The organism is Rhizobium sp. Leaf311 (assembly GCF_001423445.1).
Lineage (GTDB): Bacteria > Pseudomonadota > Alphaproteobacteria > Rhizobiales > Rhizobiaceae > Agrobacterium.
The window spans coordinates 288,124-345,794 of the sequence record NZ_LMNZ01000002.1 but is presented as its reverse complement, the minus strand read 5'-3'; the positions used below and the strand labels follow the sequence as shown (position 1 = coordinate 345,794).

Here is a 57,671-nt window from a genome sequence, read left to right as displayed (position 1 = left end):
GCAAGCGGCCCGTCGAGGGCTCGGATGACGTGACCGATCATGATCTCGTCGGCTGGCTTTGATAGGGCGTAGCCGCCGTTCGGCCCCTTCTTCGAACGCAGGAAACCGTTGTTGCGCAGTTCCAGCAGGATCGTGTCGAGGAATTTCTTTGAAATATTGTTTCGCGTGGCGATATCGGTCACAAACGCTGTCTGCCCTGGTTCCAGACCGGCGAGGTCGACCAGCGCTTTCAAGCCATATTTGCCTTTGTTTGTGAGCATTGTTCAGACATCCGGTCGATGGCCATCGCGATTGAATTTGTCCAATTACATAGTTTTTATAAATTATCTGTTCAAGCTCTGATTGTCGCGACCGTATCCTTCTTCGCACCGTTTCGAAATCTGCGGCAGGCTTGTTCGCATCGATTGCTTGGCCCGGAAATCCATTTGCCATTAGGCGCAATCTTCGAAATCTTATTTCTCCATAAAAAAGATAGACAATATAGGCTTCTTGTATTCGATCATCGAGTGAGAGAGGACCAGCCATGACACGCAAGATCAGACTAGGAGCATTCCTTCCAGGTGGTGGCCAGCATATCGCTTCTTGGAGACACCCCGATCAACCGCTCGACGGCGCCGTCAGCTTCGAGTTTCACAAGCAATTGGCTTTGACGGCCGAGAGGGGTCTGTTCGACGCCTATTTTCTGGCCGATGGCCTCGCAGTCGGCTTCGGCGGTGCACGCGAAGGCGGCAACGCACGCGTCGCCGGGTTCGAGCCCGTCACGCTATTTTCGGCACTCGCGCCATTCACCACCCATCTCGGTTTCATCGCGACAGCCTCGACGACCTACGAGGAGCCCTATAACACTGCGCGCAAATTTGCCTCCCTCGACCTGATCTCTGACGGCCGGGCAGGCTGGAACGTCGTGACGACGACAGGCGATGCCACGGCGCAGAACTTCAATCTCGACACACAACTGGCCCATGCCGACCGCTACAAGCGCGCCGCCGAGCATGTCGATGTCGTCAAGAAGCTCTGGGACAGTTTTGAGGACGATGCCTTCATTCGCGACAAGCAAACGGGCGTCTTCTTTGATCCTGCAAAGCTTCATGATGCCGCTCACAAGGGTGAGCATTTCAAGGTCAAGGGACCGCTCAACGTCTCGCGCTCCCGACAGGGGCATCCCGTGATCGTCCAGGCGGGCCAGTCCGATGACGGGCGTGGGCTTGCCGCGGCAACAGCGGAGGTAATCTTCACCGCCCATCAGCACATTGAGACCGCCCAGGAATTCTACCGTGACATCAAGAACCGCGCCCGTGGCCTCGGCCGCAATCCCGATCACGTTCTGGTCATGCCCGGCGTCTCGCCTTTTGTCGGTCGCACCGAAGCGGAGGCGCGGGAGAAGTATGAGCGCCTAACCTCGCTCATCCTGGAAGAAGACGGTATTGGTCTTCTCAACGGCCTGACAGGCGGCACGCTGGATCTGAAGGGCTATGATCTTGATGGGCCGCTTCCGCCCGCCCCGCCAACGGAAGGCATGAAGAGCCGCCAGGCGCTGATCCGTCAAATAGCCGATGAGAACAATTTCTCGATCCGTCAGCTCTATCAATGGGTCGCCTCGGCACGCGGTCACTTCACCATTTTCGGAACTCCCGGTCAGATCGCCGACACACTGCAGGAATGGTTTGATAACGAAGCGGCTGATGGCTTCAACATCCTGCCACCGTGGTTGCCGACGGGCCTCAACGACTTCGTTGACCTCGTCATCCCCGAGCTGCAACGCCGTGGTCTGTTCCGCACCGCCTATGAGGGGCGGACGCTGCGCGAAAACCTCGGCTTGCCGTTCCCCATCAACCGCTACGCAGCCGACCGCTCGGCACTGCAGGCAGCCGAGTGAGGTCCGCCATGTCCTATGAAGATATCCATCAAGTGCGGGCCTATGGCCTCGACCTCGCCCCGGCGGCGCCGCGCCCGCCGCGCTGGCTAACCCACGCGATGTCGGCAATCACGCCCTTCCTCGCGCGCTATGGACTTGTGATCGCTTTCCTGGTGCTATGGCAGGCGTCGTCCACCTTGGGCTGGGTCAACGCATCTGTCTTTCCGCCGTTGGACCAGATCATCAGGGCGTTGTGGAAGGCAATTGCGACCGGTGCCATCCTTGACGATATAGCCATTAGTTTACAGCGATCAGGCATCGCCTTCGTCGCTGCCGTTGGGCTCGGCGTCCCGCTTGGCCTTTTCATGGGGCAGGTGAGAGCCATTGAGCGAGCCCTAGATCCTCTCTTGCAGTTCTTTCGCCAGACCTCGGCGCTCGCCCTCTATCCCGTTTTCATCCTGCTTCTAGGTCTCGGGGAAACGTCAAAGATATTCGTCATCTTCTGGGCGACGCTCTTCCCGGTCCTGTTATCGACCATTGGCGGCGTGAAGGAGGTGGATCAGAAACTCATCGAGATGGCCCGCACCTACGGCGCCGGATCGCTGCAGATCTTCCGCCGCGTGGTTCTGCCCGCCTCGGTCCCCGCGATTTTCGTCGGCCTGCGTCTTTCCGCTACGACGGCACTTCTTCTCCTCATCGCCGCCGAGATGATTGGCGCCAACAAGGGCATCGGCTTCCAGGTGATGAACGCCCAATATAATTTCCAGATCCCACTTATGTTCGCGGCGATCCTGCTTCTCGCGCTGCTCGGCCTCGCTGCCAATGCCGCACTCGTCTTTATGCAGCGGCGTCTGTGCCGCTGGGCCTGACCAGGTATCAAAGTTCATCCAGAAATTCGTGATCCGAAGGATTCTCCTATGACATTCCAATCCCGCAAGCTCCTCCTCTCCGCAGCAATCACCTTCGCCCTCTCAGGCTCCGCCTTCGCCGCAGAGGAGGTGAAGTTGCGCTATCTCGCCAGCCAGGGCGGCTTGTCCGCGCATGAACTTGCCGCCGAACTCGGCTATTTCGATGGCACCGGCATCACCATTGAGAATGTCGGCTACGCCACGGGTGGCCCGGCATCGCTCATTGCTCTAGCCTCGGGCGATGTCGAAATCGGCAGTGCCGCCACCTCTGCCGTCTTGAACTCGATCGTCGGCGGCAACGACTTTGTCGCAGCCTATCCGTCGAATGGCATCAACAATGAAGTGCAGTCGATCTTCTATGTGCTGGAAGACAGCCCGATCCGCGACATCAAGGACATTGCCGGAAAAAGCATTGCAGTGAACACGCTCGGTGCCCATCTCGATTACACGATCCGCGAAGCCTTGCACTCCGTCGGTTTGCCGACCGACGCCGCCAACCAGATCGTCGTTCCGGGGCCGCAGCTAGAACAGGTCTTACGTTCGGGACAGGTCGACATCTCGGCCTTCGGTTACTGGCAAACGACCTTCGAGGGCGTGGCGAAGCAGAAGGGCGGGCTACGTGCCATCTTCGACGACACCGATGTGCTCGGTGAAATCGCCGGTGGCTTCGTCGTCCTGCGCCGGGACTTCATCGAAAAACACCCGGAAGCTGCCAAGGTCTTCGTCGAACAGTCCGAGCGCGCTCTCGACTATGCCCGCGAGCATCCTAAGGAAACCAAGGCTATCTTTGCCAAGGCGCTGGCCGAGCGAGGTGAGAATGCCGACATAGCCCAGTATTTCCGTGGTTATGGTGTACGTCCGGGCGGCAAGGCGGTGGAGCGCGACCTGCAGTTCTGGATCGACGTTCTGGTTCGCGAAGGCAAACTGAAACAGGGCCAACTCTCGGCAAACGATCTTCTCTACACCTCCGAAACTGCGAGCAACTGATCCATGGCGCTCCCTCAGTTCAACACCGGCCGTGGAGAGGTGACGATCCGTCACCTCTCCAAGACTTTCACCCTAAACGGACAGCCGCTGCCGATCCTGAAAGATCTGAACCTTACCATCCGCTCCGGCGAAAGCCTGGCGATCGTCGGTGCCAGCGGCTCCGGCAAGACAACGCTTCTGCGCATTCTCGCAGGACTTGAGGAGGCCGATAGCGGCGACGTACTGATCGACGGTCGCCGCATCCACGGTGTCGGAACAGAGCGTGCCGTCATCTTCCAGGAGCCCCGTCTTCTCCCGTGGCTGACGGTCATCGACAACATCGGCTTTGGCTTGGAAACCAGGGGTGTGTCCCGCGAGGAATCGCGCTCTATCTCCCAGCGCTATGTCGATCTGGTCGGGCTGAAGGGCTTCGAAACCGCCTATCCTCGTCAACTCTCGGGCGGCATGGCGCAAAGGGTAGGCATCGCTCGTGCGCTCGCCGTCCAGCCGGAAATCCTGTTGCTCGACGAACCGCTGGGTGCGCTCGATGCCATGACCAAGATCGGCATGCAACAGGAGCTGGCGCGGATATGGAAGGAGGAGGACGTGACGACGGTGCTCGTGACCCACGATCTCGAAGAGGCGATTTTCCTTGCCGACCGCATTCTGATCCTGCCGCGAGAAAAGGGCGGTGAACCGCGGCTGATCGACATCGACTTGCCCCGGCCCCGCGATCGCAGCGCTTCAGGTTTCGTGCGCCAGCGGGAGGAGCTGCTCGGGTTGTTTGGATTGCATTGAAATGGGATACGCGGTGTTCTGTATTACCATGAACGAACTCCTTCCTACCCGTGGAGAGTGGCATAAGACTATTACAAGGCCTTTGCCGTGCGCGATTGCCGGAGCCCTCATCAACCCGGCTCGGATGCACGGCTAGCGGCTGAGGGGGTTGAAACTAAGGAGTAGAGAGACGCACCTAAGTGATTTGGTTGCGATAACATCTACGGTTTGTGAAAGTGCGTTCAGTAGCTTGAAGGCAATCCTTAAGAAAATTTACCGTTCCAGGATTTAGAAATCTGCAACCTTGCCCCAGACGGAGGTGTTCAGACGGGAGGGGCGGTAGGGAGCGGGATCGACGATGGGCGTTGCTCCGGTCACGATATCGGCGACCAGATGTCCCGCACCAGGGCCAATGCCGAAACCGTGGCCGCTGAAGCCGGCAGCCAAAATGAGGCCGGGTACGTTATCGATCTCGCCAATCGCCGGCACGCCGTCAGGCGTGCTGTCGATGAAACCGGCCCAGGCGCTGGCGATGGTCGTTTTGCGCAGTTCGGGCAGCAAATCTTTTGCCCGGCGAAAGGTTTCGTCGATTTGGGTCTGGTCGGTCTTGGGGTCGAGAATGCGGTTTTTCTCCATGGGAGTGATCTTGTGCATGGACCATTTCTTCAGCGTCTCATGGCCCGCCTTCCAGCCCTCTAACCCGCCGAGTGCCAGGCTTTTGCGGCGTTTTAGGAACATCGGTACGAACTCGCGGGAAAAGCGGAGCTGTTGCGGTGTGGGGTCGACACGCGCCCTGCCACTGATTGCCAGCGTGTAACCGCCATCGCCACGCCTGGTGATCGACACATCTGCCGTGTGCAAGGCATCCGGCAGATCTTGGGCACCTGGGGTCACAGATAAAATAGACGAGCGAACGGCTGCCTGCGGAAAGCGGATGCCAAGCTGGTGGCAGAAGGACGATGCCCAGGCACCGCCTGCCAACACGACTAACTTCGTCGCGATGGTTCCTTTTTCCGTGACGACACCGGATACGCTGCCAGCCTGCAACTCGAGACCGCGTGCAGCGCACATCTGGTGCACGGTTCCACCAAGCTTCATGATTGCCCGCGCCACGACGGGTGCAGCCCGGGAGGGGTCGGCGATGCCATCAGTCGGTGAAAAAACGCCACCCCGCCAATCCCGTCTGGTGGCGCGGCCACGCTCCTTCGCCTCATCAGCACTGAGCATATGTGTGGTTACTCCGACTGTGCGAGCGAAATCACGCCAGCGCGCCCAACCCTCGAGTTCCGCCTCATTGTTGCTGAGATAGAGCAATCCGCACCGGCGAAATCCGGTTTCTTCTCCTGTCTCGGCGGCAAACCGCTCCCATAGCGCCAAGCTGTGCGTGGACATGGGCAATTCACGCGCATCGCGGTTTTGTTGTCTGCACCAGCCCCAATTGCGGCTGCTTTGTTCGGCTCCAATGAGACCCTTTTCGACCAGTGCCACCTTCAGCCCACGCTGCGCCAGATAATAGGCGGAAAACACACCCGCCACGCCGCCACCAATGACGATCACATCGGCTTCTCCAGGCAGTTGCGACGTCGTCTCGATGCGGTAAAGCGGTGCAGGCATTGGATTCTCCTATCGACGCCCCATACTAACAGCAACATCCTATTGCACCTGCCGCAAGGAGCAGGTTTGACAGAATTTTATTCTGTAGCGTGTTATCGCGCCGCATCTATCTGCCAAATTTGCGTGGAGACCCGGCGGAGAACCTGTATTTCGGCGGTTTTGCTTGCGCTGCTCGATACGCCGCATATTATGCTGCGTGGAAATGACCCAGCGGGATGTGGAGCAACATGAAGCTTGACCGGATCGATATCAAGATTCTCCATGAACTTCAAAAGAACGGCCGCATCACGAATGTTGAGCTTGCAGAACTGGTGAATCTCTCACCCAGCCCGTGCCTGATGCGGGTCAAAAAATTGCAGGCAGAAGGGTTCATCACCAGCTATTCGGCGCACATCAATATCGGCAAGCTTGGCCAGACATTGACGGTCTTTACCGAAGTGACCTTGAAAAATCATCGTCAAATCGATTTTGCACGTTTTCTCGCCGCAGTCGAAAAGCTGGATTCGGTTATTGAATGCCATCTGGTTTCCGGTGGCTATGATTATCTGCTGAAATTTGTCACTGGCAGCATTGGGGAGTATCAGACCATCATGGAGCGCCTGATCGACATGGATATCGGAATCGACAAATATTTCAGCTTCGTCGTGCTGAAATCCCCCATAGTTAAACCGCATATGCCACTGACCAGCTTGTTCCCGATGTAGCAACAGCGCTTTAGCGCTGCGCGAAGGCCCGTACCAATTCTGGGTCCCGCTCCAGACCGTCCAACCAACCGGTGTCCAGTTTGGGTACGGAAGAGAACAGCAGCTTGGAATAGGGGTGAGCGCTGGCATTGCCCACGGCTGATGGTGGCATCTGCTCCACCTTTTCGCCCGCATACATCACGGCGATTTCATCGCAGATGGCCTGCACCACGGAGAGATCGTGGCTGATAAAAATGTAGGAGAGCTTCAACTCCCGCTGCAACTCTTTCAACAGGTCGATGATGGCGGCGGCGACGACCGTGTCCAATGCAGACGTAATCTCGTCGCAAAGAATGATTTTCGGATCGGCAGCCAAAGCACGCGCCAGGTTGACGCGCTGTTTTTGCCCGCCGGACAATTCGGCCGGACGGCGAAATTTTAAGGTGCGTGGCAGCCGAACCATATCGAGAAGCTGATCGACCCGTGCTTGGCGCGCAGCTCTGTCCATGTCGTGATAGAAAGCGAGTGGTCGTTCCAGAATGTCGCCAACGGCCTTGGAGGGGTTGAGCGCAGTATCGGCAAACTGAAAGACGATCTGAAGCTTGCGCAGTTCTTCGCGTCGGCGCTGGCGGGCGTCCGCGGCCAATTCCTTGCCATCGAAGATGATGTGGCCGGAGACAGGCGGCAGAATGCCTGCGATGACGCGGGCAAGGGTTGATTTTCCGCAACCGGATTCACCGATAATACCGAGATTTCGGCCCTCTTCCAGTGAGATATCGACCGATTTCAATGCGAGCGCTAACGGCATGCCGTTGGGCTGAATCGGTCCGTAACCTGCAACAATGCCCTTTGCTTCCAGCAGCGGCTTTTGAAATTTACTTCCAGTTTCCTCCGCGCTGGCGTGGATACGAGGTTTAAAGGCTGCAAGAAGCTCCTGGGTGTAGGGGTGTTGCGGCGCGGTCAGAATCTGTTCGGCGGTGCCGATCTCCTGCACTTCGCCACCCTTTAAAACGACGATGCGATCCGCAATCTGTGCGACGACAGCAAGATCGTGCGAGACGTAAACACCTGCTAAATTGCCGGCTTTCATGACGGATTTGAAGGCGCGCAGAACTTCGATCTGGGTCGTGACGTCAAGCGCAGTCGTCGGTTCATCAAAAATCACGAGGCGGGGATTGCCGATCAACGCCATGGCCGCAGAAAGCCGTTGCAGCTGACCGCCGGAAACCTGGTGCGGGTAACGATCACCGATCGTATCGGCATTGGGCAAGGCAAGTGCCCGGAACAGTTCAATGGCACGCTCCTTTGCGACCTCATCGCTCATGAGCCCATGAATACGCACGACTTCTATCACCTGATCCATGATGCGCTGCGCGGGATTAAAAGCGGCAGCCGCACTTTGCGGCACATAGGCGACTTCCGTGCCACGCAGTTTCGCAAGCCCTTTGCGTGACGTCGCGGCCATATCATTGGCGCCCAGACGAACCGAACCGCCAACGATCTTGCAGCCCGGGCGGGTGTGACCCATCAACGTCAACGCAATGGTCGTTTTGCCGGAACCGCTTTCACCAATCAGAGCAACGATTTCACCATCGGCAATATCGAAACTGACGCCGCGAATGATTTCGACCGTCCGGCCAGTATCGGTCTTTGCTTCGACCTTGAGATCACGAACTTCAACGAGATTAGCCATCATGCGCTCCGGTCACGAATTTTCTGCGGCAGATTGTCGATCAGCATGTTGACGCTGATGGTGAGCGTCGCGATCGCGATGGATGGAAACATCACGGCAGGTGCGCCGTAGGAGAGCCCGCCGATGTTTTCCCTCACCAGCGCGCCCCAGTCGGCGTTGGGCGGCTGCACGCCAAGGCCGAGGAAGGACAGGCCGGACAAAAGTAGCACGATGAAAACGAAGCGAAGGCCAAAGTCTGCCAGCACCGGGCCCAAGATATTGGGCAGGATTTCCGAGCGGATAATGTAGAAAACGCCTTCTCCACGCGCGCGGGCGACAGTCACAAAATCCATTGTGTTGATGTTGACGGCAAGCGAGCGGGCAAACCGGTAGGAACCCGGGGTATAGATGATGGCCATGGTTATGATCAGGACTGGAATGGATGGCCCCATGGCTGCCACGATGACGAGGCCGAAAAGCTTGCTGGGAATTGAAATCAGCGCATCCAGAAAGCGTGACAGACATGTGTCGAACCACCCGCCCGTAACGGCGGCGCACATGCCAAGCGTCACACCCGAAACGCAGGCTATGGTAACCGAGGCAAGCGAGATGCCGACCGTGTAGCGTGCGCCCATAAGAATGCGGGAGAAGATATCACGACCCAGATAGTCCGTGCCCATGACGAACTTCTGCGACATTGGACCGAAGTAGTCGAAATCAACGATATCGCCGACCGGATAGGGGATCAGCAGCGGCGCGAAAATCGCGATGGCGGCCCAGAAGAGAATGACCGTCAGCGCCGCAATTCCGACTGCGTTGAACCGATATCCGAGCTTGCGGGGGGAAAGAGCAAAACCTGCCATGATCAGCGGAGCCTCGGATTAGAGACGATGGCGATGATGTCCGCAATGGTGATCAATATGAGATAACCGAGGCAGAAGATCAGGGCACAGGTCTGGATAAGGGGCAAGTCGCGGGTGGAAACAGCATCGACCATCAATTTGGCAATGCCTGGATAATTGAAAATGGTTTCAACGATAATGACGCCTCCCAGCAGGTAGGATACAGAAAGCGCGACGGCGTTGACGATGGGGCCGAGCGCATTGGGAAGAGCGTGGCGCAACACCATGCGGGAGCGTGATGCGCCTTTCAGCAGGGCCATTTCCACATAGGGCGTGTCGAGCGTCTCAATCACGGCAGCGCGTGTCATGCGGATCATCTGCGCGGAAATGACGAAACTCAGCGTGATCACAGGCATTGCAAAGACGCGCAGCAATTCGCCGAAGGATTGGACCTCATTGGCAAAGGCAAGCGCTGGCAGCCATTTCAGATAGACCGCGAAAATCAGAACGGCGGAGGTCGCCACCATGAATTCGGGAACGGATATGACCGTGATGGTGATTGTCGTGACGATACGGTCGTATATCGTCCCACGCATGATGGCGGCGGTGATGCCGAGCGTCAACGCGATAGGAATGGAAAACAGCGCGGTCACGGCGGCCAGCTTCATTGTGTTGGCCAGCCGTCCACCGATGAGGTCGACAATGGCCATGTTGTTTGCGTAGGATTTGCCCAGATCGCCAACGAACAAACCGCCAAGCCAACGGAGAAAGCGTAGAATGGCCGGGTCATCGAGATGCATGGCGGTTCTCAGGCCCGCTACGGCCTCTGGCGTGGCTGACTGTCCGAGCAGGATTTGCGCGACATCGCCTGGCAACATCTCGGTTGCGAAAAACACGGTGAAGGCAACGATCAGCAGGGTGATGATCGCCACGAAGAGCCGGTTTATCACAAGTGCAAGGACATGTTTGTTCATACGGCCTCTCTTTCGGAAACGATCCTGGCTCCCGTTTCAAGTCATTGTCCGGCCAAAGCGTGCGGATATCAATGCGGGGAAATAGGCGGACCTTCGCCCGCCGCCTGTCGCGACGGGCAAAGGTCCGGGATCAGGCCTCGAGCCATACATATTCGGCGAAGGCGTAACCCATCATTCCGCCAAGCGGGCTGGGCTGAAGGCCCTTCAGCTTGGAAGATATGCCATCGACATTTGAGATATAGACCGGAACGATCGTACCGGCTTCTTCCGCGATCATCACCTGCATTTCGTTGTAGATCGTTTTGCGCTTTTCGATGTCGAGCATGCCGCGTGCTTCGACCAGCATCTTGTCGAACTTCTCCGACTTGTACTGGCTCTCATTCCATGGCGCGTTGGAAGCGTAGAGAAGTGAAAAGAGAATATCGGGGGTCGGGCGCGGGTTTATGTTGCCGAAGTGCATTGGTGCTTTCAGCCAGTAGTTCGACCAGTACCCGTCGGAGGGAACGCGCTGGACATCGAACTTCATACCAAGTTGAGCGCCTGCCGCCTGTACGACCATTGCCATGTCAATGGAGGAGTTTGCAGCCTCCGATGCGACGATCGGGATGGACTGGCCGAGCAGGCCAGACTTCTGGAAATGGAACTTCGCCTTGTCAGGATCGAAGGCTTTCGGCTTGAGGTCCTTGTTGTGGTACATGTTGGCGGGCGAAACCGGCTGGTCGTTGCCGAGTTCGGCCAGACCGCGCAGCACGGACTTCTGGATTTGCTCGCGATTGACCAGATTTTTCATGCCTTGCACGAAATCGGCCTTATTGCCCGGTGCCATGTCCAGGCGCATGTTGAGGTTGGTGTAGTTGCCTGAAGTCGTCTTGGAGATGACAACGTTTGGCTGACCTTCCATCAGGCGGATGGCGCGTGGGTTTACGGATGCGGCAAGCTGGATATCGCCTGCCAGAAGCGCGTTGACGCGGGCGGTATCGTCGGAGATCGCGAAGAACTCGAAGGAATCGAGATAAGGCCCTTCGGACTTCCAGTAGTTTTTGTTCTTCGTGGCGACCGAGCGGACGCCGGGTTCGAACACGTCGCAGACGAAAGCGCCGGTACCGTTGGCTTTCGAGAAATCCGTCGTGCCATCGGCGATGATCATGAAGTGGTGCAGCGCCAGAATGGTCGGCAAGTCAGCATTGGGATTTTCAAGGGTGATTTCGACGGTCAGATCATCGATCGCCTTGAAGCCGGTCATCTGCTTGGCAATCGAATTGACCTTGGAGCCGACGGCGGGGTCGAGGTGGCGCTTGAGAGAATAGACGACGTCTGCCGAGGTCAGCGACTTTCCGTTGTGGAATGTCACGCCCTTGCGAAGCTTGACGGTCCAGACCTTGGCGTCCTTGCTGTCAATGGTTTCCGCCAGTTCCATCTTCGTCATGCCGGCCTGATCGATGATCGAAAGGCGATTATAGAAGGCGCAGCAGCGTACATAGTCCGTGGAAAGGGACGCCTTGGCCGGATCGAGCGTATCTGCGGTGGAAGACGACCAGCCAGCCGCCTTTAGCGAGCCACCGGAAACCGGCGCAGCGGCAAGGGCCTGACCGGCGCGTCCGAGAATGGCGGAGCCAGCGGTCATGGCAACGCCACCTGCCATTAGCATCTTAAGAAGGTCGCGACGGCTCGCGCCACGGCGAATGGCATTTTCAACCATGGCATCGTCAGCTGAGGTCCAGTTGGTCAGTCTGTTATCGGTCATGTTCATTCCCCTTTTTGTTAGATTCAGGCGGGTCGAACGGCTTATGTGCGCCGCTTTTACCCTTGGAGGGCAGTGTCAGGCGTTGGCTTTCTCCTCGACTGCATCGGCGAGCGCTGCCATGGAGGTGAAGTGGAAATCCGGTTCGGTAAAGTTTTCCGGCTCGATGGTTCCGCCATAGCCCTTTTGCGCATGGCGTCTCTCGATCCAGCAATTCGTCATGCCCAGCTTCCGGGAAATTCCGATGTCGTGATACTGGCTCTGGGCTACGTGCAGAATGTCGTCCTTGCTGTTGCCTTCGGCTTGGACGAACGCGAAGACATGGTGGAAAAAGGCAGGGTCGGGCTTTTCCGTGCCGGTGTCGTCGGCGGTGAAGCCCTGATAGAACGGATTTCCTAGTTCCTTGGAAAAGCATTCGAAAGCCCAACGCTGGGCGTTTGTCATGGCAATCAGCCTGTAGCGCTTGGCAAGTTGCGAGAGGGCGTCAGCGCTATCGGGAAAGGCTTTCCAGCTTTTTGCGGAATCGCGAAGCCGTTCGCCGAGCGCGCGTTCGGCGGGCAAGCCGAGATCCGGTGCGATTACCAGATAAACGCGAACGAGATCATCCGGGAACAGGCCGACATCGGGCAAATAGCGGGCCTTGCGATAAAGCGTCAGCGCAGCTTCGGCATCGACGGACACGCCATGCTCTTCAGCGATCTGCTTCAGGCATGTGGTCAGGCCGCTTTCGAAATCGATCAGCGTTCCCACCACATCGAAGCTCAGATATTTGAAGTCTGCTAAACTCTTCGGCAAAGTCATGCTCCTGTTTTGCAAGCGGATCGCGGATGGGTCTTGATATCGTCGCAGAATTCTGTGCTGTCAGTTTTGATCCGTAATCACTCTGTTCCCGGCTTGGACGGTCGATTTTGGCGAAAGTACCGCGTTCTTTCCGTTCATCATGGCAAGAATTGGTCGCGGGATTCGCTGAAAGACCGGATCCTTGCGGCACTATATTCTGAATATGCCGCCCGAGCGGTATTTCCAACGCAGCCCGTCAGACCATAGCGGCGCGCACGTCCGGATCTTCGAGCGTCTGGTTCAGCGTCGCGCGCGTGCGCTCGATGATCGCGTCAATCTCGCTTTCGGTGCAGCAGAGCGGCGGCGCATAGCCGAGAACACCATTGCCGAAGGCGCGAATGACGAGGCCATTTTCCCAGGCTCGGTCAAAAATTCGGCGCGATGGGTCAGCAGCGGCAGGCAAAGGCGTTTTCTTATGCTTGTCCGTTACCAATTCAATGGCTGCCAGCATGCCGCGACCGCGGACATCGCCGACGAGGGGATGATCTGCAAGGCTCTGAAGTCCCGCCATCAATCGCGCGCCGGCCTTAACGCCGTTTTCAAGTAACCCGTTTTCATAGAGTCTCAGCACTTCCAGCCCAACAGCCGCGCTGACTGGATGGGCCGAGTAGGTGTAGCCATGGCCGATTGCCGCGGCCCCTGCACCATCCGCGATGACATTATACACCCTGTCGGACATGAACACGGCACCCATCGGCACGTAACCGGAGGTCAGGCCTTTGGCGGTGGTGATGAAATCCGGTACGACATCATCTTCCGAACACGCAAAGAGCGGGCCGGTGCGGCCAAAGCCGGTGATGACTTCGTCGGCCACCAGCAGCACATCATACTCTTTGCAAACCTCGTGCATGGCTTTTAGCCATCCCCTCGGTGGCACCAGAACACCGCCCGAACCTTGAATCGGTTCTACATAGAATGCCGCAACACGTGTAGCCCCAATCTCTTCGATCTTCGCTCGCAAGGCCGCAACGGAAGAGGCGATAATGGCGTGCGGATCGGTGCCGACCGGATTGCGATAGGCATAATGCGACGGAATTTTGTGCTGCCAGTCGAACGGCAGACCGAAGCCCGCATGAAATATCGGAAGCGCAGTGAGGCCCGCACCGACGGTGCTTGAACCATGATAACCCTGTTCAAGGGAAATGAACTGATCCTTCTGCGGTGTGCCGAGAGAATGGTAGTAATAGCGTATAAAGCGAACCGTGCTGTCCACGGCATCTGAGCCACCAAGCGTGAAATAGATATGGTTGAGGTCACCCGGCGCACGGTCTGCCAGTTCCGATGCCAGGCGGATTGCAGGTTCGGAGCCGAGGCTGAAATAGCCTGTTGCATAAGGGAGCTCGCGCATCTGTTTTGCAGCGGCTTCTACGATGCTTTCATGGCCGTAACCGGCATTGACGCACCACAGACCGGCGAAACCATCAATCATCTGGTGACCGGTCATGTCGGTTACGGTGGCACCTTTGGCCGATTTCAGCACACGGACACCGAGCTTTTCATGGCCTCTGTAGGACGCAACGGGATGGACCAGATGTGCGCGGTCGAGTTCGATAAGGGAATTGCTGAGCATAACGATCTCCAGGATCAACCGAGGGCCTGACTGGCCAATGCAAATGTTTGGGGGATGACTGTTTGAACGGCGATGTTTTCGCGATGCTTTGCATCCCGCACCATGGCGATGCCGCCGCCGACATGGAACAGGCCATGATCCGTCAGCCACGGGGCAAGGCCGGTGTGTTCGCTTGTGTCGACGCGCAGGAACTTGCCCTCCTTTCCGGCAAACAGAAACGAAAGCAGAGTCTTGGCATCCGCGGCGTTGTCTGCGACGACAGGTCCCGCGACATCGCCGCGCCCGAAGTGGCGGATGGCGCCGAAGCCGACAATGCGGCTTTCACGACGAATGACGGCAAGGTGGCCGTGTTCTGCCAGGTAGTCAAGCAAAGTGCGGCGATCCATGGTGCAGGCCGTGCGGTCAAGGTCGAGGCATTCCGCCAAATCCTGCCTGCCCGCCCACTCAACACCTTCACCGGGCCGGATGGAAGATATCTGTCCCTGATGTTGGACGATGCGGTGGGTCTCGCGAAAACCGAGCTTTTCATAGAGCGGCAATCCATCCTGCGTGGCAACTAGCCTGCATTCGCGCCCACTCGCCGCGTTCAGCGCAAAATCCATCAGACGCTTGCCGATGCCGAGTCCACGCATTGTTTCATCAACAATCACCATGTTGATAGTCGCGACATCATTGCCATAGAGCGTTGCCATTGTTGTTCCAAGAACACGGCCCTGATGTACGGCAGCGACGCCCTTGCTGAGTGCAAGACCCATGGCCCAGTCTTCGATTCTATGCGGCCATTGCGCTTGTTGCGAAAGCGCCAGCGCACCCTCCAGATGGCTGGAAGTGAATTCAACGAGATCGATTTGGCTCGCCAGCATGGCGTATTCCCTCACGGCATGTTTGCTTTCTTCATTGATAGCCCTTGGCGCAAAGAAGATCGTCCTTACCTCAGCGTCGGTTCGATCAGTTTGCGCTGTCTGTGGTTGAAGCTGCCGCATCTTATGCTGCGGCCATGGTGGATGGCCCCAACGAGCGAAGGTCGCACAACTCTCTGCCAAAGCGCTGCATCTTTACGCAACAATCTGCTTCGGTTGACGGTGATTGCGGTGACCGCCGCCGAATCCGACCACTATTATGACGTGATGAAGAGCTCAGCCCCACGGCCACTGCACAAGGACAGAACGACATGACCCAGTTTCGACCCAAGTACATCACCTTCGATTGCTACGGTACGCTGACCAACTTCCAGATGGCGGAAGCGGCACAGACGCTCTACGGCGACCGGCTGGATGCGCAGCAGATGGCGCAGTTCATCAAGAACTTTGCAGCCTACAGGCTGGATGAGATTCTGGGAGACTGGAAGCCTTATAACGCAGTCGTTCACAACGCCTTGGAGCGCGCATGCCGCAAGAACGGCGTTACCTTTAAGGATGAAGACGGTCGCTTCGTTTATGAGCAGGTGCCGAGCTGGGGGCCGCATGCGGATGTTCCTGCCGGTCTAGCTAAGGTCGCCAAGGAAATTCCGCTGGTTATCCTGTCGAATGCCATGAACGAGCAGATCATGTACAATGTGGAAAAGCTCGGCGTGCCTTTCCACGCCGTTTACACCGCGCAGCAGGCCAACGCCTATAAGCCGCGCTTCAAGGCTTTCGAATATATGTTCGACTTGCTGGGCTGTAATCCGGAAGACATTCTCCATGTTTCCTCGTCATTCCGCTACGATCTCATGTCTGCGCATGATCTCGGCATCAAGAACAAGGTTTGGGTCAATCGCGGCCATGAACCAGCCAATCCTTATTACGGCTATACGGAAATCAAGGATATCTCGGGTCTCGCTGGCGTCGTCGGACTTTAACGCAGCAACATAGGGGAATGAGGACGATGCAGTTCAAATCCTACTGGCACGACACGGCCCCCATCTTTACATCTGCAACACCGGGAGAGGTGGAAGGTACGTTCGATGTCGCCATTATCGGTGGCGGCTTTACCGGCCTGTCCGCAGCGCGCAGTCTGGCCAAAGGTGGTGCGAAAGTGGTTGTGCTGGAGGCGCAGCATGTCGGCTTCGGCGGCTCCGGCCGCAATGGCGGGCATCTCAACAACGGCATCGCCCACAGTTTCATTTCGGCAAAAGAACATCTAGGCGTAGAGCGTGCCAGCGCGCTCTACCGCGCCTATGATGATTCCGTTGATACGATCGCGGCGATCGTGGCGGAAGAGGGCATCGATTGCAGCTTCCGCCGCGCCGGCAAACTGAAACTGGCGTCAAAGCCTGCACATTTCGACGCCATTGCCAAGAATTTCGAAGTCGTCCACCGCGAGATAGACGCCGATACCGCGCTACTTTCCAAGGCTGAGCTGCAGACGGAAATCGGTTCTGATGACTTCCACGGTGCGATGCTGTCGAAGAAAAGCGGCATGATGCATATGGGCCGTTTCGTGCATGGCGTTGCACAAGCGTGCGTGCGCCACGGTGTTACCATTTTTGAAAAGGCGCCTGTGACGTACCGCACCGAACAGGGTGGCATCCATCGGCTGACAACACCGCGCGGTTTTGTCGAGGCGCGCAATGTCGTCGTCGCCACCAACGCCTACACGTCTGGCCCCTTCGATTATTTCAGGCGCCGCATCATTCCGGTCGGCAGCTTTATCGTGGCGACACGACCGCTGAGCGAAACGGAAGTCGCTTCCGTCATGCCCGGCAACCGCACCTGCGTTACCTCCATGAATATCGGCAACTACTTCCGTTTGTCGCCGGATAACCGGTTGATATTTGGCGGGCGAGCGCGTTTTTCCGCGACATCGGATGCGCGCTCGGATGCCAAAAGCGGTGAAATCCTGAAAAACGGGTTGGCAGAGATTTTTCCGCAGCTACGCGGTGTGGATATCGACTATTGCTGGGGTGGTCTGGTGGGCATGACCAGCGACCGGTTCCCGCGCGCAGGCGAAGTCGAAGGCCTGAACTTTGCCATGGGCTATTCCGGCCATGGCGCACAGATGTCGATCCATATGGGAACGCTGATTGCCGACAAACTGCTCGGAAAGCCGGATCGCAATCCGCTGAAGGGTCTGGATTGGAATGCGGTGCCGGGCTATTCCGGCAAGCCCTGGTTCCTGCCAGTGGTCGGCTTTTACTACAAGATGCTCGATAAGTTTCAGTAGAGTTAGAGGCCCGCAACGATCAGGTTGCGGGCATTTTTCTCTCAGTTCAAGCCGCCAATGTGGAAGGCCTTGGTCTCCAGATATTCCTCTATACCGCACTGCGCGCCTTCACGACCAAGCCCGGATTGCTTCATTCCGCCAAAGGGTGCGACTTCCATGGAAACGGAACCAGTGTTGAGCCCAACCATGCCGAACTCCAGTGCTTCTCCCACGCGCCAGGACCGCTTCAGGCTTTCCGTGTAGAAATAGGCCGCCAAGCCAAAAGGTGTGCCGTTGGCAATGGTAATTGCCTCTTCTTCCGTTTCAAACCTAAAGAGCGGGGCGACAGGCCCGAAGGTTTCCTCAGCGGCCAGAGCCATGTCTATCGTCGCACCGCCCAACACGATGGGTGCGGTAAATTGTTCGCCCTCAGGCAATGTCGGGAGTGTCGACAGAATTTCCGCTCCCTTGGAGAGCGCGTCTTCGACGTGGCGGTTGATCTTCTCGATAGCGGCAGCGTTGATCATCGGACCGATTGTGACGCCAGCTTTTGTGCCCGGACCAACCGTCATGGCGGACACTTTTGCCGACAGTTTGGCGGCAAAAGAATCGTAAACGCCAGACTGAACCAGAATGCGGTTGGAGCAGACGCATGTCTGGCCGCCATTGCGGAATTTGGACGCAATCGCGCCTTCGACAGCAAGATCGACGTCGGCATCATCGAAAACGATGAACGGAGCATTGCCACCAAGCTCCAGGCTCAGGCGCTTGATGCTGTCTGCGGCACCTCGCATCAGCAACGAGCCGACACGCGTGGAGCCGGTAAAGGATATCTTGCGGACCGTTTCGTTGGACAGCATCTCGTTGCCGATCTCTGTCGGCATGCCGGTGACGATGTTGATGACGCCTGCGGGAATGCCTGCCCGCTCTGCCAAAACGCCCAATGCCAGAGCGGAATAGGGCGTGAATTCGGAGGGTTTGATGACGACGGTGCATCCGGCGGCAAGCGCTGGAGCCACTTTGCGGGTAATCATCGCATTGGGAAAGTTCCACGGTGTGATGATGCCGCATACACCCACAGCCTCCTTCAGAATGACGATACGTCGGTCTGGGGTGGGGGATGGGATGGTATGGCCATTTATGCGACGGGCTTCCTCGGCAAACCATTTGACGAAGGATGCGCCGTAGCGGATTTCACCCTTGCTTTCTGCCAAGGGCTTGCCCTGTTCCATGGTCAGCAGGAGCGCGAGATCGTCCTCGTGCTCGATCATCAGCGCATACCACTTTTCCAGGAGGGCTGCGCGCTCTGCATGGGTTTTGGCCTTCCACAGTGCGAAGGCCTTGGCCGCAGCATCGATGGCTGCGCGTGTTTCATTCCCACTCATATCCGGCACGGTACCCAGCACACTCTGTGTGGCGGGGTCGATGACATCGACAGTCTTGCCTGACGCTGCGTTCAGCCATTTACCGGCAATGAAACCTTGCTGCTGAAACAGGCCCTGATCTTTTAGAGCGTTCATTCCATTTCTCCTTTAAGCAACGCAGTCAGCACGGCTGCGGTAATCACATCGGTTTTGTCCTTGCCGGGCACGGTTCCAACACCTTTGGCGGTGGCTGTCTCAATGGCCAAAATGATAGCAGCGGCGGCTTCTTTCTCGCCGAGATGATCTAGCATCATCGCGCCCGACCAGATGGCCGCTATGGGATTGGCAATGCCGAGATGAGCGATATCGGGTGCCGAGCCATGCACGGGTTCGAACATGGAGGGGGCCGACCTGTCGGGATTGATGTTCGCCGAGGCAGCAAAGCCCAACCCGCCCTGGATGGCGGCACCCAGATCGGTAAGAATATCGCCGAACAGGTTGGAGGCGACAACGACATCCAGTGTTTCCGGTGCCATCACCATACGCGCGGCCATTGCGTCGATATGATAGGTCGTCACTTCGACGTCGGGATAGTCTGCTGCAAGTTTCGCCGTCATCTCGTCCCAGAAGACCATAGAATATTTCTGGGCATTGGACTTGGTGATCGATGCCAGTTTCTTGCGGCGGGAGCGGGCCTGCTCGAAGCCGAAACGCAGAATCCGCTCTACGCCTTTGCGCGTGAAGATAGAGGTTTCGACGGCCACCTCGTCCGGTGTGCCGACATGGACGCGACCACCCGCCCCGGAATATTCCCCTTCGGTGTTTTCACGGATGCAAAGAATATCGAATTCGTCCTTTTTCAAGGGGCCTTGGACACCTGGCAACAGGCGGTGGGGGCGGATATTGGCATATTGCACAAAGGCTTTACGGATCGGCAGTAGCAGGCCGTGGAGCGATACAGAATCCGGCACCTCCGCTGGCCAACCCACTGCTCCCAAGAAAATGGCATCGAAACTGCGCAGCTTTTCTGTTCCATCCGCCGGCATCATTGCGCCGGTCTCCTTGTAGAAGGCGCAGGACCACGGAAATGTCGTCGCGCTCAGCGTAAACGTGCCCTGCTTTTTCGCCGCTGCCTGCAACACGGCCCAAGCGGCACGGATAACCGCAGTGCCGATGCCGTCACCGGGAATGAGTGCGATGGAATGGTTTTTCATGGATAGTGTCCGCCTTAGAGATCGATAAGAACGCTTTTGGACTTACGGTTGGCAATAAAGGCCTCACGCCCTAGATCCTTGCCTATGCCGGAGCTCTTGTAGCCCCCTGTCGGCAGAATGTGGTCGCGAGAGCGGCCATAGCGATTCACCCAGATCGTGCCCGCTTGCAACTTTCGCGTTACGCGGATGGCGCGCGCAAGATCACGCGTAAAGATGCCTGCCGCTAAGCCGTATGTCGGATGGTCGGCCAAGGCGAGAGCCTCCTCCTCATCCTGGAATGTCTGCAGCGTGAGAACCGGCCCGAAGATTTCCTCCGTGACCGCGGGGGAATCCTGCGTGACGTTCGCAAGCAAAGTCGGGGCGTAGAAATAGCCATCGCGATCCATTATCTGCCCACCCGTCAGACACTCTGCACCGGCGCCGATCGCGGCACGGACGATTGCGTCGATGCGTTCGATCTGCTTTTGCGAAATGATCGGGCTGTATTGGGTTTTCTCGTCCCATGTCGGCCCTGTCTCAACGCGGCACATGATCGCGGCGATAGCTGAGATGAGTTCCTCTGCGATTTCCTGCGCAACGATGAGGCGTGACCCTGCCACACAGGCTTGGCCCGCATTGGAAATGATGCTTTGTGCGACGGCCTTGGCGGTGCGCTCGATATCGGCATCGGCAAAGACGACTTGCGGGCTTTTGCCGCCAAGCTCCAGCGTCATCGGCTTGATGCCGTTGCGAGCGACATTCTGCATGATAGCGGCACCAGCGGTGGTGGAGCCGGTGAAGCTGACTTTCGATATATCCCCATGGCCGGTAAGAGCATTGCCTGTGACCAAGCCATCGCCCAGGACGACGTTGATAAGTCCTGCGGGAATGCCTGCCTCGACCGAAAGCTCGGCAATGCGGAGGGTCGAGAATGGTGTCATTTCCGACGGTTTCAGCACGACGGCATTGCCCGCCGCCAAGGCGGGGCCGAGCTTCCAGCCCGCCATCGACAGCGGAAAATTCCACGGCGTGATGGCGCCGACGACACCATAAGGCTCGGTCATGATCAAGCCCAGGCTGGTGTCGGAGGTGGGAACAAGATCGCTGCCTTCCTTGTCCGCAAATTCGGCAAAGAAGCGGATTTGCTCTGCAGTGACGGCGATATCGCCCGCAACCAGATGCCCAACGGGACGGGTGGAGGATACCGCTTCAAGCTTTGCCAGATGTTCCGCGTCCTGCTCGATTAGATCCGCCCAGCGTTGCATCGCGCGGGTGCGGTCTCGCGGGCGCACACCGCCCCAGTTGCTGCCTTTGAGCGCGGTTTTGGCAATCTGCACGGCCTGATCCACAAGATCGGCACTGGCGACCGGGCAATCTCCAAATGCCACACCATCCGAGGGGCGATGCATGGCAATGCCCTCGCTGGCATCCACCCTTTCACCGCCGATGAAGTGGTAATGCGGCAGTGATATCGTGTCTGGATCAAAGCTAAGCGTCATCGCCGTGTCGTTCCTTATGCCGGATCCGTCACGGTCACGTAGATTTTGCGAACCGTCTCGATGGTACGCCAGACGCCGACAAAGCCGGGCTTCATCATGAAGCTGTCGCCTGCGCGATAGGTAGTGGTTTCGCCGTCTTTTTCGTCCAGCTCGATGACGCCGGAGATGATGTGGCAGAATTCGTAGGTCGTGCCCTTGATGGAATGGGTCTCGCCTGGTGTCGCCTCCCAGATGCCGGTGTGAACGGTGCCATCGCGGCAGTCGTCCAGCGCCCATGTCTTGAAGGATGGGTTGCCGGAAATGAGCCGCTCAGGGGTTGGCTTTGCTTCTTTCGGCGTGGTCTGCGGATTAGTGTCGATACGGGTGATGAGCGACATGGACTGTCCTTTCTGTGCTATTCAGTAGCCGCGGCTGCGGTCGATGAGGCCGATGGGGTCGAGGCCGTTTGTGTGGCGGCGGATATTGTCGATAACGGCCATCGCTGCCGTTTCCGGCTGGGTGACAGAGGCGATGTGCGGGGTAATGATGACGCCGGGGTACCGCCACAGCGGATGGTCCGCAGGCAGCGGTTCCGGGTCTGTCACATCAAGCACTGCACCGGACAGATGGCCAATGTTCAACGCGTCTATCAACGCTGATTGGTCGAGCTGCTGTCCACGCCCGGCATGTATGAGAGCCGCTCCGGCGGGCAGCTTCGCAAAAAGTTGGGCGTTCAGGAGCCCTCGCGTTTCAGGCGTCAACGGTAGAAGGCAGATGAGAATATCCGTCTGCGCCAGAAAGCCATCGAGCTGATCTGCGCCGTGGTGGCAGGTCACGCCTTCGACGGCATGGGCGCTGCGGCTCCAGCCAGAGAGCGGAAAGCCGAAAGGTTTTAGCCTCTCCAAAACCGCCTTGCCGAGATGACCGAGGCCCATGACGCCGACGCGCCGCTCATGTGCTTGTTTTACTGGCAGTGCTTTCCATTCGGCTTTCGCCCGCTGCGCAAGATAGTCTGGCAGGCGACGGTGGAGTGCCAGAACGCCGAGCGTCACATATTCCTGCATCATCCTTATAATGCCGTCTTCCACCATGCGCACCAGTTTCACATGGGCGGGCAGGGCCGAGGTATCGAACTGATCGATGCCGGCACCGATGGAAAACAGAATTTCCAGATTTTTATAGCGGGCAAGGTCGTCAGGTGCCGTCCAGGTGATGAGATAGTGCACGCTTTCTGGATCGACGGAGGCGGGATCGCATATGAACGGCACCTCTGGCAGCTCCTGCGCAAAATGCTCGGCGAAGATTTTCGCGCGCGCCGCGTCGGAATTGAACAGAAATGTCATGCGCCAGCCCTCGTATTTCAGTCGCCCGAAGGTGGCGTATTTCAAACGGCAGGATGCACTGAAGCAGCAATGGATCGCAGCACATCTGACCGATTTGGCAGCGTCACGCGCTCAATCGCCTTCCAAGCTGGAGAAGCATTCTGTGGCAGAGGGAGAGTTCGTCGCGGGTAATGAACTCGTTTGCCTTATGCGCGCGCGCGATATCACCCGGACCGCAGATGATGCTGTCGATACCGGCGGCCTGGTATAGTCCGGCTTCGGTGCCATAGCTGACGGCGGCTAATGGTTCGAGCCCCGTTAATTCACGCATGAGTGCGGTTAGAGGTGCGTCTTCTGCGAGTGAGAGAGCCGGGTATTCACTCAATGTATCGAAGCTGACGTCGAAACCGTTTGTTTCCAACGTTTCTGTTGCCTTGCGCAGTGGCTCGAGCAGACTGGCGGGCGAAACACCGGAAATAGCCCTTGCCTCGATATCGGCGACGCAGAGGTCGGGAATGATGTTCACGGCCTGCCCACCTTTGATCGTGCCGACCTGGAGCGAGGAGTAGGGAGGCTCAAAATTGCTGTCGAAAGGACCATGCGTCAATGCATCTGCCGATTTCACCGCGCTTTCCAGTATCTTGCTCATCGCATGAATGGCATTCAGGCCCTGATCGGGTCGCGAGGAATGGCCTGTACGGCCCCTTACCGTGATACGTGCTGCCGCCTTGCCCTTGTGCGCGCGAATGGCGCGCAGGCCGCTCGGCTCTCCAACGATGCACATATCGGGTAGGGCGCAAAGTGTGGGCATGAGGTTGATGAGGTGCGGCACACCTTTGCAGCCAGCTTCTTCGTCGTAGGAAAAAGCCAGATGGACAGGTCGCTTCAGCCGCATCTTCAATAGCTCGGGCAAGGCAGCGAGAGCGCAGGCAAGAAAGCCTTTCATGTCACTGGTGCCGCGTCCATAAAGCCTGTCACCGTCTGCATGCAGGGAGAAAGGATCAGATACCCAATCTGTTTCACCCGCCGGAACAACATCCATATGGCCGGAGAGAATGACTCCCGGCACATCGCGCGGGCCTATGGTGGCAAACAGGTTCGAGCGATCTCCCTCCGGTCCCAAGGCGATGGTGACCTGTGCACCATGGCTGCGGGCGTAGTCGGCAATCCATTGCACGATCGTTGCATTGGGCTGCCCAACGACTGACGGAAATGACACCAATCGTTCCAGTATGTCGAATTCACCCATGCCAGCCTCGCGATCTTTTCGCGACAAACTAGAACCTTTGTCATCCAGAATACCTCGAATGCATCGCAGCTTTAGTGGATACTGCTGAAAGTCAGGCAAATTCGGCTGAAATATTTGGCGTCGATGACGTATTTCTGGAAACCGTATTTATGACATGCAGGGAATGCCCATGGCGCACGGAACCTGCACAGGGGGGCGCGGTGGATCATCACGGCACCATACAGCTTGAGGCCTTTGAACTGACGCTGGAAGATATCGCCAGCGCCGATATCGAAAAGCTGCACGCATTGTCCGTCGGCGTTGGCTGGCCTCATCGGCCCAAAGACTGGCAGATGCTTCTGGAAAACGGCAATGGTGTCGTTGCGGTCGATTCCATTGGTCGTCTTGCGGGCTCGGCCATGTGGTTTGACTTCGGATCATCGTTTTCCACGATTGGTATGGTCATAACGCCTCCTCGGCTTCAGGCAAGAGGGGCCGGAAACTGGATGATGCTGCATGTGATGCAGCAGGCGGGCAAGCGCCGGTTTGGGCTGAATGCCACCCGTGCGGCAAAGCGGCTCTATCAGTCTTTGGGTTTTGTAATCGAAAAGACCGTGTTTCAGTGCCAAGGCGAGGCAACGCCGGTCGCCGATCCCCCCCTTGCGGCTGGCGCTACGCTGCGCGCTCTGGCACCCGGCGATGTTGAAGCCATTCTTGCGCTCGATTTGACCGCTTTCGGCGCCAGCCGCGACACGCTGTTCAAATCTCTGCTTCCGGTTTCCAAAGGCGTGGTACTGGTGCGCGGGCAGCGCATCGAAGCCTTCTCGCTCTGCCGTCGTTTCGGGCGCGGCGCTTTGATCGGCCCTGTTGTCGCAACCAACGAGGCCGATGCCATCGCCGTAACGCATCCGCATGTGGTGGATCATGCCGGACAGTTCCTGCGCCTCGATACGAGAGAAGAAAGCCACGCATTTCCGCAATACCTTGCAAACTCGGGCATTGCAGTCTTCGATACTGTCACCACCATGTCACTTGGCGGTTGCTGGATAGGGGGGCACGAGGCTTCTAAAAATCTCGAACCCAAAATATGGGCACTCGCCAGTCAGGCCTTCGGCTGAATCTCTTCGTCTAACCCGGAAATAATTTCTATCAACGTCGTAATCCGTTTCCGGGAGCTTCAGTTTCGACGCGGTTCGGTGCTTGGGTTTCATATGACCAGTCACGCAATGAGTGCTGTTCTGGTGAGACAGTCACCTTTTCTAACCGCAATTTGGTGAGCTGGACTCAACCGACCGTGAGGGCTTGACTGTTCTTCATCTAGCTTGAGCCGTTGCGTGAACCCTTGCCAGCGCCAGGAAAGCCTTCACGCCCGCCGACAGGTTGCGGCGACCGGGATAGTAAAGGCAAAGTCCTGGAAAAGGTGGTGTCCAGTCATTCAGGATACGTATGAGCCGGCCTTCTTCAATGTCGGCCAGAACGCTTTGCTCCATGAAAAAGCCGATGCCCGTGTCTTCAAGGACTGCCACTCTGGCGAGGCTGGCTTCGTCCAGGATAATCTGACCACGAACATCGATCTGTGCCATCTCTCCGTCCTTCTCAAAACGCCATCTGAAGACTGCACCATCGGGCAAGCGTACTCGGATGCACTGATGGCCGAGAAGGTCGGGCGGCACCAAAGGGGTGCCGTGTTTTTCCAGGTATTTCGGGGAGGCAACGACGGCATATCGCTGCGGGCGCCCAAGAGCGACCGTAATCATGTCGGTGGGAACGAGCCCCGCGACACGGACGCCGATGTCGAAGCCGTCTGCTACGATATCGACCAGCTTCCCCTCGGTCACGATGTCCACGACCATATCAGGATAGCGACGAAGATACTCCAAAACGAGAGGTGAAATGATCTCCCTGGCGGCAAAGGGTGCGGCGTTTATCCGTATCGTGCCAGATGGCGTATCGCGCTCTGACCGGACCGCTTCAAGCGCTCCTTGGATATCCTGCAGGGCCGGGCCCACCTGTTCTACGAAAAGCCGCCCTGCACCCGTCAGCGAAAGGCTGCGGGTCGTGCGATTGAACAACCGGACACCCAGATTCGCTTCCAGCTTATTGATGGCAAGGCTCAATGCAGTCGTTGACATACCAAGATCAATAGCTGCAGCCCGAAATGTGCCTCTTCTGGCGATCGCAATGACGGCGTTGAGTTCTGTCAATCCTGCTTTGTCCATTGTCCCGATTTCCGCTGCACCTCATCCCGGTTTATCCCACTTATAACTATAATTGTCGAATGTTAACTTTACTCATGGACGCATCAACCAAGAGGAAGAGAGACATGTCGACCGACAACGTGAACGACCGCATCACAGAGGAGATGTGCTGATGGACAATTTTCTCAATTTGAAAGGCAGACGCGTTCTCGTTACCGCGGGTACGAAAGGAACAGGCAGAGCGACTGTAGATCTGTTTCGCGACCTTGGGGCTCAGGTCATGGCGACCGCACGTTCCAGGCCACAAGGGTTTCCAGAGGAGCTCTTCTTTGCCTCCGACCTCACGACTGCCGATGGCGCTTTGGCGATGTCAAACGCGGTCAGAGAGCGCTTGGGAGGCGTCGACGTCATCGTGCACATGTTAGGCGGTTCGTCGTCCCCCGCTGGCGGCTTTGCTGCACTGGACGACAACCAGTGGGACGCCGAGATGAATTTGAACCTGTATCCGGCCGTCCGCCTTGACAGGGAGCTCGTGCCCGGCATGGTCGCCCAGGGACGGGGCGTCGTAGTTCACATTACCTCAATCCAGCGGGTTCTTCCTCTGCCGGAATCAACGACCGCCTATGCAGCAGCGAAAGCCGCTCTTTCGACCTACAGCAAGGCGTTGTCGAAAGAGGTATCGCCCAAAGGCGTACGCGTGGTGCGGGTTTCACCGGGCTGGATCGAAACGGAAGCTTCGGTTCATCTGGCTGAGCGCCTGGCTGAGCAGGCTGGCGGAGACTACGAGGCCGGCAAGAAGATGATCATGGACGGACTTGGCGGCATCCCGCTTGGGCGGCCTTCAAAACCTGCTGAGGTCGCAAACCTGATCGCCTTCCTCGCGTCTGACCGGGCCGCATCGATAACCGGCACCGAGTACACCATCGACGGTGGAACTGTGCCGACGGTGTGAGCACGATGGCCAGAGCCGACAGACCGGTTGCACGGATCTGCCGCCCGCGCGTGGCAGAATGATGCTTCAAACTCGATCAATTCATTAAGGAGACTGATCATGACTATTGAACTGCCAAAGGCAATCCAATCCTATTTCGAAGCAGACAAGAATGGCGACACCGACGGTGTTTCCAAGTGCTTCGTCGAGACGGCCTTCGTAAAGGACGAAGGCAAAATCCATCTGGGCCGAGACGAAATTCGAAACTGGAAAAGCAGCTCGTCAAAGGAGTACGAATATACGGTCGAGCCGTTCAAAATCGTAACGGAAGGAAACCGGACAGTGGTGACAAGTCATCTCGAGGGCAATTTTCCCGGTAGCCCGGTCGATCTGCGCTATTTTTTCGTTCTCGATGGCGACTTGATTCAAGAGCTTGAGATCAAGCCCTAGTCTGAGGGCATCGGCGAGAGCTATGGAAGCCCGAAAGCCGGCCTTGGCACCGGAGGGTGATTTCATCCTCCGGGCGTAGCGCCGACTTTCGGGCATTGGCCGCCAAGGCCACAGCACCTATTGCTTCGGTCGCGGTGACATGACGGAATAAACATTGTCGAAAGGCGGAGGCCCGACGATCGTAGAGCCGCCAGCATCCGCCAGTTCGGCAATGGCAGACAAATCGCCGTCTTTTAGTGAACCGATGAGCCTGAACGTCTTTTCCATGTGCCCAGGCGAAAAAAGGATCAACATCCGGACCGGCTTGTCTCCAAGATTACACCAGGCGTGCACTGTTCCCCTTTTGACGGTGGCAGAACCGCCAGCGGAAAGCACCAGTTTCTCGTCACCATTGGCCAGATGAAGGCTACCCTCCAGAACGATGAAATGTTCTTCTTCGTTGGCGTGGATATGAAGCGGTACGCCATTGCGAGGTTCTGCGATAACCTCGATCATTGTGTACCTGCCTTCGGTCTCCGTGACAGACGTGCGCAGCGCAAATTGCTCGCCGGGCGTAACCTCACACCATTCACTGACTGCAGCAGCCTTCTGGGTTAGCCCATTAACCGACGTATCCATTCGAAATTTCCTTTCAGACGTTGCATGACACCGTGTCAGCATGATGTGTCTTGGAAGGTCCGTGTTACATTTCGGATGCAGAGACATTTTTTGAAGTTACGATTGAAGCCTGAAGACGAAGCGTGAACTGGCGGTCTCAGCAAGAAAGATTGCCGCTCCGAGCTTCACGTCCACGGCCTGCGATTGGGTTCCCGGTATCCTAATGTCATTCGTAACGTGAATTGCGAATTCGGAAACCTCAATTCCATCTACAGCAAAGAGACTCCCGCTTGCTGTGACCCATAAAATCTGTCGGCGGATGAGTCGGTTCGGTGCTGCTCAGATTTGGGAAGAGCAGGTCCTGTCGCCACTGGATTCGATGTATTGAGGAGCTGACTATGAACTCTCTGTTCCCTGTCTACGGGGCACCCGCGCACGAAGATGCTATAGAAGCGAAGGCCTTTGTAGACTGGCACCGGGTTTGTTCCAGCAAGGTTCAGGATGATCACGGCTTTCAGTGCCTTCCGCTCGAACGTGGATGCGCGATCTCACTTCCAGACGCGCCGGGCCCCACCCTCAATCGCATTTTTGGAGTGTCGACGGTTGAGGAGCTGGAGGAAGCATTCACATGGATGAGCACAAAGGCTGGCACCAAATTTCTGCAGCTCAATATCGAATCCGCCTCTGACGAGGTGAGGCATTGGATCGATGCAAGGGGGCTGGATGAGCAAGGCCCCGCGTGGGCCAAGCTGGTTCGTAGTAGCGAATTAGATCTGGCTCCTCCGCCAAATGAGATGACATGCCGCAAAGTGCGCTCGACTGAACGTGAGCTCTTCGGGGCGATCATCTGTAGCGGCTTTGGCTTGTCTGAAGCGCTGATCCCCGTCTGGGCGTCAATTGTCGGAAAAGACGACTGGTCATGTTTTTTTGCTCTGGACGGAGATAGGCCGATTGGAACCGGCGCGATGTACTCGTCCGAAAACACAGTTTGGCTGGGTGGGGGAACCGTGCTGCCCGCTTTCAGAGACCGCGGGGCACACAAGGCTCTGATTTCAGCCCGGCTAGACGAAGGCAAGGCGAGAGGGGCATCTGCATTCGTGGTTGAAGCCAAAATCTCTCCACCCAGCACGGCCAGCGTTTCATACGAGAACCTGAAGAAGCTTGGTTTTCAGCATGTCTACAGCCGTAGCAACTTTGTTTTTTGAGCGCGTCAATTCTTATGACGCTACCTGCTCCGACCAGCTCCCATAGGAAGTGTGTCCCACCCCGACCTGACGAAAAGCGTCCGCATTTCAAGCTTTGGGGAAGAACCTCCCATGCCGCGGCCATGGAAAACGGATCGAATTGTCATCGAATATAGGAAGGTTACAAAATGTCTGAGACGTTCATTCCGCAGCTTCAGGAACTCGCCAAATCTGCGCGGATGCTTGCGCTCGTGGGTGCTTCGATCAAGCTGCGCTCCGATGCTTCGGTTGCTCCAGCCATCCGCGAGCAAATCGACGCAGGCGCGCGCATGGCTCTGGGCGATGTGGTTGACGTGACCGATGAAGAGCAACTGTCACTCGCCCAGGTCATGGTCGAGATGGCGTTGAGCGAGGCGGGTGAGCTCTTTCGCAATCCTGACCGAGGTTCAAACTGGGAGATATTGGATGTCGCTGCGATGCAGGCCATGGGTCGTGCGTCCAAGAGTGTTTTCACGCGCATCCAGTCCATAGCCGAGGCGCATCCGGGACTGCGCAAGACGTTTCAGGGTACTTTTCTGGACGTCGGAACTGGGGTGGGGGGAATCGCGCTTGAAGCGGCGCGGCTCTGCCCGGATATCAAGGTCGATGGGATCGACATATGGGAGCCGGCCCTGGAGCTTGCTCGGAAAAACATCGCTGAAAGCCCTTATGCGGACCGTGTGAGCGTGCGCAACCTCGATGTTTCAATGCTGGACGAGGAAAGAAGATACTCACTGGCCTGGTTGCCAACCATGTTCCTCAAGCGTCCGATTGTTGAAGCCGCGCTGGACCGTATCGCCCGCGCCTTCGTCAGCGATGCCTATCTTGTAGCGGGTGTGTACAGCCGTCCAGACGATCCGTTTTTGGTGCTGATGGCCAGTCTGAGGACACTTCGGAGTGGCGGAGAAATCAGTGATCCGGCCGACATCAAGGCGATGATGGAAGCACGAGGATATGTTGATATAGGGACGAGCGCCACGCCCATTGCAACTTTCGTTTTCGGAAGGCTACCGTGAGGATGCCGGACAATCTCGGCAGCCTCGATAGTCCATCGCATCAAATTTTTCTCTTGTAGCTACAGGGGCTAGAGGTCGTAGCACGTATACATGAGCAGGAGTAATGCCACATGAATACGTCGTTGCAGACCAGATTTCGCGTTGAAGGGATGGATTGCGCATCTTGCGCATCCAAGATTGGCACTGCCGTGCGGAGAATGCCGGGCGTCGAAGATGTTTCCGTATCCGTGACCATGGGTACGATGACCATCAGCCATGATGACAAAAGCGACCTCGATGCGATCACGCGGAAAGTGACAGGGCTCGGTTACAAGGCCGAGCCGCTCGTTGACACGGCCAGAACAAAGGAAGAGCCATCACACACCCATGGAGTCGGGTGTGATCACGGTCACCATGACCATGATCACAAACATGCGCATCCGCATAAGGAAACGCCGAGCGGCACCCGCGCCCCAGATCACGCCATGGAAGGCGTCCATGGCCATGATCATGGAATAAGCGAAGGCCCATGGTGGAAGACCAGGAAGGGACGCACGACAATTCTCGCCGGAGTGGCCCTCGTTATGGCCTATGGCATCGGGCACCTCTACCCGGCAATTGAGACCTACGCCTTCACAATCGCCATGCTGGTCGGGCTCATACCCATAGCACGCCGCGCGGCGATGGCAGCTATTGCTGGCACGCCCTTTTCCATCGAAATGTTGATGACGATTGCCGCTATTGGTGCGCTTGCGATCAATGCGACGGAGGAGGCTGCCGCCGTTGTTTTCCTTTTTCTTGTCGGAGAGTTGCTGGAAGGTGTCGCCGCTGGCAGGGCGAGAAAGAGCATCACGTCGCTCGCAGCCCTGGTCCCGAAAACCGCTTTACAGGAGGTGGACGGCAAGACGAGAGAAGTGCCAGCCGAAACTCTTGAGATCGGTTCTATTATCCTTGTGCGCCCCGGTGATCGCATCTCGGCCGATGGTGTCATTCTGTCGGGAGAAAGCGCAATCAACGAAGCGCCAGTCACCGGTGAAAGTGTTCCTGTCGGAAAGGGCAAAGGTGATGTCGTCTTCGCGGGCACGATCAATGGCAATGCGACATTGCGGGTACAAGTAACCGCAGCAGCACAGGACAACACGATTGCCCGTGTTGTGAAACTCGTTGAGGAGGCACAGGAGAAAAAAGCGCCGACGGAACGTTTCATCGACCGCTTTTCGAGATATTACACGCCCGCTGTTGTCGCTGTGGCCCTGCTTGTAGCGGTAATACCGCCCGTGTTGTTTGGGGCCTCCTGGAACGACTGGATCTATAAGGGCTTGGCCATTCTTCTGATTGGATGCCCCTGCGCTCTGGTCATATCAACCCCGGCGGCAATTGCGGCTTCGCTTTCGGCCGGTGCTCGGCGCGGGCTTCTGATGAAGGGTGGTGCCGTCCTTGAGGGCCTCGGCAAGCTGACCGCCATCGCATTCGACAAGACGGGAACATTGACCGAGGGAAAGCCTGAGGTCACCGATATCCTGGGATTTGATTTCGCCAACATGGACGTGCTGCGCATGGCTGCAGCTCTTGAAACGGGCTCGAGCCACCCGCTCGCACAATCCATCCTGGGCAAGGCGGCAGAGCTAGGCGTCGATATTCCATCGGCAAGCAATGCCCAGGCACTGGGTGGGAAAGGTGTTAGCGCCGATGTGGAAGGCCAGCCTGCGTTTCTGGGCTCACCGCAGGCTGCCAGTGAGCGCGTATCGATTGCGCAAAGCTATCGGGACATGATTGCAGCGCTGCACGCAGAGGGTAAAACCGTCTCGGTGCTGGTGGTTGGCGAAACACTGGCTGGCGCCATCGCCATGCGCGATGAGCCACGCGCGGATGCCATCAAGGGCATACAGTCCCTCAAGGACAGCGGCGTCAAGGTTGTCATGCTGACCGGCGACAATGCCAGGGCGGCACAGGCCATCGGACGTTCCCTTGGTATGGAAGTCCGCGCCGAGCTTATGCCGCAGGACAAGCAACGGATTGTCACGGAATTGCGTGACGAAGGCTTCATTGTCGGCAAGGTTGGCGACGGTATCAACGATGCACCGGCGCTTGCCGCGGCCGATATCGGGATTGCGATGGGTGGCGGCACGGATGTGGCGCTGGAAACTGCCGATGCCGCGATCCTGCACGGCCGCGTGGTTGACGTGGCGCGAATGATCGATCTTTCCAAACGGACAATGCGCATCATTCGCCAGAACATTGCCATGTCCTTGGGCTTGAAGGTGGTCTTTCTTGTAACCACGATTCTTGGCTTTACGGGCCTTTGGCCAGCCATTCTGGCGGATACGGGTGCCACGGTTCTGGTGACGCTGAATGCCTTGAGGCTTCTCCGCAGTGAGCGCTAGGACTTCGCGACCTCACCCAGACCGGGGACTTGACCGGTCTGGTCGTACGGTGGGTGAACGATGGTGATGGAAGATCCAATGCCAAGTCCCGAGGGATGGGCATTTGCCAGCCAAGGCGTTAACTGGAGCCGCAGGGTCTTGGGAGGCTGCATTCATCGAGAGCGAATGCAGCCTCCGCCATCGGCTGCTAGGCGTGTTTCCAGGCCGACACGGCCTGCGGTTCCAGAACCGCTTGACCAAACAAGACGCTCGCCTCTTGCTGGATGGGCCAGGCCTCTGTCCCATAATTGAAGGCGAAGGTCAGATTGCCTCTGCGGCGAATGCGGATATGGGCCGGCAGGGAAAGCGTCTCCAGGCCCGCCTTGCGCGCCGCGAGCGTCAGGACGCTCGTCAGCAGCTCTTCGTCTGCCCAGCAGGCGAGATAGAGCATGTTGCCGCTTTCGGTCAGCGCCGGGTCCCCGTTCGAGAAGCGGGCAAGAACATCAGCCGTTGTTTCAACGGTCTCGCGCCAGCGAATGGCCGCACCCTTGACGTCTCCCGCGACAGCGTCCGACAGACCCGGACGAAGCGTCGAGACCTGGATCACGCGGTTGCCGGTTCGTTGGCCGAGAGGGCCGGGCGGCAGGTTCTTCGGGATCACGAAGTTGCGGTCACGCGAACCTGTTCTTGCGCCGATCAGCACCGTGCCGGTTGCCTTTGCGAGTGCCGCTTCGGTTGCCAGGTCGACCTCGGTCATGCAGGGAACGACCACCAGCGGATAACCTTCCAGAGACGCACCCGGACGCACGAAATCGATATCGAGGCCAAGGCGGCGCAGGCTTTCATACCAGCGGAAGCACAGTTCCTCGTAGCGGAAGTCCTTGCCCTGCGGCTGGATCATCGTTGTCCAGTAGCTCTGGTAATCGAAGACTAGTGCCACCTGGGCCTTCTGGACATCCGGCAGGTTTCCGAAAAGGGTCAGCTCTTCGCCGACCTGTCGGGCCTCAAGGCCACCGGGCGAAAGCTCATCAAGTCCTGCCATGTTCAGACCGGCGTGCATCTGCTCCTGCGCGAACGGCGCCTGGCGCCAGCGGAAATAGCTGACGACTTCAGCCCCGTGGGCCAAGGCTTCCCACGTCCACAGGCGCACCATGCCTGGCTTGGGCACCGGGTTCCAGGGCGCCCAGTTGACCGGGCCGGGCTGCTGTTCCATGACCCAGAAGCGGCCTTTTCCAACACCGCGATAGAGATCGTGATGGTAGGGCGCAATATCCGGATGCGAGGTTTCGGCCCAGCGATTGCGTTCCTCCTCGGTAAAGGGGAACTTCTCGACGAAACCGATGGGGTAGCTGTCCCAGGATGCCAGATCGAGATTGTCCGCCACCTTGAAATGATCGAAATCTGAAACGAAACCCATGAAGTTGTGGGTTATCCAGCGTTCGGGCGAATGCGCGCGGAGGATGTCACACTGCATCTTGTCGTAGGCGGCGACCTGATCCGACTGGAAACGCCAGAAATCAAGCCGTGTGGCAGGGTTTGCTTCCGTGACCGTAAGGTTCGGCAAACGCACGTCGTCGAAACTTTTCAGTTCCATCGACCAGAAAACCGAGCCCCAGGCTTCGTTCAACTGGTCCGCAGACTGGTAGCGCAGACGAAGCCACTGCCTGAATTCCTTCAGATCTTCGGGGCCCCAGGATAGTGTCGTATCGTGGCAGCCATATTCGTTATCTGTCTGCCATCCGGCAAGACCGGGGTGGTTGCCGTATCTTTTGGCAACAATTTCTACGATGCGGGCGCTTTCGCGCCACCATGTTCTGGAGGAAAACGTATAGTGTCTTCGAGAGCCGAACCCGCGGATATTGCCGTCTTCGTCATAGGGCAAAATGTCTGGATGCTCATCGACAAGCCATTTCGGCGGTGTCGCCGTTGGCGTGCCGAGCACGATCCTGAGGCCAGCGGCGTGAAGCACATCCATGGCCCTGTCCAGCCAGCCGAATTCAAATTGCCCGCGAGATGGCTCGATGCGCGACCAGGCAAATTCACCGATGCGCACAAAGGAAATGCCGAGTTCGACCATCCGGCGAGCGTCATCGACCCACCGCGCTTCGTCCCAATGTTCGGGATAATAACATACACCCAGCATTAACGCGTCAAATCTCCGTTGATGATTGCCCTGCCATTGCTGTCGAAGAGGTGGCAGGCCTTTGCATTGATGCCGAGTTTCAGGCTGTCGCCCGGCTTGGCGGCGGCAAGACCATCAGCCTTGACGGAAATCTCTGAGCCATCGGCCAACTCGACAAAAAACAGGGTTTCCGATCCGAGATATTCAGCAAGCCGCACGGTGCCCTCGATGACCACATCGCCTGTGCCGGTTGCGCTGATATGTTCCGGGCGGATGCCTAAGGACGCTCCTGCAAGCGCAGTGTCGGTTTGGCCGTCGAGGGAAAGCATCGTGCCTGAGGGCAGTTCGACCAGGATTTTTCCGTCCTGGCTTGTCGCTTTCACTTTCAGCACGTTCATTTTTGGCGAGCCGATGAAGCCTGCGACAAAGAGATTGTTTGGACGATGGTAGAGTTCCAGCGGCGAGCCAACCTGCTCGATCTTGCCAGCCGAGAGGACGACGATCTTGTCTGCCATGGTCATGGCTTCGACCTGATCGTGGGTCACGTAGATCATGGTGGCCTTGAGGTCCTGATGCAGCTTGGAAAGCTCTCCGCGCATCTGGACGCGCAGGGCGGCATCCAGATTGGATAGCGGTTCGTCAAACAGGAAGACTTCGGGGTTGCGAACAATCGCACGACCAATGGCGACGCGCTGACGCTGGCCGCCGGAAAGCTGGCCTGGCTTGCGCTGAAGCAGCGGTTCGAGCTGCAGCATCTTGGCTGCGGTTGCGGTGCGTTCGGCAATGAGGTCCTTCGAATGTCCCGTCATACGCAGGCCAAAACCGATGTTTTCAGCAACAGTCATGTGCGGGTAAAGCGCATAGGACTGGAACACCATCGCCACGCCGCGCTCGGACGGCCCAATCTTTGTCATGTCCTGCCCGCCGATGGACAAAGCGCCGGAGGATATTTCTTCGAGCCCGGCGATCATCCGCAGGAGCGTGGACTTGCCGCAGCCCGAGGGGCCGACGAAGACGCAGAACTCGCCATCCTTGACGTCGAGATCGACGCCCTTGATGACGCTAAGCGCGCCGAACTCTTTCTTGACGTTGCGAAGACTTACGTCAGCCATTGGTCTTGCCTCCCATGACAGGTTCCAGTTCGAGGAGCAGCGCGCTTTCCGGCTTCAGCATCGGCAACGGCAAACCGGCAAGTCCGGCGCTGGAAAGCTCGAAGCTGATATTGCCGGCGAGCAGGTCTTTCTGCCCCTCGGATATACGAATGAATTCCGGCTTTGCCGGAAGAACGGTGGTGATCTTCCATTTGCCGCCTGCCGCGACGACATTTTGAGGCAGGATCAGGGGCGCGGGCTGCTCGCTGACCATCTGCGGCCCTTGAGCAACGATAACGGCGATTTTCTCCGCACTTACCGCACCCCAGACATAGCGTCCGTCCTGCGGCTCGACCTGAAAATTCGCACCCGGCGCATGGAAGAGGCTGCGCAGGCGTTTGTAGGTGCTGATGTAGAGCTCAAGCTCGGTACGCTCCTGCGGAGTGAGCTCCAGCGGATTGAGTTCAACGCCCATGTGGTAGGCCATGGCAACGAGTGCGCGGAATGCCAGCGTGTGGCGGCGCCCTGTCTGGTGATTTGGCGACGCGGAGATGTGGCTGCCGAGAATTTCCGGCGGGACGAATGTCGATGCCCCGCGCTGGATTTCCAGCCGCTCAAGCGCGTCCGTGCAATCGGATGTCCAGACGCGGTGTGTTCGGGCCAGAACGCCAAAGTCGATGCGGCCGCCGCCGGAAGCGCAGCTTTCGATTTCCACATTTGGATGCGCCGCGCGGACACGGTCCATCAGCGCATAGACCGCGCGCGTCTGTGCAGAGATTTTTGCCTTGCCATCGCGCCCGCCGGCGTGGGTCAGATCGCGGTTCATGTCCCACTTCACGTAGGAAACGGCGTGGTTGGCCAGGACAGCATCGATCTTTGAAAAGAGATAGTCGCAGACCTCTTTGCGGGTGAGGTCCAGCACGAGCTGGGTGCGCGATTGCAGCAAGGGACGCCCGTTGATCTGCAAGGCCCAGTCCGGGTGCTTCTTGAAAAGCTGCGAAACGGGATTGACCATCTCGGGTTCGAACCAGATGCCGAACTGCATTCCAAGGCCGGTAACATGATCGACCAGCGGCTTCAAACCATCCGGATATTTGCGGGCATCGATATCCCAGTCACCAAGGCTCGTCGTGTCGTCGTCACGCTTGCCGAACCAACCATCATCAAGCACGAAACGCTCGATGCCGACCTGCGCCGCCGCAGTGGCCTGCGCTTTCAACGACGTCATCTTGTGGTCGAAGTAATTGCCTTCCCATGTATTGAGCGTGACCGGTCTCGGCGACATTTCGCCACCGGGCCAAGCAAGGAGATCATTGCGCACGAAAGCGTGGAATGCTGCGCTGTCCCGTCCGGCATAGGCAACGGGGCTTCGGTAGGTTTCGCCACGTCCAAGCACGATTTCGCCTGGCTCGAACAATTCGCCGAGATGGATCAGTCGCTTGCCGTCGTCCGTGCGGTCTACGACGATCTGGTGATTGCCGCTCCAGCCGAGTGTGACGCCGAAACGTTGTCCTGCAGTCTCCAGGAAGATCACGGGAAAACGATCATGCGACGTGCGACCGCGACGGTTTTCCTGAAGCCAGACGCCGTTGCCGAGCACTTCCCGGCGCATCTGGAATTCACGTCCCCACATGCCGGTGAAACTGGTCAGTTCCGTTGTTCCGACGGGTGCGGCAAAAGTGGCCGCCATGCAGCGATCAAGCTGGTAGTCCGTATCGCCCTTGTTGGTGAGTGCCGTCGACATCGCGATAACGCCGGAGCGATGCGCAGTCAGCCGGATTGCAATGTCGATGCTGGCGACCGCATCCTGAGCTTTCAGGACTGTCGTTTCACCCTCTTGCTGCGCCGTCCATGCACCAAACTGCAGGGTGAAGTCGCGGCCACCACGATGTCCTGATATCGCTGGCCATCCGAAGAAGCCCATTCCGCCCGTCGGCAGCAAGACTGACGATGGAACTGCGACATCCATGCCATTGACCCGGCTGGAACGCTCGATATCGAAGAGTGCGTCATCGCTGGTCGCAAAACTGGCGAAGGAGAGGATTTCCGGCATGCCGAGTTTGGGCAGGCGCAGATTGAGCGTGAAGCTATCTGCACCGATTGTGATTACCTCGTTCATCCCTTGGTCGCTCCCAATGTCAGTCCGGCTATGAAGTGCTTTTGCATGATGAAGAACATGGCGACCGGGGGCAGTGCCGCAACCAGAGACCCTGCCGATACCAAGTGCCAGGCGGCGACCCACTGACCGTTCAGTGAATAGAGGCCTGCGGTAACCGGCATGGCGTGTTGTCCCTGCACCAGAACAGTCGCCCAGAAGTAATCATTCCAGACGAAGGTAAAGACGAGAACGGAAAGGGCCGCAATGGCAGGGCGCATCAACGGCAGCACGATGTGCCGGAAGATCTTCCATTCCGATACGCCTTCGACGCGTGCCGATTCAATCAAGGCAAAGGGCAGCCCCTTGATGAAGTTGCGCATGAACAGGGTGCAGAAGCCGGTCTGGAAAGCGACATGGAAAAGCACCAGTCCCATCGTCGTGTCATAGAGACCGGCGCGCAGTGTCATGTCGCGGACCGGGACCATCAGGATCTGGAACGGAATGAAGTTGCCTGCAACGAACATGAAGAACAGCAGCAGGTTTGCCTTGAATTTGTAGACTGCCAAGGCAAAGCCGGTCAGGCAGGAGAGGGCGACGGCACCGATGACGGTCGGGATCGTGACCTTGAAGGAATTGAGGATGTAGAGGCCGATCGGCGAATCCCGGAAAACGGCCGTGTAGTTTTCAACGCCTGCGAAGCCGGAAGGAATGCCGAAATAGTTGCCAGCCGCGAAATCGCCGGCAGGTCTGATGGAGGTGATGGCGACACCGATCAGGGGCACGAGCCACACGAAGAGTGCGATGGGCAGCATGATCTTGTAGCCGCGCTGAACAAGAGTCGACGATTTTTGGATGGGTGCGGGGAACATCAGGAATTCCTTTCCTGGCTGAGCATACGCACGATGAAGAGCGTGATAAAAATCATCATGATGAGGAAGAGAACGACGGCGATGGCCGCGCCATAACCCATGCGGAAACCGTATTCGGAAAGAGCCTGCTCATACATGAAATAGGAGAGGACGGAACTGGAGCCGTATGGACCGCCTGCCGTCATGACCGAGACGAGGTCAAAGGACCGGAGCGAACCGATGACGGTAACGACCATGGCGATGAAGGTTGCCGGGCCCAGTTGCGGCAGGATGATGTTCCACAAAAGCTTCAGACCCTTGGCGCCGTCCATGCGCGCAGCCTCTACCTGTTCGGGATTGATATTGTTGAGACCGGTCAGATAGAGGATCATGCAATAGGCCGTCTGCGGCCATAGGCCTGCGGCGATAATGCCGTAGGTGACGTAATTCTCGTCCGCGAGAACGGCGATCTGCTCGCCCGTCAGCCACTCCAGAATCTTCGAAAAAAGCCCGAAATCCGGTGCGTAGAACCAGCTGAACATCAGGCCGACAACGACCTGGCTGATAACGAATGGGAAGAAGAAAAGCGACTTGTAGAGCCGGATGCCATAAACATTCTGGTTGAGGAACAACGCGACCGCCAGTCCTGCCGGGATGGAGAGCAGATATAGAACCAGCCAGATGATGTTGTTTTTCAGGGAAACATAGAACGTATCGTCGTGAAGCAGTTCGGCGTAGTTGCCGATGCCGATCCAGGTCATTTCGCCCATGCCATCCCAGTCGTGGAAGCTGATCCAGATGGATTCCACGATGGGAACGAGGACATAGATGATGAACATCAACAGTCCGGGAGCGAGAAAAAGCCACGGCGCCAGCTTTTGCTGATTGCGCTTCCAGAAACTGGGCGATGGGGTAACGGCGTTGCTCACGGCGGCACCTTTGGAATTTTTACAGGAAGACAGAGCTGCCGGGTGCCTTAAGGCTGTGCCTTTGTGACACCCGGCGCTGGGAGGAACGCTTTATTTGTAGACGCGAGCGCGTATCTTCTCGAGACGAGCCAGAATGGCGTCGATCTTGTCCGGCTTCACCATGAATTCCTGGAAGCCTTCCATGCCAGCCTTCGCCATTTCCGCCTGTGCGTCGCGGTCATAGAACTGGGCGATGGCGGTGGCCTTGGACAGCATTTCAAAGCCAGCAAGAAGGAACGGGTCGGCTGGCTTTTCCGCCTTGTTGTTGACAGGCAACTGGCCAAGCGTCGCGTTCATTTTGGCTTGCGCTTCAGGCGATGCGACATAGGCGAGGAATTTCTTCGCATCGTCCTTGTTCTTGGCACCCTTCGGAATGTGGAACGTGTCGGTCGGTGCTTCCTCGGCAACGGGAAGGCCCGCGGTAATTTCCGGGAAGGGCAGGAAGCCGATCTGATCTTCCTTCAGTCCGCCATTTTTCATGGTCGCAACCGCGAAGTTACCCATGAGATACATGGCAGCCTTGCCCTGTACGAGCTGTGGAATAGCATCCTGCCAATCGATGGCAGCATGATTTTCGATGAAGTAGCCTGGCTTGACCAGTTCTGCCCACTTCTCGAAGACAGCCTTCACGCGGGGGTCGGTGTAGGGAACCTTGCCCGATGTCAACTGCATATGGAAATCATATCCGTTGACGCGCAGATCGAGATAGTCGAACCAGCCTGCTGTTGGCCACAAAGCCTTGGTGCCGATGGTGAACGGCGTAATGCCGGCGTCCTTCAGCTTCTTCGAGGCAGCGAGAAGCTCATCCCAGGTCTTGGGTGGTGTGATGCTCTGGCTCTGGAAAATGTCTTTGCGATAATAAATGCCCCACTGGTAGTAGGTGTAGGGAACGCCCCACTTCTTGCCGTCAATCGTCATGGACGATGAGGCCGATTTCAGCTGGTCGTCGAGACCATTTGCAGTCCATAGGTCAGTTACATCTTCGAACAGTCCGGCCTTGACGAAGGGCTCCATCCGGTTGCCGGCATACCATGCCACGACGTCAGGGGCATCGGCGGTCAGGAAGTTGCGGATGGCAGACTTGTAGCCTTCGTGATCGAAGTTGTTCCACTTCACTTTCACGTCCGGATTGGCCTTCTGGAAGTCTGCGATCAACTCTTCCATCGCCTTTTTCGGGACGGGATCGGAGTGGTCGGAATTGACGGTGATTTCTCCAGCAAATGCCGAAGAGAACAGCGAAACAGACAATGCAAGCCCGCCAAGGCTTTTCAAAAGGGTCATGTTTTCCTCCCTATGACCGTTATGCGTCTGCTCCGGATGCATTTGCGCATGCCGGAGCCACGTCCAAGTTGGACTTGATCATCAAGCGCAAACCCGCAATAATCTACCGAAATTTTGGCTAGTTTCTCCAGGATTCTAAGATTATGCACATTGTGCCCGCCGTTATCCGTGACGAATCAGTGCCGGTTCACCCCGAGCACGATCCGCGACACCCGCTGGTTGTCTTCGGTGATCACAGGTTTTGCAGCGGAGAAGCCTCTCTCGTGCAGGTCATGCCAGGTCCGCATATGCATAGTCAGGTCGAACTTAATTTCGTGCTTAAAGGCAAGATGACGTATTGGTTCGACGGTCGGGAACTCACGATTGACGAGGGGCGGCTCTGTCTGTTCTGGGGAATGATCCCACATCAGGTCATCGCGCGAGATGAGGGAACCCGTTTCGTGTGCCTTTATGTGCCGATGTCTTTCTTTCTCGGGCTCGCAAGCCTCACCCGCTTCAGGGACGCGGTGTTTCGCGGGGCGATGATCGAGGCGTTGGAGCTTCGGTCCTACGACAATGAAATTTTTGAGCGCTGGCGCGACGAGCTGCGCTCCGGCGACGAGGGCCTGATCGAGATCGTGCGCAACGAGCTAGGCGCACGCGTGCTGAGAATCGAGCGCGATGGCTGGCGAGACCTGCGCGAAGAGGGCTCCGCAATTGCAAGGCTTGGCGTTAACGAAAGCGAGCGCGTGGAGCATGTGGAGCGAATGCTGCGCTACATTGCCGAAAATGCGCTGAACGACATTTCCGCAGATGATGTCGGCAGAAATTCCGGGCTCCACCCTAACTATGCCATGTCCGTGTTCAAGCGTGCTGTCGGCATCACGATCAACCAAGCCATCATTCGCCACCGGCTGGATACGGCACAATCCCTGCTGATCGCCACGGATTTACCCATCACCGACGTGGCTTTCGATTCCGGATTCGGTTCGGTATCTCGCTTCTATCAGGCGTTTTCGGAGCGTTTTGGCATGAGGCCGAAGCAATACCGCGCCAGTATGCGAAGCAAGGTATGAGTGGCCGAGCGTTACGGCCCCTCGCAGACCGGCGCCTGTCCGGTGATGGTTTCGCCGACTTCGACGCCGTAGGCGCGAAAGCCTTTCTCATCCAGCATGATGATGCGGTAGCAAGGATTACCGCCCGTCCAGAAGGGTACTGGGCTGGTAATATCCGTGATGAAGCGATGGGCGCAGGCCTGGCCTGAGCTGTAGGCGATGCCCTCGGCACTGGTTCCGGCCAGTGGCACATGGATATGTCCGAATACGATATGCCGCACACCTCCCTCATGCGCAGCGAGCGTGCGCATCATCGCGCCATCGTCATGCATGCCGATCCTGTCGAAATGGGCGATGCCGCAATCCATGGGGGGATGATGGACGAACAGCGTAACCGGCGTTTCGCCAGCCTGTGCCAATGCGTCCGAGAGAAAGGCCATGCGGTCTTCATCATAAATGCCGCCAATGACGTTGCGCTGATGGCTGTCGAGAAAGAGAAGTCGCCCGAAATCCGTATCCAGGCAAGACTGGATATAGCCCTTCCCATCACGTGGATGGTCCGGAAACGCCGCGATGAAATTGTCGCGATCATCATGATTTCCAAGAAGCAGTCGCACCTCTGTTTGCAGCGGCGCGAGAATGTCGCGCAATATCTCATAGGCTTCCGGCTCACCAAAGTTACAGAGGTCGCCGGTCATCACCAGCAGGTCGGCATCTCCATGCTTGGCAATGATATCATCGATTGCAGCCCTCAAATGCTTTTCGGGATCGACACCGTGGACGGTCTGGCCCGACTTGACGAGATGCGCATCTGTAATCTGGATAATCTTCACAAGAACCTCTGGCGTGTTGTCGGTCGCGGAACCTCGGTCCCGCGGCCTTTATATCGGCTTGGTTGCTTATTTCATGAGACCGTTTGTCTGCTCGACAATCTGCTTCAGGCCATCTTCCGGCGTCACTTCACCACGCATGACCGTGCCGATGATGTCGCGCTGGGTACGCCAGATGCGCACGGAATCGCCACCCGGATAACCTGCCCAAGGGAGCGAACGTTCTGCCTGCAGCGAGGCGGTCTTCACGTTCGGATGCTCGGCATAGTAAGGCGCCAGAAAATCAGGGCCGGTCGCCAGCTTGTTTGTGGGAAGATAGCCGGTGATGCGTACGATCACGTTCTGGGCCTCAGGACCGGTAATCCATTTCATGTATTTCCAGGCGGCGTCCTGCTTTGCCTTGTCCTGGGTCAGCATGACAGCAGAGTTGCCGCCGGTCGGTACGCCACCCTTTTCAGGATTGTCGAGAGGGAAGGTGGCTGTCTTCAGCTCGAAACGGTTGCCGACGAGGCCTTCAACGGTCTGGACGTGGGCAGGAGTGGAGAAGATGAAGCCGGTAAGGCCAGCGCCGAATTGCTGGCGCGACTGGTCCCAGTCGAGCAGGTTCTGGCCACCTTCGGTAACGAAGCGACGTGTGAGCTTCAGCGCGTTGAGACCGATCTCATTGTTGAAGGCAACGGTCTTTGAGGCTTCGTCCACCAGCTTGCCGCCCTGCTGGAAGATCAGCGCCTGCCACAACCAGTCATCCGGCCAAAGGTTGATGTCGTAGCCCATGCCGGCAACCTTGCTGTCCTGCTCATGGATCTTGCTTGCAAGCTTGATCAGGCCATCGAAGGTCTTGGGCATGTTTTCCGGATCGCCACCGGCTTTGCGGACAAGTTCGGCATTGATGTAGATGATGGGCGACGACGCATTGACCGGCAAGCCATATTGCTTGCCGTCTATCTTGCCGAGTGCCGCCATGTTGGGCGTGTAGTTCTTGTCAAGAAACGCCTGACCGCCCTCAGCCTCGATAAATGGTGCAAGATCGGTGATCTGCTGGCGTGGTACCAGCGAATGCACCAGTTCCGCCGTCAGATTGTAGCCGGAGAAATACACGTCCGGCAGGCTGCCGGTAACAGCGGCGCGCAGAACCTGCTGCTGGCCTTCATTGTAACCCGGTGCCGGAGCCAGGAAGTTGATCTTGATATCCGGATTTTTCTTCATGAATTCATCGGCCAGCGGTTGATGGAATTTAGTGAAGCCCGGCAGATTGTAGAGCACATTCAGCGTGACATCGGCAGCAAGGCTCGGGGTCGCGACGCTGGCCATGGCAAGGCTTAGGGCCAGGCCACCAAGAGCGGTCCGTCGGTTGATTTTCATGGCGGTCTCCAGAGTTTACGTTTGGGAGGAGGAGAGGGAAGTTACTTCACGCCGGTCATGGTGATGCCTGCGATGAAATGTCGTCTGGCCAGCAGAAAGCAGATGACCATGGGAGCGGTGATGATGGTTGCGCCAGCCATGAGCGCGCCGTAGTTTGCGCCCGACTCGACATCGGCGAAGAACAGCATTCCAAGAGGCGGCGGTGCGAGATTGGTGTCGGTAACGACGATCATCGGCCAGTAAAGGTCGTTCCAGTGCGCCACCAGCGAGAAAACGGAAAAGGCCGCGAGTGACGGCAGGGAGCCGCGCAACACCAGCCGCCAGCAAATCTCCAGTTCTGAGAAACCGTCCATCCGCGCGGCCTCGATGACCTCATCCGGGTAGCTTCGAAACGACTGGTTGAAGAGAAAGATGGCGAAGACCGACAGCAGGAACGGCATCATCATGGCGAAATAGGTGTTGAGCATTTCCGCCTTCGCGAGCCCCACGAAAAGCGGCAGCGCCAAGGCCTGGATCGGGACGCAAAGCGCAGCGATAACCAGTGTCAAAAGCAGCTTTCTGCCCGGAAAGCGCAGTTTGGCCAGAGCGTAGGCTGCCGGAACGGCGGTCAGGATCTGCACGATCAGAATACCAAAGCAGACGATTACGCCGTTCAGCATGAAGCGCAGCATAGGCACCTGGCTGGCGGCACGTGCGTAATTATCCACCGCCGAGAATGTTTCCGGGATCGGCCAGAGAGACACGCTGAAGATTTCCGAAGACGAACGTATCGATGTCAGGAACATCCAGTAGAAGGGCAGCAGCATCAAGAATGCGCCAATAGCCAGCACCAGATGCGGCAGATATTTGCGGATGATGACCATCAGTAATGCACCTTCCGGTCCATGTGCAGAGTTTGCCCAATGGAAAGAATGAGAACGATGATGAGGAAGATGAGCGTCAGGGCTGCCGCATATCCCGTGTTGGAATATTCAAAACCTTCAAGGTAAAGCGCAAACAAAAGCACTTCCGATCCCGAACGTCCCTTAGTCAGCACTGCAACAGTCTCAAACACCTTGAAGGCAGAGATGGACGTGGTGACGATGACGAACATCGTTGTGGGTCCGAGCATCGGCCATGTGACATTGAGAAAGCGATCGATAGGGTTTCTTGCACCGTCCAGGCGGATCGCTTCGTGAAGGTCCTTTGGAATGGCCGTCAGCCCTGCCAAAAACAGGACCATGTTGAAACCCAGCACCTGCCAAATCCCGATGATGGCCATGGTGGGGATGAGAAGGGACGGGTTCGACAAAAAGCCGACCGGCTCAAAGCCCATCCATTTGATCGCGGCATTGACCGGACCAAGAGAGGGGTGCAGCAGGAACTGAAAGACGGTTGCCATGGCAACCAGCGTTGCCGTCACCGGAAGGAAATAGGCGACCTCCCAAAAGGCTCGGCTGCGTTTGCGATTATAGACGAGCAGCGCAATGCCGAGAGCGAGAAAGACGCCAACGGGAATGACAATGACCGCGTAGAGAACAGTGTTTGCCATGGCGCGCAGAAAGACCGGGTCGCTGAATGCTTTCTGGAAATTCCGCAGGCCGACGAATTTCGTAGACAGGGCGCCGAGCTGATAGTCCGTCACTGAAAAAATGGCGAGGACGATCATGGGGATGATGTAGATTGCCAGCAACAGAACAACCGCTGGCAATACAAACAGAATGCCGCGCCGTGCCATGGACGATCTGCGCGCCTTGGCCTGCGGTGCCGCCGCTGTCATTGGAACGACCACGCTCACGCCGGCACCTGTTCACAAAGTGCCGTCTCGCAGCGTTTCTCGTCAGTGCCGAAGAGATGCGCCTTGCTTCTCGCAAAGCTGATGCGCAGGTTGCCGTCAACGACCGGGCCGAGATCATCGCCAGTGCTTAGTCGCATGACAAGCTGGATAGAGCGATCATCCACCAGAGCGCAGGTCACATAACGATCCGCCCCTTGCGTTTCTGTTCGCAGGATGCGCGCGTCGAAACCGTCGGCAGCGGGAAAAATGTCTTCGGATCGAATGCCGAGTGTTGCAGGAGCAGATGCAATTTTGGTTGCGCGCAGGCCAAGTTTCTGGCCGTGCAGGGCGATATTCCCCGATGCATCTGCTTCAACCGGGATGAGATTTATGGACGGTGTGCCGATAAACCGTGCGACCGTTAGAGTGGCGGGCTTTTGATAAAGCTCCTCCGGCGTGCCGAGTTGCTCGATGCCACCGTCGGACATCAAGGCAATTCGGTCCGACATGGTCATCGCTTCAATCTGGTCGTGCGTTACATAGATGAATGTCGCGCCGAGACGGCTGTGAAGATTTGTCAATTCGACACGCATATGTGCGCGCAGCTTGGCGTCGAGATTAGAAAGAGGCTCGTCCATTAAAAAGGCGGCAGGCGAACGGACCAATGCGCGGGCGAGTGCTACACGCTGACGCTGCCCGCCAGAAAGCTGTGCGGGCTTGCGGTCAAGCAGGTGGCTAATCTGCAGCACATCAGCTGCATCCTTGACCGACTGATCAATGTCACGCAGCGTGTCCTTGTTCGCAATGACGCGTCCGATCAGCGGAAATCTCTGCCAGAAGGTCAGACGACGCATCCTCAACGGCGTTGCGATGTTTTCATGCACTGTCATATGCGGATAAAGCGCATAGGACTGAAATACCATGGCAAGGTTGCGATCGGCAGGATCGAAATCAGTTACGTCGCGGGCGCCGATGGATATCCTTCCCCGGTCTGGGGTCTCCAGCCCGGCAATGATCCTGAGCAGGGTAGATTTACCGCATCCTGACATTCCGACCAGCGAAAGAAATTCACCGGGACGTATGGAAAGATCGATCCCCTTAAGGACATCATCGGCTCCGAAACCTTTTCCGATTCCAGAAATCGTAAGCGATTGAGGCTGCATACTGCGCTCCTTTTCAAGGGGGCGTATGCAGCCGCGACATGACGTTGGTGCGACAGTTTTGAGAAGTTTCCGTAACGCATCCCGGGGCCGAAAATCACAGGTTGCGCGTGGCGCTTTGCTGTCTCGTCTGACGCGATAAATATCGAAAGATCAGATATTTATCACGCCTTTGGTATGGATTGCTGCCGATGCCGCGGGATTTGCAAACCTGGCTTTGGAGCGAGGCTTGAATGTGCGCTTGCTTGAAGAACAATCAAACCATCTCGCAATTGTCCAACGCGGTCTTTGGGGTAATAGCTATTCGAAGGCAAGCTGTCTCATTGCGACCAAGATATGCTGCTGGAGTGGGAACCGATGAGAACAAAAAGCATTACCTGAACTGAAAAACAGGAAATGCTCAAATGCGCAATATCATCACCGGCTTGATCCTCACAGGTTGCATGTTGCCGATCGCGGCTGGCGGCATGAAGATCGCTACCGAACTGACAAAGGTTACGGCTCCGCACCAGTTTGCCGCTCTCGGCGGCGAGCCGCTATGGACACCTGATGTCAAACGGGTTGATGTTGCTTCGCAGTCATATGAGCGCGTGCCTGGCACCCCAATGCCAGAAACGCTTGTTGCGAAGGCGAAAAGCTCGGCCCCTGCGCTCTCGCCAACTCTACAAGCTTCAGCAGACGGTTCTGAGACCCCTGACAACAGGGGCGCTGAGCAGCAGATCGCGGCTGCAGCGCAAGAGTGGTGCAGCGAACGCTATCGATCCTACGACGTCTCTGACAATAGCTACCAACCATTTGGCGGTGGTCCACGCAGACCATGTTCGGCCCCGCTTGCGGTGACCGCGTCGATACAACAGGCGGAAGTCGCATCTTCCCCTGCAGCGCTTGACGAACATGCCCGTTGGTGCAGCAGCCGGTACAGTTCCTATCGCGTTGAAGACAATACCTATCAGCCTTTTTCGGGCGGTCGAAAGCAGTGCAACTCCCCCGAAATTCAATCTGCCAGCAATAATATGTCCGACGATACGAGCGATCTAAGCGCTTCCATCAACTAGGACGCCGGACTGGCTCCCTAAAGAACTTCGACAAACGTCAGGCAGATGGCCCGGTCAACTCTTTGACCGGGCCATCTGTGTTGGCGATCATTCTTGTTTCGACAAGCCGGATGCTCAGCATTGGCTGACGCCAAAAAGCACGGTGTTTGTCAGCCGTGTCAAAGCAGCTTTATAGGGCAGTAAACGTGTTACCGTCGTTACCCGGTCAGTTTACAGGCCACACGAAAAGCAAGGCGGGCACGCAGACCACGATAATCAGGACCGACAGAGGAAGCCCGAGTCTCGGATAGTCCGAAAATTTGTATCCGCCAGGACCAAAAACGAGCGTGTTGCACTGATGGCCAACAGGGGTCAGGAAGTCCGACCCTGCGCCGATGGCGACAGCCATCAGAAATGCTTCCGGTCTGAACCCCAGATTTGTGGCAAAGGTTGCGGCAATCGGTGCCATGACCAGAACGGTCGCGGCATTGTTGAGGAAAGGGGTAACGGCCATGGCTGTGACAAGGATCATCGCCAAAGCGCCCCACGCGGGCATATTTGCGGCCACGGTGCCAAGCCAGCCCGCAATCAGCTCACTACCACCGGTCGTTCGAAGGGCATCGGAGACGGGTATCAGTGCGGCGAGCATCACCAATATCGGCCCATCGACCGACTTGTAGAAGTCGGTAAGTGGAATGGCTCGGAAGACGACCATACCTAATGCTGCGCCGAAGAAAGCCACCGGAACCGGCGCAAAACCGAGAGCCGTTGTTGCCATTGCAAGCAAAAGGATGATCAACGGGATAATTGCGCGACGGCGCGTGCCCAGCAGTACCTCTCGTTGTGCCAATGGCAGAAGCTGGAAGTCCTGAAGCATGGCAGTCAAACTATTGCGGCTACCTTGCAGCACCAGAATGTCTCCCGTCGTCAGCGTAAGGCTGCCCAGACGTTCCTTGAGCCTGTCGCCGCGGCGGCTTATGGCCAGAAGATTGACGCCTCGCGTATAGGACAAGGCGAGATCCTTCGCCGAACGGCCAGCGAGTGGAGAATCCTGACTGATGATGGCCTCAAGCGATATGATTTCAGTCTTGGCGTTTCCGTCCTCTTTGAGGGGTTTACCGGAGAGCTGCAACTTGCCGCCGGAAACGATACGTTCGATTGCCGCCGATGGACCTTCCAGAAGAACGCTGTCATTCATTCGCAGCTTCAAATCTGGAAACGGCGCCATTCTCGTTGCACCACGAAGCACAGCATTCGCGATAACTTCTCCGTCTCCCATTTTCAGCAGGCCGCTCAGTGGCTGGTCGATAAGAACAGAGCCTTCATTGATGGCGACTTCACTGGTGTAATTCTTGATTTCGACCGCATCTTCTATCGAATTGTTCGACTTTGTGCGGCTTGGTACGAGCCAATGAAAAAACAGCAGGAACGTCACGCCGACAATCGTCAGCAGGCCACCAACCGGCGTAAAATCGAACATCGTGAAGGACGTTCCGGTCATCTCTTCCCGCAACCGCGAAACAACGATGTTGGGTGATGTCCCGATCTGCGTCATCAGCCCGCCGAGCAGTGCGGCAAAAGCCATCGGCATCAGATATTTTGAAGGGGAGACGCCGGACTTTTTGGCGAACTGGAAGGCGACAGGCATCATGATTGCCAGTGCGCCGATATTCTTGATGAAAGCCGACAGCACCGCGACGACAATCATCAATAACGCAAGTTGGGTATGCACCGTCTTGAGATTGGGAAAGAGTTTCTTGATCGCAATATCAACAATGCCTGATCGTGCCACGCCAGCGCTGACCACAAGTGCGCTTCCCACGATGATCACGATATCATCGGAAAACCCGGAAAATGCCTGATCAGGCGGGACTATGCCGACTGCAACGGCAAGAACGAGCGCGCAGCACGCGACGACGTCGTATCGAAATCGGTCCCAGATGAATACCGCCATCATGATCGCGATAACGGAGAAGGCGAGGATCTGCTGAGTTGTCATGTGGAACCAGTATATGTGGCCGGGGTGTCACCGACAACCAGACATTGGGAAGAAGCTGCCCTCCAAACGCGCTGTCAGGGTGCAAGTTCCACCGTCATAAGCGGCAGGAGACGCTTCTGCAATATTTGTTGGCGCAGCACTCCCCAGCTTTTCAGCATCGCCTGTTTCGAGCGCATTGTGGAACCAGATGCTCGCTTTTCAGTTTGGGGTCCTCTCCCATTGGAGCCTCCCATGACTTTTCCGACCGCAACATATCGCATTCAATTCCGCGACGGCATGACCTTCGATCGTGCCGTAGCCATCGTGCCCTATCTCAGAAAACTCGGTATAAGCCATCTCTACGCGTCACCAATATTCACCGCCACAACGGGTTCGACCCACGGTTACGACGTGACAGATGCCAACGAGATAGATCCGGCGATCGGTGGAAGGGAAGGCTTCGACAGGCTGGTCGCCGCCCTCAAGGGTGAAGGGCTCGGTCTTATCCTCGATATTGTCCCAAACCACATGGCGGCGTCTCTCGAAAACGGCTGGTGGAAGGATGTCATCGAACACGGTCCTAACAGCCGCTTTGCCCGCCATTTCGATATCGATTGGTCTCGCCGTCTCACGCTGCCCTTCTTGGGAACGGATTTTACGGAAGTCCTGGAAAAGGGTGAACTGAGAGTCGAAAGTGACCCGCAAACAGACAAGCCATCTTTCAGATACCACGACGCCTATTACCCGCTTAATCCCGCATCCTATGCCGGGCGAGAAGAGGAACTGCTCGAAACAACCGATACGAAAACGCTCAGCGCCCTCCATGATCAACAGCATTACCGTCTGATGTCCTGGCGCGATGCAAAATCAGACCTCTCATACCGACGATTTTTCGAGGTCACCGGCCTGGTGGGCGTGCGGGTTGAAGACCCGAAGATATTCGACGACACGCACCGTCTCATACTCGAACTGGTGCGGAGTGGAGCGGTGGATGGTCTTCGAATGGATCACGTCGATGGTCTCGCCGACCCAGCTGAATATCTTAAAAGATTACGAAGCGAAGTCGGCCCTGATTGCTACCTGGTCGTTGAGAAAATTCTGGGGCCTGGGGAAACATTGCCGGCCGACTGGCCGGTATCAGGCACGACCGGATATGAATTTATTGCCGCCTTGAGCAATCTCTTCGTTGACGACAGCAATCTGCCGCAACTGAAGTCCGCTTATGAAACATACGTAGGCCGACCGCTCGATATTGCGCAGGAGCTGCGGAACGCGAAACTTTTGATGGCCGATGTCAATTTTGGTGGCGAGTCGGCTCGACTGTTTGCGTTAGCCAAGACCCTGCTGAAGAACGAAACTTCTGCTACCGCTTTCAGTGATGAGGAATTGCAGGAAGCACTGCGGACACTTCTCGTTTCCTTCGCCGTTTACCGAACCTATGGTGATGAAAATGGTCTTCCCGCAGAGAGCGAAGAGGTGTTGGCAAATGTGATCAGCGAGATCCGTAAGGCCGATCGCCGTGTCAATTCCGCAGCGCTTTCGAGCCTCCAAGATTTGCTGCGCAACGGGAAAGGCAAGGATGCACTCGAATTCCGGACCCGTTTTCAGCAGCTTACCGGCCCGCTCATGGCAAAGTCTGTCGAGGACACGCATTTCTACCGGCAAAACATGGCCTTGGCGGTGAATGAAGTCGGCGCCGAACCGTTGAAGACGACTTTCTCGGTGCAGAATTTCCATGCTGAAATGGCAGTTCGGCTGGAGACACAGCCGGACGGACTGTCTGCCACATCCACCCATGATACCAAGCGGGGCGAGGACGCTCGGGCACGCCTTTATGCGATTACGCAATCACCCGAAATGTGGACGCAAGCCGTCGGAAAATGGCGGGAAATGAACGCTCAACTGCGTCAAACAGTAGAGGGTGAGCCATTCCCGGAGCCTTCGGTGGAATGGATGATCTATCAGGCGCTGCTGGGGGCTTGGCCATCCCTTGGTGCTTTGAAAGATGAGACCGAACTTGCCGATTTCCAGGAGCGGTTCGTCGCTTATCTGGAGAAAGCACTGCGTGAGGCAAAGCTGCGCACCAACTGGGGCGACAGTAATGAGGCTTACGAAAATGCGGTTGTGAACTACGTGCGAAAAATGCTCTCACCGGACAATCGTGCGTTGCTCAACGATTTTAACGACAGGATCGAGCCATTTGTCCGGGTAGGCTACTCCAACAGCCTCGCGCAGACGCTGATCAAGCTCACTGCTCCCGGCGTGCCGGATGTCTATCAGGGAAGCGAAGGTCTTGATCTCAGTCTTGTCGATCCTGACAATCGTCGGGCACCGGATTTTGATGGGCTGAATAGCACGCTGATGGGAGGAGCGTCTTCATTTCCTCAAGATGGGTTCGTGCCGAGCAAACAGAGCCTGATCGCCATCATGCTCCAGTTTCGCAAGGAGCAACCAGAGCTGTTTCGAAACGGCGCATATGTGCCCCTGGAAACCGAGGGTGGTGATAACGACAGGTTTGTTGCCTATGCGCGCAACACGTCCGCAGATGCGCTCATCGTCGTTGCATGCCTCCGGCCACTTGGAAAAGATGGTTCGCAAGAGGAGGCTTCGCTGCCGCTCCCCGAGCATCTTGCGCATCGCGCTTACATCAATCTGTTGAACGGAGAGGAGTACTCCATTTCAGACGGTATCAATATCCGGGAAGTTGTTGGTGACATTGGTGTCGCAGCTCTGCGCCGAATGAGTTGAATTTCGCTGACAACAAAGCGGGTCGGTGTAAGCCGCCCCGCCTCGAGATGAAGCACACTGCTGAACGCACAAAAAAACCGAGGCAAGAGCCTCGGTTTTTTCTTTAGACCATATAGATCACTTGGGGCAGGCAGTGCCTGTCGTAGCGGTGCCGCCAGAACCCTGGGCAGTCGACGGCGTGCCGTTTACGCAATTGGTGTTGTTGGTATCACCATTTTGCTGGCCGGAGCCCATTGAGCCGCCTGTTGTTCCGCTTGTGTTGCCGCCGGTCGAACCGGAGGAGCCAGAACCGGTGGTGGAGCCATCAGATGCGCCTGCACCGGAATTCGATCCACCGCTACCGCCGGACGCTCCGCCGCTGCTGCCGGCGCCCTGCGCAACGGCAAGTGATGTGAAGCTTAGGGCAAAAACGGTTGCGATAAGATACTTTTTCATTGTTTCCTCCGGGATGTGATTGTTCGCACTATACTAACCGGAAGCGTTCATTAGGGTTCCATTAAACATTGTGGCATTTGCTAGGCTGGACAACTATCGGGTTTGATCAGTCATGGTTCTCGCAACTGTATTTAAAGCCAGCCCGCTTTCTTGAAGCGAACGTAAAGAATTGAACAAAGCGCGGCGATGACCGCGAGAACGATGAAATAACCGTAGCGAGTTTCTAGCTCCGGCATATTCTTGAAATTCATGCCGTAAATGCCTGCAATCGCAGTCGGCACCGCTAGAATGGCGGCCCAGGCCGCCAGTTGCCGGGTTATCGCGCCTTGCCGCTGTTGTTCCAGGAGGTTGGACGCTTCGAAAACCGAGGTCATGATTTCCCGCAGGCCGCTGACCATGCTGTCCACTCTGCGGATATGATCGTGAACATCCTTGAAGAACGGCTGGACGTTCTCATCCACGCAGGGCAATTCCAGATGGCTCAATTTGCCGACGACTTCGGCCATGGGTCCAAGTATTCGCTGAAACCGTATGACCTGGCGGCGCATCCTGAAAATACGCCTGATCTGTTCCGGCTGCAGCAGTGACACCAGAACATGTTTCTCCAACTCCAGCACCTTGTCTTCCAAGACCTCGATGATGGGAAGATAGCCATCGACGACAAAGTCGATGATCCCGTGCAGGACGTAATCGGGACCTTGGCGCAAGAGCTTCGGCGAGCGCTGCAATTGTTGGCGCAATTCGCTATGGGCCCTGGCAGAGCCATGCCTGACGGAAATCAGATGGTTTGCCCCGACGAAGATGCATGTCTCGCCATAGGCAATCTTTTCCCCTTCCAGATGAGCTGTCTTCACCACTACGAAAAGCTGGTCGCCATAAATATCGACCTTGGGAACCTGTTTGCCGTTCAGCGCATCTTCAACGGCAAGCGGATGAAGGTTGAACATCGCCTTCAGATCGGCCATTTCGTCTGCCGTGGGGTCTACGAGGCCGATCCAGCTGAATTCTCCCTCTTTGTGCTCGATTGCCTGACGACCAAGGGGAACCTCCTCGGCACAGGTGCCGTCTCGGTAAAGGTAGGATGCAACAACTGTCATGGGCGCCTGTTCATGGGTGGGATGCAATGATTGCAAAACGCGCAAAGCCCGGATTCGGTCCCTGGTGAACCTCTGACTATCAAGTCGGAAAGGGGAATGCTTGGGCCTTTTCGCGCGTCTTCAGGAAACGGTGACGGGTTTTGATCGAAGACGGCTTGCCGTTGCCGGATCGGCACGTCGGCACAGCTGCGGCGGCAGGCCCTTCATGATGAGCTCGGCATCCGAGACCGCCATTGATCCCAATCTGTAAAACGCATCGCGTGTGCCACCGGTGCGATGGGCCGACAGAAGCAGGCCCGGCAAAGACCGTACCGGATCATCCGAGGCGACAGGTTCATCGGGGAAGACATCTGTTGCGGCGCGGATATGCCCTGACCGTACGGCATCCAGCATGGCAGGAAAGTCGACAACCGCTGCGCGGCTCATGAGGAGAAAGGCAGATCCCGGCTGCATGGATTGAAATTGCCGCGCGCCGATGAAACCTTCGTTTTCGCTTGTAACGCTCGCGAAAACATAGACGACCCGCGACTTTGAGAAGACCTCATCCAGCGAACTCGGAATGCAGTCGAGGCGGTGGATGATATCGTCGGGAAGCCAAGGGTCGTAGACGTGGACAGCGTTCTTGAATGGGCGCGTCAGCTCCCGCAGCTCCTTTCCAAGATCTCCGAAGCCGATGATGCCGATCGGCGCCCCTGCATAGCGAAATGTCCCTGTGTTTCCCGCCAGCCCGTATTCCTCCACGCCCTCACGGAACTGACGGTCTGCAAGCGTGATACCGCGCGCAAGATCAAGCGCCATGCCCAGCGATGCCTCCGCAACAGGTGATGAGAATGCCGAAGCGGGGGTGATCACCCATATGCCTCGCTCTACACAGGCTTGATAATCAATATTCGGGAGAAAATTCGACTCCACATTGATGATCGCCTTGAGTTTTGGCGCCCGTTCCAGCCGCTCTCTGGGCATGTCGGTCTGGCCGAATATCAGCACGGTGTCGGGAAGCAGCGCGTCCACTTGCTCGGCAGGCATCTGCCGGTCCTCTGAAATGACAAGCTCCCCAAGCTTTTCCAGACGGGAGCGAACATCGGCCTCCATGATCAGGTCAAGCGTCCGCGGCAGCGGATCGACCAGCACGATGTTGCGTCCCGTCATGTTTCCTCCTTGCGAAGCAGCTTATGCCGCCTTCCCTAGATGTCAGCGTGCCGCCCAGTTGGCGCCGCGCCTGAAGATTTCCCGCATCTGCGGGACTTCGAATTCGTTGGCCTGATGGCCGAGTGACGAGTAAAAGACGCGGCCCTTGCCATAGTTCCGCTTCCAGACCACAGGCATCACAACACCATCGATCCATGACGCGTGTTCGCCGGTAAACGTCGTTGTTGCCAGCACCTCGTTCGATGGATCAACATGCATATAGTATTGTTCCGACGTATAGGGGAAGTCGGTGATGCCTGCCATGAGAGGATCATCCGGGCGGGTTATGTTGACTGTGTAGTCAATTATGTTTCCAGGATGGGCCACCCATTGGCCACCGATCATGAACTGATACTCCACGCACTCACGGAAACTGTCACCTGCGCCACCGTGATAGCCTGCGATGCCGACACCGTTTTCGACGGCGGCGGCGAGGTTCTTGATCTCTTCCTTCTCGATCTTCGACATGGTGACGATGGGAACGACGAGGCTGAGATCGTGAACCGAGGGGTCCGCAAACGCCTCCGTGCTTTGCTCGACATAGACCTTGAAACCGTCGGCTTCCAGTAGATCCTTGATGATGACAGAGCATTCCTGCGGTTCGTGTCCGCTCCATCCACCCCAGACAATAAGTGCTTCACGCATGTTCTTCCTCCTCAGGATTACTTGGATAGCTGACCGTCGACCAACGATTCCGCCAGAGGCGCAGGGCGATCAACGGGTGTGGTAATGGCGATTGTCGTTCCGGTATCGGACGCGCCCTGGAAGGCTTCCATGACTTCGAGCACATGAAGGGCCAGGTCGCCATTGGCGCGATGGGGTCTGTTCGAGCGGATGGCGTGCGCCATGTCCGCGACCCCGATCGATCGATAATTGCCGTCAGAATAGGGCGACGTCAGGTCTTGATGCTCAAACTCCCCGCCTTTCTTCAAAAGCTCGACATCTCCACCGAAATAATTCGGATCGGGAACGATCAGCGTCCCTTCCGTCCCATAGAGTTCCAGCGGCACGTGTCTGTGCCCGGCGACGTCAAAGCTCATGCCGATCTGGACAATCGCTCCGTTCTCGAATGCCATCGCGCCTGTAACGTGAGTGGCGATCTCGACCGGAATAATCTCTCCGTTGCGAGGTTCGCTGGTGATGATCCGCTCTTTGCGTGGTGAGAATGCAAATCCGGCCACCTTTGCGACAGGGCCGAACAGGTTGACGAGATCCGTGATGTAGTAGGGGCCCATGTCCAGCATCGGGCCACCGCCGGTCTCGTAGTAGAAAGCAGGGTTGGGGTGCCAGCGTTCGTGGCCGGGGCACATGAAGGTTGCGGTTCCCCCAACGGGTTTCCCCAGAACGCCTTGGTCTATCAAGGTCCGGGCTGTCTGGTGACTGCCACCGAGAAAGGTGTCGGGAGCAGCGCCTATGCGCAGATTTTTGACTTTCGCTGCGTCCGCAAGCCGCTTTCCTTCTGCGAAGGTAACGCCGAGCGGCTTTTCGGAATAGGTGTGCTTGCCAGCGTCCAGTGATCGGAGTGCGACCTCGACATGGGCTTTCGGAACCGTCAGGTTGACGATAATCTCGATTTCCGGATCGCCGAGCAAATCCTCGACGCTGCGGGCGCGCAGATTAAATTCTTCGGCTCTAGACCTGGCCATGTCGGCGTTCATATCCGCGACGCCGCGTATATCAAGGATCGGGAAGGAGGCCATCGCCTTCAGATACGCACCCGAAATATTACCGCAT

General features: G+C 57.1%; 50 protein-coding genes (2 of these 50 only partly in view). 16 read left to right on the top strand and 34 right to left on the bottom strand.

The window, feature by feature from the left end:
• On the bottom strand, nt 1-260 hold the 5' portion of the coding sequence (locus tag ASF69_RS05715; protein WP_062586212.1) for an Rrf2 family transcriptional regulator. It extends 187 nt beyond the left edge of the window; only the first 260 of its 447 coding nucleotides appear in the window; the start codon lies at nt 258-260; its stop codon lies off the left edge, out of view.
• Between the two features lie 263 nt (nt 261-523).
• On the opposite strand from ASF69_RS05715, the gene ASF69_RS05710 reads away from it, so the two are divergent.
• From ASF69_RS05710 to ASF69_RS05695, 4 genes are read left to right on the top strand one after another with little or no spacing between them, the layout of a single operon-like run.
• Nucleotides 524-1,876 (top strand): LLM class flavin-dependent oxidoreductase, encoded by a 1,353-nt coding sequence (locus ASF69_RS05710; protein ID WP_062586210.1) that lies wholly within the window; start codon nt 524-526, stop codon nt 1,874-1,876.
• Between the two features lie 8 nt (nt 1,877-1,884).
• On the top strand, nt 1,885-2,724 hold the full coding sequence (locus tag ASF69_RS05705) for an ABC transporter permease (protein WP_062586208.1): 840 nt from the start codon (nt 1,885-1,887) through the stop codon (nt 2,722-2,724).
• Between the two features lie 48 nt (nt 2,725-2,772).
• Nucleotides 2,773-3,750 (top strand): ABC transporter substrate-binding protein, encoded by a 978-nt coding sequence (locus tag ASF69_RS05700; protein ID WP_062586207.1) that lies wholly within the window; start codon nt 2,773-2,775, stop codon nt 3,748-3,750.
• Nucleotides 3,751-3,753: 3 nt separating this feature from the next.
• On the top strand, nt 3,754-4,527 hold the full coding sequence (locus ASF69_RS05695; protein ID WP_062586205.1) for an ABC transporter ATP-binding protein: 774 nt from the start codon (nt 3,754-3,756) through the stop codon (nt 4,525-4,527).
• A 267-nt stretch (nt 4,528-4,794) separates the two neighbouring features.
• Here the strand turns inward: ASF69_RS05695 and ASF69_RS05690 are convergent, their stop codons facing one another.
• Nucleotides 4,795-6,120, bottom strand: a complete 1,326-nt coding sequence (locus tag ASF69_RS05690) for an FAD-binding oxidoreductase (RefSeq protein ID WP_062586203.1) — start codon at nt 6,118-6,120, stop codon at nt 4,795-4,797.
• Nucleotides 6,121-6,347: 227 nt separating this feature from the next.
• On the opposite strand from ASF69_RS05690, the gene ASF69_RS05685 reads away from it, so the two are divergent.
• On the top strand, nt 6,348-6,824 hold the full coding sequence (locus tag ASF69_RS05685) for an Lrp/AsnC family transcriptional regulator (RefSeq protein WP_062586280.1): 477 nt from the start codon (nt 6,348-6,350) through the stop codon (nt 6,822-6,824).
• 10 nt (nt 6,825-6,834) lie between these two features.
• Here the strand turns inward: ASF69_RS05685 and ASF69_RS05680 are convergent, their stop codons facing one another.
• From ASF69_RS05680 to ASF69_RS05650, 7 genes are all read right to left on the bottom strand, one after another.
• Complete coding sequence (locus ASF69_RS05680; RefSeq protein WP_062586278.1) at nt 6,835-8,496, bottom strand: ABC transporter ATP-binding protein; 1,662 nt, start codon at nt 8,494-8,496, stop codon at nt 6,835-6,837.
• The gene (locus ASF69_RS05675) at nt 8,496-9,338 is read right to left on the bottom strand and encodes an ABC transporter permease (protein ID WP_062586202.1); all 843 of its coding nucleotides are present in this window, start codon (nt 9,336-9,338) and stop codon (nt 8,496-8,498) included. Before ASF69_RS05675 ends, ASF69_RS05680 begins: the two co-directional genes overlap by 1 nt.
• Before the next feature lie 2 nt (nt 9,339-9,340).
• Nucleotides 9,341-10,291 (bottom strand): ABC transporter permease, encoded by a 951-nt coding sequence (locus tag ASF69_RS05670; RefSeq protein ID WP_062586200.1) that lies wholly within the window; start codon nt 10,289-10,291, stop codon nt 9,341-9,343.
• Between the two features lie 130 nt (nt 10,292-10,421).
• The gene (locus tag ASF69_RS05665) at nt 10,422-12,035 is read right to left on the bottom strand and encodes an ABC transporter substrate-binding protein (protein ID WP_062586277.1); all 1,614 of its coding nucleotides are present in this window, start codon (nt 12,033-12,035) and stop codon (nt 10,422-10,424) included.
• A gap of 75 nt (nt 12,036-12,110) precedes the next feature.
• Nucleotides 12,111-12,827 (bottom strand): HAD-IA family hydrolase, encoded by a 717-nt coding sequence (locus ASF69_RS05660; protein WP_062586275.1) that lies wholly within the window; start codon nt 12,825-12,827, stop codon nt 12,111-12,113.
• Between the two features lie 241 nt (nt 12,828-13,068).
• The gene (locus ASF69_RS05655; RefSeq protein WP_062586199.1) at nt 13,069-14,442 is read right to left on the bottom strand and encodes an aspartate aminotransferase family protein; all 1,374 of its coding nucleotides are present in this window, start codon (nt 14,440-14,442) and stop codon (nt 13,069-13,071) included.
• Nucleotides 14,443-14,456: 14 nt separating this feature from the next.
• Complete coding sequence (locus ASF69_RS05650; RefSeq protein ID WP_062586197.1) at nt 14,457-15,305, bottom strand: GNAT family N-acetyltransferase; 849 nt, start codon at nt 15,303-15,305, stop codon at nt 14,457-14,459.
• 308 nt (nt 15,306-15,613) lie between these two features.
• On the opposite strand from ASF69_RS05650, the gene ASF69_RS05640 reads away from it, so the two are divergent.
• Together ASF69_RS05640 and ASF69_RS05635 are read left to right on the top strand one after the other, a co-directional pair.
• Nucleotides 15,614-16,282: a haloacid dehalogenase type II gene (locus tag ASF69_RS05640; protein ID WP_062586192.1), complete on the top strand. Its 669-nt coding sequence runs from the start codon at nt 15,614-15,616 to the stop codon at nt 16,280-16,282.
• Nucleotides 16,283-16,308: 26 nt separating this feature from the next.
• Nucleotides 16,309-17,586, top strand: coding sequence for an FAD-binding oxidoreductase (locus tag ASF69_RS05635; protein WP_062586190.1), 1,278 nt, complete (start codon nt 16,309-16,311; stop codon nt 17,584-17,586).
• A gap of 41 nt (nt 17,587-17,627) precedes the next feature.
• On the opposite strand, the gene ASF69_RS05630 is transcribed toward ASF69_RS05635, so the two are convergent.
• The 6 genes from ASF69_RS05630 to argE form a co-directional block, all read right to left on the bottom strand.
• Nucleotides 17,628-19,085: an NAD-dependent succinate-semialdehyde dehydrogenase gene (locus ASF69_RS05630; protein ID WP_062586189.1), complete on the bottom strand. Its 1,458-nt coding sequence runs from the start codon at nt 19,083-19,085 to the stop codon at nt 17,628-17,630.
• Nucleotides 19,082-20,143: a tartrate dehydrogenase gene (locus tag ASF69_RS05625; RefSeq protein ID WP_062586187.1), complete on the bottom strand. Its 1,062-nt coding sequence runs from the start codon at nt 20,141-20,143 to the stop codon at nt 19,082-19,084. Before ASF69_RS05625 ends, ASF69_RS05630 begins: the two co-directional genes overlap by 4 nt.
• A gap of 14 nt (nt 20,144-20,157) precedes the next feature.
• On the bottom strand, nt 20,158-21,621 hold the full coding sequence (locus ASF69_RS05620) for an aldehyde dehydrogenase family protein (RefSeq protein ID WP_062586185.1): 1,464 nt from the start codon (nt 21,619-21,621) through the stop codon (nt 20,158-20,160).
• A gap of 14 nt (nt 21,622-21,635) precedes the next feature.
• Nucleotides 21,636-21,998, bottom strand: a complete 363-nt coding sequence (locus ASF69_RS05615; protein WP_062586184.1) for a cupin domain-containing protein — start codon at nt 21,996-21,998, stop codon at nt 21,636-21,638.
• A 21-nt stretch (nt 21,999-22,019) separates the two neighbouring features.
• Complete coding sequence (locus ASF69_RS05610; protein ID WP_062586182.1) at nt 22,020-22,943, bottom strand: glyoxylate/hydroxypyruvate reductase A; 924 nt, start codon at nt 22,941-22,943, stop codon at nt 22,020-22,022.
• Between the two features lie 103 nt (nt 22,944-23,046).
• Nucleotides 23,047-24,171: an acetylornithine deacetylase gene (argE, locus tag ASF69_RS05605; protein WP_062586180.1), complete on the bottom strand. Its 1,125-nt coding sequence runs from the start codon at nt 24,169-24,171 to the stop codon at nt 23,047-23,049.
• Nucleotides 24,172-24,320: 149 nt separating this feature from the next.
• Here argE and ASF69_RS05600 point away from each other — a divergent pair, with 149 nt between their 5' ends.
• Complete coding sequence (locus tag ASF69_RS05600) at nt 24,321-25,268, top strand: GNAT family N-acetyltransferase (protein WP_082469646.1); 948 nt, start codon at nt 24,321-24,323, stop codon at nt 25,266-25,268.
• Between the two features lie 195 nt (nt 25,269-25,463).
• Here ASF69_RS05600 and ASF69_RS05595 read toward each other — a convergent pair whose 3' ends face one another.
• Nucleotides 25,464-26,369, bottom strand: a complete 906-nt coding sequence (locus ASF69_RS05595) for a LysR family transcriptional regulator (RefSeq protein WP_062586178.1) — start codon at nt 26,367-26,369, stop codon at nt 25,464-25,466.
• 151 nt (nt 26,370-26,520) lie between these two features.
• On the opposite strand from ASF69_RS05595, the gene ASF69_RS05590 reads away from it, so the two are divergent.
• Complete coding sequence (locus tag ASF69_RS05590; RefSeq protein ID WP_062586177.1) at nt 26,521-27,300, top strand: SDR family oxidoreductase; 780 nt, start codon at nt 26,521-26,523, stop codon at nt 27,298-27,300.
• 99 nt (nt 27,301-27,399) lie between these two features.
• Complete coding sequence (locus ASF69_RS05585; RefSeq protein ID WP_062586175.1) at nt 27,400-27,729, top strand: nuclear transport factor 2 family protein; 330 nt, start codon at nt 27,400-27,402, stop codon at nt 27,727-27,729.
• Between the two features lie 117 nt (nt 27,730-27,846).
• Here the strand turns inward: ASF69_RS05585 and ASF69_RS05580 are convergent, their stop codons facing one another.
• Complete coding sequence (locus tag ASF69_RS05580) at nt 27,847-28,347, bottom strand: cupin domain-containing protein (RefSeq protein WP_062586173.1); 501 nt, start codon at nt 28,345-28,347, stop codon at nt 27,847-27,849.
• Between the two features lie 377 nt (nt 28,348-28,724).
• Between ASF69_RS05580 and ASF69_RS05575 the strand changes: the two genes are divergently transcribed.
• The 3 genes from ASF69_RS05575 (at nt 28,725) to ASF69_RS05565 (ending at nt 32,928) form a co-directional block, all read left to right on the top strand.
• Nucleotides 28,725-29,531, top strand: a complete 807-nt coding sequence (locus tag ASF69_RS05575; protein ID WP_062586171.1) for a GNAT family N-acetyltransferase — start codon at nt 28,725-28,727, stop codon at nt 29,529-29,531.
• A 167-nt stretch (nt 29,532-29,698) separates the two neighbouring features.
• Nucleotides 29,699-30,565, top strand: coding sequence for a class I SAM-dependent methyltransferase (locus ASF69_RS05570; protein ID WP_062586170.1), 867 nt, complete (start codon nt 29,699-29,701; stop codon nt 30,563-30,565).
• A 110-nt stretch (nt 30,566-30,675) separates the two neighbouring features.
• Nucleotides 30,676-32,928 (top strand): heavy metal translocating P-type ATPase, encoded by a 2,253-nt coding sequence (locus ASF69_RS05565; RefSeq protein WP_062586168.1) that lies wholly within the window; start codon nt 30,676-30,678, stop codon nt 32,926-32,928.
• A gap of 187 nt (nt 32,929-33,115) precedes the next feature.
• On the opposite strand, the gene ASF69_RS05560 is transcribed toward ASF69_RS05565, so the two are convergent.
• The 6 genes from ASF69_RS05560 to ASF69_RS05535 all read right to left on the bottom strand — a co-directional run bounded on the left by ASF69_RS05560 (nt 33,116) and on the right by ASF69_RS05535 (nt 41,315).
• Entirely contained in the window at nt 33,116-35,050 is a 1,935-nt protein-coding gene (locus ASF69_RS05560) for a beta-galactosidase (RefSeq protein ID WP_062586166.1), read from the bottom strand.
• Nucleotides 35,050-36,141, bottom strand: coding sequence for a sn-glycerol-3-phosphate ABC transporter ATP-binding protein UgpC (gene ugpC / locus ASF69_RS05555; RefSeq protein ID WP_062586165.1), 1,092 nt, complete (start codon nt 36,139-36,141; stop codon nt 35,050-35,052). The genes ASF69_RS05560 and ugpC overlap by 1 nt, the downstream gene beginning before the upstream one ends.
• Entirely contained in the window at nt 36,134-38,239 is a 2,106-nt protein-coding gene (locus tag ASF69_RS05550) for an alpha-galactosidase (protein ID WP_062586162.1), read from the bottom strand. The genes ugpC and ASF69_RS05550 overlap by 8 nt, the downstream gene beginning before the upstream one ends.
• Nucleotides 38,236-39,087, bottom strand: a complete 852-nt coding sequence (locus ASF69_RS05545; RefSeq protein WP_062586160.1) for a carbohydrate ABC transporter permease — start codon at nt 39,085-39,087, stop codon at nt 38,236-38,238. The genes ASF69_RS05550 and ASF69_RS05545 overlap by 4 nt, the downstream gene beginning before the upstream one ends.
• A complete protein-coding gene (locus tag ASF69_RS05540) occupies nt 39,087-39,995 on the bottom strand; it encodes a sugar ABC transporter permease (protein ID WP_062586158.1) in 909 nt (302 codons plus the stop codon). The genes ASF69_RS05545 and ASF69_RS05540 overlap by 1 nt, the downstream gene beginning before the upstream one ends.
• Nucleotides 39,996-40,085: 90 nt before the next feature.
• On the bottom strand, nt 40,086-41,315 hold the full coding sequence (locus tag ASF69_RS05535) for an extracellular solute-binding protein (RefSeq protein ID WP_062586157.1): 1,230 nt from the start codon (nt 41,313-41,315) through the stop codon (nt 40,086-40,088).
• 143 nt (nt 41,316-41,458) lie between these two features.
• Here ASF69_RS05535 and ASF69_RS05530 point away from each other — a divergent pair, with 143 nt between their 5' ends.
• Nucleotides 41,459-42,370, top strand: coding sequence for a helix-turn-helix domain-containing protein (locus tag ASF69_RS05530; protein WP_062586155.1), 912 nt, complete (start codon nt 41,459-41,461; stop codon nt 42,368-42,370).
• Nucleotides 42,371-42,381: 11 nt separating this feature from the next.
• Here ASF69_RS05530 and ASF69_RS05525 read toward each other — a convergent pair whose 3' ends face one another.
• The 5 genes from ASF69_RS05525 to ASF69_RS05505 form a co-directional block, all read right to left on the bottom strand.
• On the bottom strand, nt 42,382-43,182 hold the full coding sequence (locus ASF69_RS05525; RefSeq protein ID WP_062586153.1) for a phosphodiesterase: 801 nt from the start codon (nt 43,180-43,182) through the stop codon (nt 42,382-42,384).
• A 66-nt stretch (nt 43,183-43,248) separates the two neighbouring features.
• Nucleotides 43,249-44,541, bottom strand: a complete 1,293-nt coding sequence (locus ASF69_RS05520) for an ABC transporter substrate-binding protein (RefSeq protein ID WP_062586151.1) — start codon at nt 44,539-44,541, stop codon at nt 43,249-43,251.
• A 41-nt stretch (nt 44,542-44,582) separates the two neighbouring features.
• Nucleotides 44,583-45,404: a carbohydrate ABC transporter permease gene (locus tag ASF69_RS05515; protein WP_062586149.1), complete on the bottom strand. Its 822-nt coding sequence runs from the start codon at nt 45,402-45,404 to the stop codon at nt 44,583-44,585.
• Entirely contained in the window at nt 45,404-46,300 is an 897-nt protein-coding gene (locus ASF69_RS05510; RefSeq protein WP_156462002.1) for a sugar ABC transporter permease, read from the bottom strand. The genes ASF69_RS05515 and ASF69_RS05510 overlap by 1 nt, the downstream gene beginning before the upstream one ends.
• Before the next feature lie 14 nt (nt 46,301-46,314).
• Complete coding sequence (locus tag ASF69_RS05505) at nt 46,315-47,460, bottom strand: ABC transporter ATP-binding protein (RefSeq protein ID WP_062586146.1); 1,146 nt, start codon at nt 47,458-47,460, stop codon at nt 46,315-46,317.
• Nucleotides 47,461-47,861: 401 nt separating this feature from the next.
• Between ASF69_RS05505 and ASF69_RS05500 the strand changes: the two genes are divergently transcribed.
• Nucleotides 47,862-48,512 (top strand): BA14K family protein, encoded by a 651-nt coding sequence (locus ASF69_RS05500; RefSeq protein ID WP_062586144.1) that lies wholly within the window; start codon nt 47,862-47,864, stop codon nt 48,510-48,512.
• Nucleotides 48,513-48,717: 205 nt separating this feature from the next.
• On the opposite strand, the gene ASF69_RS05495 is transcribed toward ASF69_RS05500, so the two are convergent.
• Entirely contained in the window at nt 48,718-50,490 is a 1,773-nt protein-coding gene (locus tag ASF69_RS05495) for an SLC13 family permease (RefSeq protein ID WP_062586142.1), read from the bottom strand.
• A gap of 231 nt (nt 50,491-50,721) precedes the next feature.
• On the opposite strand from ASF69_RS05495, the gene treY reads away from it, so the two are divergent.
• Nucleotides 50,722-53,217 carry a malto-oligosyltrehalose synthase gene (treY, locus tag ASF69_RS05490; RefSeq protein ID WP_062586141.1) on the top strand — a complete coding sequence of 832 codons (2,496 nt, stop codon included), beginning with the start codon at nt 50,722-50,724 and terminating at the stop codon, nt 53,215-53,217.
• 117 nt (nt 53,218-53,334) lie between these two features.
• Here the strand turns inward: treY and ASF69_RS05485 are convergent, their stop codons facing one another.
• From ASF69_RS05485 to ASF69_RS05465, 5 genes are all read right to left on the bottom strand, one after another.
• The gene (locus ASF69_RS05485) at nt 53,335-53,652 is read right to left on the bottom strand and encodes a hypothetical protein (RefSeq protein WP_062586139.1); all 318 of its coding nucleotides are present in this window, start codon (nt 53,650-53,652) and stop codon (nt 53,335-53,337) included.
• Between the two features lie 131 nt (nt 53,653-53,783).
• Nucleotides 53,784-54,749 (bottom strand): magnesium/cobalt transporter CorA, encoded by a 966-nt coding sequence (corA, locus tag ASF69_RS05480; RefSeq protein WP_062586137.1) that lies wholly within the window; start codon nt 54,747-54,749, stop codon nt 53,784-53,786.
• A 120-nt stretch (nt 54,750-54,869) separates the two neighbouring features.
• Complete coding sequence (locus ASF69_RS05475) at nt 54,870-55,898, bottom strand: hydroxyacid dehydrogenase (protein ID WP_062586135.1); 1,029 nt, start codon at nt 55,896-55,898, stop codon at nt 54,870-54,872.
• A gap of 42 nt (nt 55,899-55,940) precedes the next feature.
• Nucleotides 55,941-56,582: a ThuA domain-containing protein gene (locus ASF69_RS05470; protein WP_062586133.1), complete on the bottom strand. Its 642-nt coding sequence runs from the start codon at nt 56,580-56,582 to the stop codon at nt 55,941-55,943.
• 17 nt (nt 56,583-56,599) lie between these two features.
• A protein-coding gene (locus tag ASF69_RS05465) for a Gfo/Idh/MocA family oxidoreductase (RefSeq protein WP_062586131.1) crosses the window boundary here: on the bottom strand, nt 56,600-57,671 show its 3' portion. 29 nt of this gene lie beyond the right edge of the window; only the last 1,072 of its 1,101 coding nucleotides appear in the window; its start codon lies off the right edge, out of view; it ends in the stop codon at nt 56,600-56,602.

Coding starts and splice junctions, on each gene's coding strand:
- ASF69_RS05520 (WP_062586151.1), bottom strand. CDS start 44,541: ATGAAAATCAACCGACGGACCGCTCTTGGTGGCCTGGCCCTAAGCCTT.
- ASF69_RS05710 (WP_062586210.1), top strand. CDS start 524: ATGACACGCAAGATCAGACTAGGAGCATTCCTTCCAGGTGGTGGCCAG.
- ASF69_RS05700 (WP_062586207.1), top strand. CDS start 2,773: ATGACATTCCAATCCCGCAAGCTCCTCCTCTCCGCAGCAATCACCTTC.
- ASF69_RS05705 (WP_062586208.1), top strand. CDS start 1,885: ATGTCCTATGAAGATATCCATCAAGTGCGGGCCTATGGCCTCGACCTC.
- ASF69_RS05620 (WP_062586185.1), bottom strand. CDS start 21,621: ATGACGCTTAGCTTTGATCCAGACACGATATCACTGCCGCATTACCAC.
- ASF69_RS05650 (WP_062586197.1), bottom strand. CDS start 15,305: ATGCTGGCGAGCCAAATCGATCTCGTTGAATTCACTTCCAGCCATCTG.
- ASF69_RS05560 (WP_062586166.1), bottom strand. CDS start 35,050: ATGCTGGGTGTATGTTATTATCCCGAACATTGGGACGAAGCGCGGTGG.
- ASF69_RS05515 (WP_062586149.1), bottom strand. CDS start 45,404: ATGGTCATCATCCGCAAATATCTGCCGCATCTGGTGCTGGCTATTGGC.
- ASF69_RS05470 (WP_062586133.1), bottom strand. CDS start 56,582: ATGCGTGAAGCACTTATTGTCTGGGGTGGATGGAGCGGACACGAACCG.
- ASF69_RS05535 (WP_062586157.1), bottom strand. CDS start 41,315: ATGACCCTTTTGAAAAGCCTTGGCGGGCTTGCATTGTCTGTTTCGCTG.
- ASF69_RS05690 (WP_062586203.1), bottom strand. CDS start 6,120: ATGCCTGCACCGCTTTACCGCATCGAGACGACGTCGCAACTGCCTGGA.
- ASF69_RS05595 (WP_062586178.1), bottom strand. CDS start 26,369: ATGGACAAAGCAGGATTGACAGAACTCAACGCCGTCATTGCGATCGCC.
- ASF69_RS05630 (WP_062586189.1), bottom strand. CDS start 19,085: ATGAACGCTCTAAAAGATCAGGGCCTGTTTCAGCAGCAAGGTTTCATT.
- ugpC (WP_062586165.1), bottom strand. CDS start 36,141: ATGGCTGACGTAAGTCTTCGCAACGTCAAGAAAGAGTTCGGCGCGCTT.
- ASF69_RS05495 (WP_062586142.1), bottom strand. CDS start 50,490: ATGACAACTCAGCAGATCCTCGCCTTCTCCGTTATCGCGATCATGATG.
- ASF69_RS05580 (WP_062586173.1), bottom strand. CDS start 28,347: ATGGATACGTCGGTTAATGGGCTAACCCAGAAGGCTGCTGCAGTCAGT.
- ASF69_RS05500 (WP_062586144.1), top strand. CDS start 47,862: ATGCGCAATATCATCACCGGCTTGATCCTCACAGGTTGCATGTTGCCG.
- ASF69_RS05665 (WP_062586277.1), bottom strand. CDS start 12,035: ATGACCGATAACAGACTGACCAACTGGACCTCAGCTGACGATGCCATG.
- ASF69_RS05565 (WP_062586168.1), top strand. CDS start 30,676: ATGAATACGTCGTTGCAGACCAGATTTCGCGTTGAAGGGATGGATTGC.
- ASF69_RS05680 (WP_062586278.1), bottom strand. CDS start 8,496: ATGGCTAATCTCGTTGAAGTTCGTGATCTCAAGGTCGAAGCAAAGACC.
- treY (WP_062586141.1), top strand. CDS start 50,722: ATGACTTTTCCGACCGCAACATATCGCATTCAATTCCGCGACGGCATG.
- ASF69_RS05600 (WP_082469646.1), top strand. CDS start 24,321: ATGACATGCAGGGAATGCCCATGGCGCACGGAACCTGCACAGGGGGGC.
- ASF69_RS05610 (WP_062586182.1), bottom strand. CDS start 22,943: ATGACATTTCTGTTCAATTCCGACGCGGCGCGCGCGAAAATCTTCGCC.
- ASF69_RS05585 (WP_062586175.1), top strand. CDS start 27,400: ATGACTATTGAACTGCCAAAGGCAATCCAATCCTATTTCGAAGCAGAC.
- ASF69_RS05485 (WP_062586139.1), bottom strand. CDS start 53,652: ATGAAAAAGTATCTTATCGCAACCGTTTTTGCCCTAAGCTTCACATCA.
- ASF69_RS05530 (WP_062586155.1), top strand. CDS start 41,459: ATGCACATTGTGCCCGCCGTTATCCGTGACGAATCAGTGCCGGTTCAC.
- ASF69_RS05625 (WP_062586187.1), bottom strand. CDS start 20,143: ATGAAAAACCATTCCATCGCACTCATTCCCGGTGACGGCATCGGCACT.
- ASF69_RS05570 (WP_062586170.1), top strand. CDS start 29,699: ATGTCTGAGACGTTCATTCCGCAGCTTCAGGAACTCGCCAAATCTGCG.
- ASF69_RS05615 (WP_062586184.1), bottom strand. CDS start 21,998: ATGTCGCTCATCACCCGTATCGACACTAATCCGCAGACCACGCCGAAA.
- ASF69_RS05670 (WP_062586200.1), bottom strand. CDS start 10,291: ATGAACAAACATGTCCTTGCACTTGTGATAAACCGGCTCTTCGTGGCG.
- argE (WP_062586180.1), bottom strand. CDS start 24,171: ATGGGTGAATTCGACATACTGGAACGATTGGTGTCATTTCCGTCAGTC.
- ASF69_RS05505 (WP_062586146.1), bottom strand. CDS start 47,460: ATGCAGCCTCAATCGCTTACGATTTCTGGAATCGGAAAAGGTTTCGGA.
- ASF69_RS05655 (WP_062586199.1), bottom strand. CDS start 14,442: ATGCTCAGCAATTCCCTTATCGAACTCGACCGCGCACATCTGGTCCAT.
- corA (WP_062586137.1), bottom strand. CDS start 54,749: ATGACAGTTGTTGCATCCTACCTTTACCGAGACGGCACCTGTGCCGAG.
- ASF69_RS05510 (WP_156462002.1), bottom strand. CDS start 46,300: ATGACAGCGGCGGCACCGCAGGCCAAGGCGCGCAGATCGTCCATGGCA.
- ASF69_RS05640 (WP_062586192.1), top strand. CDS start 15,614: ATGACCCAGTTTCGACCCAAGTACATCACCTTCGATTGCTACGGTACG.
- ASF69_RS05675 (WP_062586202.1), bottom strand. CDS start 9,338: ATGGCAGGTTTTGCTCTTTCCCCCCGCAAGCTCGGATATCGGTTCAAC.
- ASF69_RS05545 (WP_062586160.1), bottom strand. CDS start 39,087: ATGTTCCCCGCACCCATCCAAAAATCGTCGACTCTTGTTCAGCGCGGC.
- ASF69_RS05695 (WP_062586205.1), top strand. CDS start 3,754: ATGGCGCTCCCTCAGTTCAACACCGGCCGTGGAGAGGTGACGATCCGT.
- ASF69_RS05550 (WP_062586162.1), bottom strand. CDS start 38,239: ATGAACGAGGTAATCACAATCGGTGCAGATAGCTTCACGCTCAATCTG.
- ASF69_RS05635 (WP_062586190.1), top strand. CDS start 16,309: ATGCAGTTCAAATCCTACTGGCACGACACGGCCCCCATCTTTACATCT.
- ASF69_RS05590 (WP_062586177.1), top strand. CDS start 26,521: ATGGACAATTTTCTCAATTTGAAAGGCAGACGCGTTCTCGTTACCGCG.
- ASF69_RS05575 (WP_062586171.1), top strand. CDS start 28,725: ATGAACTCTCTGTTCCCTGTCTACGGGGCACCCGCGCACGAAGATGCT.
- ASF69_RS05475 (WP_062586135.1), bottom strand. CDS start 55,898: ATGACGGGACGCAACATCGTGCTGGTCGATCCGCTGCCGCGGACGCTT.
- ASF69_RS05685 (WP_062586280.1), top strand. CDS start 6,348: ATGAAGCTTGACCGGATCGATATCAAGATTCTCCATGAACTTCAAAAG.